Genomic DNA, 57,175 nt, shown 5'->3' with positions numbered 1-57,175 from the left:
AGGACGGCTGTGACACTCCAGCCCATCACCACGTCGACGTCGTACACCGCCGACCGGGCCTGGCTCGGCGCGCTGCACGGCACCGACTCCGTCGAGACCATCACGCTCGACATCTCGAAGCTGACCGCTGGCACGCACACTGCGGCGTCGGCCGACACCGCCCAGCCCTACAGCCGAGTCCTGTCCGGCGTACCCGTCGGCAAGATCACCGCGAGCGGTCTGTACGGCGCCTTCGACCCGGCGGCGACCGATGGCCGCCAGGCGCTCGCCGGGTTCGTGTTCGCCGAGGTGCTGTTCGCGCCGACCGCGACGAAGGCTCCCGCCGCGCTGCTGTGGCACGGCGTGGTCGTCGCCGCCAAGGTCCCCGGCGGCATCGACACCACCAAGGTCACCCCGTCGGTGACCGGCCCCCAGATCCGGTTCGTGTGAGAGGCGGCCGAAGATGACCATTCAGGACCTGATCAAGAACGTCGCCGCCCGCGACCTCACCACATTCGCCCGTGCCATCCCCTCGCAGAAGGACCACCTGCTCACCCGGGAAGGCGGGATCATCCCGACGCTGGAGCAGGACGAGGTGAAGTGGCGGGTCAAGGACAACGGCCGGTACGTCAACGTCGCCAAGTACCGCGCGTTCGACGCCAGCGTGCCGTTCGCGTCCCGCGAGGCGTGGCAGACCACGCGCGAGGGCATGCTGCCGCCGCTCGGACAGAAGCTGCTCGTCGGCGAGCAGGAGCAGATCCTGCTGGAGGCGTCCCGCGGCGCGGACGAGGACCGACTGATCGAGCTGCTGTACGACGACACCGAGCGGCATGTCGAGGCGATCCGCTCCCGCGTCGAACTGGCCTGGGGCGACGTGCTGGTAGACGGCAAGTTCTCGCTCAACGCGGAGAACGGCCTGACGATCGAGGTCGACTGGGGCGTGCCGGCGGGCAACCTGCCGACGGCGCCCAAGCTGTGGTCGGACCCCACCTCCGACCCGATCAAGGACGAGCTGGCGTGGATCCAGTACCTCGATGACCGGGGAGCCCCCTTCCCCGACATGGTGGTCACCAGCCGTAAGGCCTTCTCGTTCCTGGCCGCCAACAACAGCTACAGGGCGGCCTACTACGGCTCGGTGAACCCCTCGAACACCCCGACTGCCACGCTCACCCCGCAGCAGATCAACGTGGTCCGAGACAACTACGGCCTGCCGCCGATCACCTTCTACAAGGGGCAGGTGCGCGTCGATGGGGTGCAGACCAAGGTGCTCCCGGAGGACCGGTGGATCATGCTTCCCCCGGACCGGACGAAGTGGGGGCAGACGATCTTCGGGGTAACCGCAGAGGGCCTGGCTCTGTCGCGGGGCACGAATCCGGAGATCACCAAGGAGGACCGTCCGGGCATCATCATCACACGCGGTGCGCAGGATGACCCGGTTCAGATCTGGACCAAGGGCGCGGCGGTCGGGATGCCGGTGCTGCACACGCCGGACGCTCACATCGTGGCGAAGGTGATCTGATGGGACGCCGTCTGGCAACCGCCGTGCACGTCCAGCACCCGACCTCGCGTGAGTGGATCGTGCTGGAGCCCGGCGACGAGCCCGACGAGGAGCTGGCTGTCGAGATCACCAACCCGGACGCGTGGGAGGACGGCGAGCCGGAGTCCGACACCGAGGAGCCGGAGACGGAGGAGGCGACGCAGTTCGGCTTCACCGTGCCGCCCCAACCCGAGCCCGGCCCCGAGGCCGAACCCACGTCGCCGGCCCCGAGTCGGCGCAAGAAGACCACCGACGCCGCCGAGTAACCACACGAGAGGTCTCAGCCCGCCCATTCGGGAGGGGGCGGGCGACGACCATCCAGGAGCACTGATGGAACCCATCCTCCTCGCCTGGCTGCGGGCACAGCTCGGCACCGCCACCGAAGAACAAGACCTCGCTGCTCGTTACGCCCGCCTCGGCCGCGCCGGAGCAGTTGCCGCAGAAGTCCTTGCGGAACGCCGCGCCAAGCTCCTCGCCGAGCCACTGCGCATGACGGTCGACGGCGTGGTCACCATCGACCAGAGCAACAACCTCGCCGGACTGGAGCGCCAGATCGCGGGCCTCGCCGAACTCGTGGCCCCAGATGACCCGGCGGCGGGGGAGGCGAGCGTCGACCTGGTCACCGCGCCGCTCCTGCCGTCCCGGCGCACGAGGTAGAGCGGCAGTGCCGTACGAGTGGCCGCCACTGGTACCGGGAGACCCTGACGAGATCGCGCGCCGCGTTGCGGCCGTACTCGAGGAAGCCTGGCAGCGCCTGGCGAGCAAACAGCAGGAAGTGCTCGCCAGGTTCGCCGACAACCCACGTACGCCGTACACGCTCGCCACGCTGGAGGAGTTCAAGCAGGCCATCCGCGAATTCCGTCAGCGCGTGGACCAGGAGGCCCAGCAGTTCGTACAGCGGCAGCTCCCTCACCTGTACGAAGAGGGCGGAAGGACGGCCGCCGAAGCCCTGGGCGTGACCTTCACCTGGACCACGTTCCACCGTGACGCACTGCAATCGCTCGCAGCAGACTCCTACGCCGACTTTCTACGCCGTTCTGAGGAAGCCGAGCGCATGGCCAGCCAGTTCTACCGCGCCGCGCGGGAAGCTGCGCGCCGCGAAGTGCCGCTGTTGGCGGCAGGCAACATGACCGCGAAGCAGGCCGCGAAGAACCTCGCGGATCGGCTGGCCGCCAAGCACAAGCTGACGTACGTCATCTACCGCAACGGGGCGCGGGTTCCGGTGCGCGCGTGGGCCGAGGCCGCCACGCTCGCGAAGTCTGCCGTCGCCTACAACGCAGGCACTCTCAACCGAACCCGCCAAGCCGGAGTGACCACGGTCGAGGTCTTCGACGGAGCGGACTGCGGCTGGAGCACCCACCAAGACCCCGACAAGGCCAACCGCACCGTGCGTACCATCGACGACGCGGCAAACTGGCCGATCTCCCACCCACGTTGCCGGCGTGCCTTCGGGCCGCGCCCGGATCTCACAGGATCGACGAGCACGGCTTCCGGGGTCACGTGATCGTAACCGTTACGACTCGGCCCAGTAGTCGCTGAGCATCTCGCCGGGCCAGGCCGGCTCGTGGATCTCGCCCTGAGGCCCCATCTCCCGGAAGTAGGGCCCAAGGTCGTAGATGGGTGTCCCGTCGACCGCGTCCAAATCGGTGACATGGAGGTCCAGGCCATCGACCTTGAGTAGCCGGGGAAAGCTGGTGGCGAGTTGGTTGGGGCGTCGGTGGTTGCGATGCGCGAACGTGCCGGATGGCTCCCAGCGAGGGTTGTTACGGGGGCTGCGCGCGTGCAGAGCAACGTCACTCGGGGACGCCTGGCTGAAGTGCCAGGTGACCATCAGGTGGGAGAACTCCTCCAGTCCCTTTACGACTTCGAGTGGGAACTTCGGATCGAGGCGGATGATGCACTCGACGCCGCCCCAGTTGTCGTCCGCGACTTCCGTTCGGCCACCGACAACGGTGCCGATGGGCTCGATCTGTAGAGTCATGGTGCCCTCCTCATCCCTCTGCCGAACGTGATCAATCTACGGTGCGCAGGTAGGCGGCTGCCCTGGTTTCCAGTTCCGCAGCGGCTGGGATGCCGCGTCGTCGATACGGCGAGAGGAGGGAGCGCATCTCCACGACGCGCTGCCGAGCTCGACCGGAATAGATGCCTTCCTCCATAGCGTCGAGGGCCTTGGACCAGGTGGCACACGCCTCTTCCACATTGCCCGTAGCAATCTGCGTTGCCCCGAGGTATCCGAGGGTCACGGCGTGTGTCCTCTTGAATGCAGGTCCGCGAGTGCGGACGCTGCGGTCAAACTGGCTGATCGCCCCCTTGTGGTCCTTGAGATCGCGCAAGGTGCACGCCGTCTCATGGGCCAGTGACGCCTCGCCGAAGAAGAAGGTTCTGGCCGGCTCTTCGATGCCGTCATGGGCACCGCGGAGGTCGTCTTCGGCCTGAAGCAGCACCTTCGTCGCCTTCTTGTCCTGCCCAGTTGCAGCGAGACAACGGGAATGGACAACGCCGAGCAGTGCCCGTTCTCGTGGCGTCGCGGACTGATATCGCTGGCCGGCGACTGAGGCCGTCGAGAGTTCCAGGGCCTTGCCAAACAGGCCGAGGTCCAGGGCTTGATGCGCCATGGCACGGAGGATGTGGCCCGAGAGCGGAGCGTCGGCGGCTCGGGCAGCCAGCTTCAGTCCAAGAGCGAAATACGGCTCGGCGATGTCATGCTCGCCGTTGTCGAAGGCCATCCATCCGCTGAGGTAGGAGGCTTCTGCAGCGGCGGAGAACATCTCGCGGCGAACGTGGTCATCGGGGAACGTTCCCACGAGATACCGGGCGACATCCGAGCGCAGGTACTCGACGAGAGCGGTCCGGCCGTGTCCGCCGCCCCGGCGCTGGTCCATACGTGAGAAGGCCAACGTCATCTCGCGCACGTTCTCTACATCGCCTCGGCCGACGCGCTGGGAACCTTTCTGTTCCGAGTTCGCTGGCTCCCTCGCCATCTCCGTCCACCAGGCATCTGAGGGAACAACAAGGGCGGCGGCCGAGTACACGCCTCCGCGAAGCAGGCTCCGCCGGTCCGGATCCAAGTCAGTGCTCCCCAAGTCCGTCAGCGCGGTCAGCGGATCGACGCGCCAGTCCAGCGCCCCCTGCGCTGGCGAGTCAGGCGCTGTGAACCCGGCTTCGGCTGGAGTGATGACGCGCTTCAGGCGACGGGACAGTGCCTCGCACATGATTATGGGGGCCTGGCCAGATGGGGCGTGTCCGGCCACCCAGTGCTGGACGTGCTGCCGAGCGATGTGCGTGTAGTCGATCAGGTGGTTCTCGTGTGCGATTCGCACGAAGGCGTTCGCCGCCTGAGCCCGTGACCAGCTTGCATCCTTCAGTAACGCCTCGAACTTTTCGTTCCGCTCGCGCGCCATGATGCGGCCCCCGGCTGCTAATGATCTTGAGACAGGTTTGTCAACTGCGCTCGCCTCGCGTCGACATGAGGTGGCAACCCCAACCTATTGCGGGATCCCAGAAGACATCCACTGAACTGACCGAAAGCCGTTGCCGTGAGATCAGTAAACGATCTTGTGTCACGTTTGGCAGCGGCGCTCCCTCGCGCTGGTACCCGGGTCGAGCCTGGAGCGGTTTGCTGTTCGTAACCGCCACGCGACTCGTGAATGGGGCGCCGTTGTCCAGCCCTCTCGCGCCGGAGCCCCAGCCATGAAACAGGGAGTCCCCCGTGAACCCGTCCCCGCACTACCTCACACCCACCGCCGCGGTGACGGCCGCGTTCAGCACGAGACCCGCGCCGCCCACCCCTGTGCCCACACGGCGTCCCGACAACGTCAAGGAGGAGTCCGAGCCCAAGCTGTTACGGCTCCCCTTCAAGGTGCCTGACGAACCAGTGTTCGTGTGGGACGGCAGCGTTACTGCGACCGCCGCAGCCGGCAGGAACGCCCGTCTTCTCGTTCGGACTCGCCTTACGGTGGCCCGGTGGCCGGGTGATGTCGAGGACGCAGCCCGGATCGTGGAGAAGCTCGTGGACAACGCGGTCAAGCACACTCCTGTAGGCGAGACCGACAAGATCCCGGTGCATCTGTACGTCGACTCCGACAGCCAGCTGCTGGTCGAGGTCGATGACCCGATGCCAGAGTTCCCCGGCTTCGCCGCCGCGGTGGCCTGGCACCCGGCCAAGGAGAACGAGAAACCTCGCGGCCTGTGGCGGGCACGGGAGTGCGGGGCCGGACTTGCGTTTCGCCGTCGGCGGGACGCGAACGGCCTGGTGATGGGTAAGGCCGTTCAGGCTCTGCTGACCGGGGCGGTTCCGGAGGTCTCGGCATGACGACGACACAACTGCCCCGTCGTGATTCCAAGGTCGACCAGCGCCGCCCTGCCCCAGAGGTCCACTTCAACGAACCGATGTTGAGGGGCGTGCCCCGGGAGCCGGCTGAGGACATGGGCACTTTGGCCGACCGCATCCGGCGCCTGATGACCCTGTCGACCGGACAGCAGCTCACGCTTCCGCTGGGCGGACAGTACTTCGACATTGTCGTCACCGCGAGCGGTACCGCCGCATACGGGGTGGTGAGACTCATGGACGAGATCCAGCGGTCCCCGGGTGACGCCCCGGACGCCTGCGGCCCCGTCATCGAGGATCCCCAGCGTGGCTGGCTGATTTGGCTCGTTCCGCCTGGGACAAGTGACCGATGGGCGCCCCACCGCTTCGCGATGTGCCTCGGCAGGCCGCATCAGCTTGCGCTCCCTCCGCTGGACCGGACCGAGCCGCCTGGCCCGTACTGGCTGAGGCGTTGCCGCAGCGACCGCCTCGTGCCTTCCGGGCCGCTGCGGGATCACCTCAACCAGTTCCAGCCCGGCCCAGTGCCGCACGAAACGCTACTCAGCTCGGTACTGAGTGACATCTCGTGATCTCCGCGTATGGCGAGGCGCCCCGTCCTCTCCGCACGCGGCACTAGCTCCCTGCTGCCGGGGCTTCCATTTCCCCCGGTCTCGGCGGCAGGGCCTCGACCGTAAAGGACTCAGGGAGCGGGCGTCACGGCTCCACGACCCAGACCTCCCTGTCGATGAGGAACCCCATGTGCCAGCACCAACCACCATGTCCGCCAGCAGATGCTACGGATCGTGAAGCCGCTCGTGCCGCAGCTCACCAACCGGCACAGGGCTGGACCCTGCTCTGCAACGGTGTCCTCCTCTTCGAGGACACCGGAGAGCTGCTGCCGGACGGCCGGATCGTCGAGCCGCATCGTCCCCTCTCGAATGTGATGAGGGCTGCGGCATGACCACCCTTCCCATGCCCTGGTCTGCCGTCGTCCCGTACATCACCGCGCGGCGTGGCGAGGATCCCGACTCAGCCGCGATGCTCGGTCTTCGCCCTGGTGGGGGAGGACTCTGCTACCTGGACGAGGGCCCTAGAGATCGGGACGACCAAGGGGTCCTCTGGGCCCGGTGTTCCCAGAGTCGCGAAGACGGTTGGCCCGTCGGCCCTCCGCGATGGGGGGAGGTACACCCGTCTCGGCAGCGCGAGACGATGAGCGGGCTTCGGTGCCAGGTGTGCGTTGTCCAGCCGGCCAGCCGCACCGCCAGCGGTTACCTGTTCCTGGCACCGAGGCCGAGTGATTCGGTAGGGGCTGACTGGGCAGAGGGCTCCCGTACCTGGCAGCCACCTCTCTGCCTTGAATGCGCTGTGCTTGCGGTCAAGCAGTGCGGCTATCTGGCAAGAGCCGGAGCTGTGGCGCTTCGGGTGCGTGTGCCACGCCTGTACGGGGTGATCGGCACTCCTCTACACCACCGGCCCCGGCATGCGGCCCGTTCCCGTGAGGGTCAGCGACGAGGCCAGGGATAGGCCCTTGTCCTACAAGGAGCATCTGCTCAGGCCCTGGTTCCTGGCCTCTCAACTCGTACGCGAGCTGCGCGGTGTCACCGTCGTCGATCTCGAACAAGAGGTTGCGACAACCACCGAATAGACGGCCGCCCCGGTGGACCGGTTGCTTCGAGCCCGGTTCATCGAGGCGGCGCAAGAACTCCGATCCGAGGGCACGCGGCGGCCCCGCACTATCCACGCGCGGGGCATCGCCCCTTGGGCCGGTGGCCGGTAAACGCCTCTGTGGCGTAGCTGTCTTCATACGCTCATGCAGGTCTCCGGCAGCACAACCATCCCGTAAAACCGCTTCGAGCAAAGGGAGTTGTAATGAGCCCCCAGATCACGCACGCCACGCAGATGCAGCCGCAGGGCGCGGGTAGCACGGACGGCTTCGACCTGGACGTCACGCTCGTCGAGGTCTCCGACCCCGCCGGTCTGGTCAGCCTGACGGACGACGGCTGCGGCGAGACCTGCGGCGCGTGCACCACCAACGTGGCCTGACCATAGGGCACACGTCCACCCAGGCCGGTGCCTTTGCCCGTCGGGTGAAGGCACCGGCCGCCCTTGGACCACGGAGGTCGTGATGGCGTTGAACAGCGCGTTCCGAGTCGGGAAGACCGCTCTCTTTCGCGCGGTCGCGTGGCCGACGCTTCCGGTCGGACCGTGCCCCGACCTTGGCGACTCGTCGCCCAGCAGCGCGACTGCTCAGCTCGCCTGGTTGCGGGAGGTTTGGTCTAAGGAGGAGATTGTCGAGTCCCTGGAGCACGCTAGTCCTGCCCTCGCTTCTCAGGTACGGGCCTTGTGTTCATCCAGCACCCCGTCTCCGCGGGATGTGCGCCGAGCTGCTACTTCCGTGAACCGCTACCTGCTGCGTGCCGAACACCGGGCGACTCCTTACGGCCTCTTCGCCGGCGTGGCCGCAGCCGAGATCGGGCCGCGAGCGGGCGCAGCATGGGGTTCTGATCACGTGGTTGTGAGTCGGGCGAGCGCGGAGTGGCTGGCGGCTGTTGTCGAGCGGCTGGAGTCATGCCCTGAGCTGATGGATCGCCTTCTGGTGACCTGCAACAACACGGCCATGGAGCGCGGTGGTCGTCTCATCCTTCCGTACCAGTCCGACACGCGGCGGCGCGCTGTCGAGGCGTCCCTTGCCCTGACGGATCCGGTGCGGGCCGTTCTGGACGCCAGCCGACAGCCGGTGCGCGCCGGTGTCCTCGCCGACAAGCTCGCCGCAGACTTCCCGGCGGCCGGACCCGAGAAAGCACGTCGGCTCGTGCGGGACCTAGTCCGGCACCAGGCGCTGATCTCCTGCTTGCACGCACCGAGCACCGAAACCGACGCCTTGCACTACCTGCTAGTCCAGCTCGACTCCGTGGACGCCGACACCGTGCCCAGTGTCTCGGATCTGGTCAGCGCGCTGCGCGCTGTGCAGGCAGACCTTCACGGTTGCGGTGTGCGCAGCGGCCGGGCCCGTGCCACTTCGAGGATGAGGGCTCTGGTCCCGGGCCTGCAGCGCCACCCTCTGGCTCTCGACCTTCGCCTCGACGCGCGTATTGACCTGCCTGAGGAGGTTGCCCGCGAGATCCAGCGGGCGGCCAGCGTCCTGACCAGAGTCAGCGCCCTCCCGTACGGGACTGCCGCGTGGAAGGCGTACCAGCGTCGGTTCTACGAGCGGTACGGCATCGGCACGATGGTGCCGCTCCGCGAAGTCGTCGCCGACAGTGGCACCGGATTCCCCGATGGGTATCCGGGCGCGCCGGCCGACGATCGCAGACGCCGACTCTCCGAACGGGACGACACGTTGGTACGCCTGGCTCAGGCCGCCGTACTCGACGGGCACGACGAGGTGGTCCTAACTGATGACTTGATCGCGGCCATGGACATCGGGCCCGAGCGCCCGCGGGTGCCCCCGCACGTCGAGGTGGGCGTCCGGGTGCATTCCGCCAGCACGGGGGATCTTCAACGCGGGCGCTTCCGGCTAGAGGTCATGAGCGTGTCCCGTGGGGTCGGCGTCACCACGGGCAGGTTCCTCAGCGTGCTGGCTGCGGAGGACCGCGAGCGTCTGTTCGCCGAGCTGTCTGACCTGCCGACGGCAGACGCCGACACCATTCCCGCCCAGCTGTCCTTCCCGCCGCTGCTGTCTACCAGCGCCCATGTCACTCGAACCCCGCAGGTACTGCCCACCGTGATCGGTGTGCAGGAACATCGCGCGGCGAGCGGGGACGTGCTCACGCCCGACGACCTGGCCGTGGCCTGCGATGGCCGCCGCATGTACCTGGCCGCGCCCGAGCGTGGCCGCCGCGTAGAGGCCGTTGGCATGCACGCACTGAACCTCAGGGAGCACACCCCGCCGCTGGTGCGGTTCCTCACCGAACTGTCCCGGGCTCAGTGCGCGCAGGTCACCCTGTTCGACTGGGGTGCTGCGAACGCGATGCCGTTCCTACCCAGAGTGCGGTACGGGCGCACCGTGCTCGCCCCCGCGCGGTGGCGACTAGAAGCGGCCGAGCTGCCCGGACGCAACTCCCCCCACTACGACTGGGACGCGGCTCTCGATCAGTGGCGGAGCCGGAGGCGGACACCGCAGCGGGTCTACCTCGCCGAAGGGGACCGGCGCCTGCTCCTCGACCTCGACCAGGCAGGGCCTCGGACGCTGCTGCGCCAGCATCTGGCCCGCGTGCGCTCCGCCGTCCTCGTTGAAGCACCGGACCCTGCCGCCTACGGGTGGTGCGGCGGACGAGCACACGAGGTGATCGTGCCGCTCAAGGCGACGAGACCTCCAGGGTGGCCAGCCTTGCCGCCCCCTACGTCGGCCCGTACCTTCTCCCGAGCGCAGATCCAGACCCCCGGCGCCGCGTCCTTACTGCTGGCCACGCTCTATGGCGACCTGAGGCGCCAAGACGTACTACTCGGTCAGCACCTCCCGAGGCTGCTGGACCGGCTGGGCGGCCCACCGTGGTGGTTCATCCGCTTCCGGGATCCTGAACATCACCTACGAGTGCGCATCGCCCTGCCCGAACCCGCCGCCTTCGCTGAAACCGCCCAGGTAGTCAGTGCCTGGGCCGACGAACTACGCGCTGCCGGACTGCTGGCAGACCTGAGATTTCCCACCTCTTACCGCGAGATGGGGCGCTGGGGCTCCGGTGCGGCCTGGGACGCTGCCGAAGCAGTGTTCCGTGAGGACTCCCGCACCATCGTGAACCAGCTCGCCCTGCCCCAGCGTCCGCACCAACGGGCCCTGGTGGCCGCGCACACCATCGCCATCGCCACCACCTTCCTCGGCAGCCAAGAGGCCGCGATGGAATGGCTGATCGACCACATCCCGTCCGCAGCCCCCGCGCCGGTACCGCGCCCGGAGTTCACTGAGACCGTACGGCTGGCCGATCCGTCCGGCGGCTGGGCCGCGCTGCGCGGTGCCCCCGGCGGGTCGGCCATCGTGGATGCTTGGGCCGATCGGGACGCGGCGCTCGATACCTACCGACTCCACTTCCCCGGCCCGGACACCCAGGGCATCCAGGTGGACGACGTCTTGTCCTCGTTGCTGCACGTCCACTTCGTCCGGCACGTCGCGGTCGATTTTCCCGAGGAAGCCGTCTGCCTGTACCTCACGCGCGCCGTCGCCCTGGCCTGGATGTCCCGGAGGGCACAGTGACCAGCCATGCCGCGTTCCAGATGGCGGAAGAGATCGCGAACCTACTGGCTGACCCTGCCACCGCCCCGGTCGGCTCGGACACAACAACGACTCACCGGCAGCAACTTGCCTACGGGCCGACGGGGATCGCGCTGCTGCACATCGAGCGGGCCGCCCGCGGCCTCGGCCCGTGGCAGCATGCCCACGCCTGGGTGACTGCTGCTGCTCGGCAACCGTTGACCAGCGGGTCTGACAGCCACCCCTTCTACGGGGCTCCTGCCCTCGCGCACGCCGTGGCCTGTATGGCGGAGCACCATGACGGTCCGTACCAGCGCGCTCTGGACACCCTTGACGCGCAGCTCACTGCCGACGTCCACCGACGGGTCGACGCTGCGCATCGACGCATGGATGCGGGCATGCTGCCGAAGCTGTCGGAGTTCGATGCGATCCGTGGGCTCGCCGGCTACGGCGCCTACATCATCCGGCGCTACCCCGACAGCGACGCCGCGCATGCCGTCCTGGGGTACTGCGTGCGCCTGACCGAGCCCATCACCGACAGCGGAGACGTGTTGCCGGGATGGTGGGTGACGAGTGGACCTTCCGGAAGGCGAGACGAGCGGTTCCCCGGCGGCCATGCCAACACCGGACTCGCGCACGGCGTCGGAAGCGTACTCGCGCTCCTGGCCCTGGCAGTTCGTCGTGGCGCTCTGGTCGAAGGCCACCACGACGCTATGCGAAGCATCCTGTCCTGGCTGGACCGCTGGCAAGAGCGGACAGGGCGGGGCTCTGTGTGGCCGTACTGGGTCACCCGCGCTGAACTCCGAGAAGGGCGGCTCGCTCCGTCCGCGGCGCGGCGGCCGTCCTGGTGCTACGGCACGGCGGGCGTCTCGCGTGCTCAGCAACTCGCTGCCTTGGCCCTCGGCGACACCGCTCGGCAGATCGAGGCGGAGGAAGCGATGGTGTCCTCCCTCACCGACCCTGCTCAGCTGAAGACCACGACAGACAAGGGCCTGTGCCACGGCACTGCGGGACTCGCCCATATCGCCGCCCGCATGGCGGCAGACGCTCACCCCGCGACCGCCGTCCAACTCCGTGCCACGACCACGGCACTCCTGACCACCGTTTGCCCAGCAGGCATCGACCCGACGGATGCCGCAGTGGCAGAGGTTCAGGGAGATGCCGGTCCTGGGTTCCTCGACGGCGCCGCCGGCATGGCCCTGGCGATCCAAGCCCCGGCCACCGGTGTACCACCCCACTCCGCGTGGGACGCATGCCTGCTCATCGACTGACCGCTGCCGACCCAAGGACCCGCCATGTCTTCCGCCTGGCACCAGTACAACGTCACCTTCGCCGACCGCGAGACCGGCAAGCGTGTCATCAGCGAACGCCTCGGCCCCGCGCTGCTCGCCGCTGAGGATGCCGGACAGATCGACGGCTGGTGGTTCATGAACAAGCAGCCCTGGCCCCTGCGCTACCGTGCGGGCGAGCCGTCCCGTCAACTTGAGTGGCTCCTGTCCGACTTGGTGAGCGCCGGCACAGTGGTGTCCTGGGTGCCCGGGATCTACGAGCCCGAGACCACCGCCTTCGGCGGCGTAAGCGCCATGGATTTCGCTCACGACCTCTTCCAAGCGGACAGCCGTCATCTGCTCGCCTACCGGCCCGGACCGGGACGCCTCGGGCGGCGGGAGACGGCCGTCCTCCTGATAAGCGCCATGATGCGTGCCGCGGCGCTGGACTGGTTCGAGCAGGGTGACGTGTGGGCAAAGGTCGCGGAGCTCCGCCCGGCAGCGGCCCAGCCGCTCGCCCCGGAGAAGACCGCCGCCCTGGCGCCCGCCATGCGCAAGCTGATGACCGCGGACGCCCACAGCCTGTGCAGCCCTGGACGGCCGCTCGAAGGGCACGCGGACTGGGTCGCCGCCTTCGAACGAGCCGGTAGCGCACTACACGACCTCGCAAACAGCAACGGCCTCACCAGGGGTCTTCGGGCCGTCATCACCCATCACGTGATCTTCCACGCCAACCGTGCAGGGCTTCTCCGAGATGACCAGCACGCCATGTCCCACATCGCACGAGAGGTAGTAATGGGATCGAGTGACAACAACGCGTCGACCACGGACGCCAGGGTCTCCGCCGCTAGCGTCAGGGCGGTGAACACCGACACGCTCAGCACCGTCGAGCCCGAAGCCGCACGACTCCGCAACGCCCTGGTCGACAAGATCCGCGAGGCGGGCTACGCCCGAACACCCGCCGTCGAGACGGCGCTGCGCACCGTACCGCGCCACAAGTTCGTGCCCGACGCGGCGCTCGAAGACGCCTACGCGAACGCGCCCGTCAACATCAAATACGACACCGACGGCACGTCGATCTCCTGCGCCTCACAGCCCGGAATCGTGGCCCTCATGCTGGATCAACTGGAGGTCCAGCCCGGTGAACGCATCCTCGAACTCGGCGCCGGCACCGGGTACAACGCCGCCCTGCTCGCCTACCTGGTCGGTGAGAGCGGACACGTCACGACCATCGACGTCGACGACGATCTCGTGGAAGGTGCCCGGACCCACCTCGCTGCCGCCGGATTCACCAACGTGGAGTGCCTGACCCGGGACGGGGCTGTCGGCCACGCCTCGGGCGCCCCGTATGACCGGATCATCGCCACCGTCGGCGCGCATGGCGTCCCCCACGCCTGGATGCAGCAGCTCGCGCCCGGCGGACGGCTCTTGGTCCCTCAGCGTCTCAAGGGGAGCGTCTCTCGTTCCATCGCCTACGAGCAGAAGGACGGGCGATGGACGAGTGTCAGCAGCAAGATGAACACATTCATGCCGCTGCGACGGGGCATCGCTGATGACGACCGCCGCGTCATCTCGCTCAGCTCGGACGGCACCGTACGGCTCCAGGCGCCTGCCGGGCAGCCCATCGACGCCCAGGCCCTGGCCGGAGTCCTGGATCAGCCGCGCACTGAGGAATGGACCGGCATGATGGTCCGCGCCATGGAATCGCCCGAGTGGATGGAGCTGTTCGTCTCCTGCTCGCTGCCTTCCGGCCTGATCCGCATGCTCTTCCCGAAGGACGCCAAGGGCACCATCCTCACCGACGACCCCTACCCGTCGTCGACTGCGGCGATCGATAAGGGCGCCGTGACGTACCTCGCCCGACGTCTCTCGGACCAGAAGACCGCCGAGGGCGGCAAGCTGTGGGAGTTCGGCGTCATCGGCCATGGGCCCGGCAGTGATGAGCTGGCCGCACAGGTCGCGGACGCCATTCGCACCTGGGACCGCGAGTACCGCGGTCGCGAGCCCAAGTTCGAGATCCGGCCTCTCGACGCCCCGGCGGTCGAGCATGCCCCCGGGCTCTTCGCGATCGACACCCCGCTGAACCGCATCGTCATCGACTGGCGCTGACGCAGACCGAGGGTGAGGAAGGCGGTGCCTGTCCTGTAGCTGACGGGCACCGCCGGTCGCCCTCGCTCATCCCGATCACCGTTGCCTCAGGGGGAGGACACATGGACCCGCACGGCCCGATAGCCCGGCGATTCCCGCTCGTTGCCCGATTCCGGCCCGCCTGCCTGCCCCTGCCCGCCCGTGTGCGGTCGCTGGCTGAACTGGCCGACAGAGCGTCGAAACAGAGTGAGCCAGGACTGGCCTCCACCGTCTTCAACCAGGCCGCGCTCCTCGCCTCCGACCTTGAGCTGCCCGACATGGCCCGATCGATGTGCCATCGGCACGCGGACGCGTACCTCCGGGCCTGTCCGCTGCCAGCCATGAGCGCCATCCGTGGGCTGGAGCCCTTGGTTAACCTCGCCCGCCTGCAGATTCGCGCCGGCCAAACCGACGACGGACGCCAGCGGCTCCTGGGCCTGTACGAAGCTGTTGGTGCAGGCCGCGCCGCCGTGTTCGAAGGCATCACCGTTCCGGATGACCTCACCCGAACTTCCGAGGACCGACGGGAAGTGCACGCCTGGCTCTGGCGCGTGGTGCTCGCCGACGGCACGCGCACCCTCACGACCACGGGCCGCTGGCCGGAAGCCTTGGCCCATATCGAGCAGCATCGAGGCGTGGGCACACGGATGCTCGACGGACGGCAGGTCGCCATAGTGGCCGCCCTCACGGCAGGCGACACGGAACGCGCCGCAGAACTTCTCAACGGCACGACTGCTGGCGATCCGTGGGAGCAGGCCGTCAGCCACTGTCTGACGGTGCTATGTCGCCGCTACGCGAACCAGCCGTTCGACGACTGCTTGGCCGATCTCGTGAACGTTTTCCTCCGCCACGAAGGCAAGCCAGGCTTGACCGTATTTGACACCCGCCTCGGCCTCACCGTGCTGGACGCGGTTGAATTCGCCCAGCACCCTGGCGCTCGCCCAGTCGCAGAAGACCTGGTCCGGCGGGCGACGGAAGCGCAGAACGGCTATGCAGCTCGTGAACTCCTCGCGCACTACCTGTTCACCACGGTTGCGACAGGGCGCCAGATTCAGGATTGCACTGACTTGGTCCGATCTTGCGGCCTCGGAGGAAGGGTTCTCCCGGAGGCACTGCACCACACGATCTCAGCCGCGCTGGACTCCAGTGAAGTGGTGATCTCTCGTTCGCTGGGCGCCACGAAAACGGGCAGCGCCGCACAGTAAGAACGACTCGGAGAATCTGAACCGTCTGCGGGCGCGGCTACGCTCGAACGCATGAGCGTGCCTACTGAAGGGCTGACTCTGGGGGCCGTCAGCACGATCGTCGAGAAGAAGATTCTCACCAACAAGATCCGGATCTATCGGCCTGGCGAGCCGGTGTTCAACCCGGACACGGGCCAGTACGAACCCGGCCCGCCCGTCACCGTCTACGAAGGCCCGGGGGCGATCTTCCCCGCGAGCGGGCCATCCGTCGTGCTGCACCTCGCCGGACAGGCGTACGTAGACGACACCCCGTCCCGGTACCGTCTCCTGACTCCGCTGTCGGCGCCCGTGGCTTCCCGCGAGGACACCGTGACTGTCGTGGAGGCTGACGACGCATCGGCCGTCGGGCGAACGTGGCGGGTGATCGACATCGGTGAGACCTCCACCCTGAGCGTCGTTCGCACGACGTGGGTCGACCAGAACACCCAGAAGACGGGAACGGCGACGTGACCACTGCCATCGATCCGGAGGAAGTTCGCAAGTAACCGGTGACCACCACACTCCAGCCCAGGTGGGTGTAGGGGTCGATGGCGTCGGCCTCATAGGCGACGACGACGCCGGATCCGTCGGCCTCCTGGGCACGTGAGGTGAGGGCCGCGCCCTCGTGGGTGCGGATGACGATGTCGCCGTCGTTCAGGAGGTGGTTCACCGGGCGCACGGTCGGCAGCGCGTGCCGGGTGAAGACGATCCGGCCGAAGGAGACACTGCCCAGAAGCCGCAGCGCCTCATCGCGGTCCAGCTCGACGCTCTTGCGTGGCCCGGAGGGAGGTGTCCGGGTGGGGCCGATGGTCATGGTGGGCTTCCGTGGGGGCTCGTTGCTCACTGCCGTGTGTCTCTGCTCGACGTGCGGGATGTGAACGGGCGCCCGTCCGCGGCGGAACGCCAAGCGCACGCCGTGGACAGACGCGATCAGGTCATTGGAACCGGGCCGGGACTCCTCACACCAGGGCCGTTCGGCCCTGGTCCGCGTCCGGTCGGCCCTTCAGGCGGTCCGTCGTAGTCGGCCGGCGCCTTGAGTCCGCTGGTGACCAGCCGGTCCACGGCGACGGCGGTGTCGGAGGGCGCGCCGTGGCTGGTCGCCGCCTCGGTTCCGGCGTCGTGACGGGTCATGGGGTGGGCCTCCCTCTGTCGGAGCCGCCGGGCGTGGTCAGCGGTGGACGGGTGCGAGCGGCACCGCGCAGTTCGGTGCAGCTTCCCCTCGACCTTCGTGCGGTCCGCCCTTCGTCCCCAGGTGCCGACGGTCTCTGCCGGGGGCCTGACCGGCACGGCTCCAAGCGGGACGGGCGGCCGGCCGGTTGGCATCCCCGACCGGCCGCAGCCGAAGACCCTGACCGCGTCGGCCGCCGTCCGGGCCGCCGCGCCACGGAGGCGGAGTAGCCGGCCTGCGGGCCGCCTCCCGGCGGTCCAGCACCCTGGTCATCCGACTGCGCAGCGGGTCGGCCAGTTGGTGCGCCGTCGCCTTCCGTGCGTGCACGACCAGGCGGGCATCCCCCCCAGCGCTCCGCCCCGTGCCCAGGGCTGTCGGGTCCCCGCGGACGGGCCGGAAGTCCCCGGCCCCTCTTCCACCGGGCCGGTCTCGACTACGTCTCCTGCTCGCCGTTCCGCATCCCGGCCGCCCGTCTGGAGGCCGGACGCGCGGCTCTCGCCGGCACCGATACGAGCGACAGCAGGTGAAAGACGAGGCCAGGGCAGCCGCCGTGCACGGCGCCGGCCTTTGCCCATCCCTACGCGGCCCGCGCCGCGATCGCCCCGGAATCGGGCCGATGGGGCACATCCCGGGCCTCATCGGCCCTCATCACCCGTGGTGATCAGCACCTACGGTGAAAATGACAGCGCCCAAAGCGACCGGAGAAGACCAAGTGGAGATCATTGCGTACGGCGTCCTCACGGACGAGGAGCCGCTGCTGCGGGAAGCGTTCGACAAGGCGTTCTCGGGCCATCACGAGCTGCGCTGCCTCGGACTCTTCCTGGACCGGGACACCGCGCCGACCGCGCTCGGGCACGAAGTGGTGCTCAGCTGCGTCAACGACACCCTCGACGCCGACGTGCTGCGTGCGCTGGCCGAGGGCGGCACCCGGATGATCGCCCAGCGGTCCACCGGCTACAACAACATCGACCTCGGCGCCGCCAAGGAACTCGGTCTGTCGGTGGCCCGCGTCTCGTACTACTCGCCGTACTCGGTGGCCGAGTTCGCCTGGACCCTCGCGCTCGCGGTCAACCGCCGTATCGTCCGGGCCGCGCACCGCACCCGGGAGTTCGACTTCCGGCTCGACGGGCTGATGGGCAGGGACCTTCGTGGCCGGACGGCCGGGGTGGTGGGCACCGGAAAGATCGGGACCGCGTTCGCGCGGATCGCCGACGGCTTCGGGATGCGGCTGCTCGGCTGGGATGTAGCTGAGAGTGCCGACTGCCTCGCCCTCGGCATGGAGTACGTTCCGCGCGAGCGGCTGTTCGCCGAGGCGGACCTGGTCAGCCTGCATGTGCCGCTGCTGCCGGACACCCACCACCTGGTCGATGCCGGGGCGCTGGCGCTGATGAAGAACGACGCCATTCTGGTCAATTCCAGCCGCGGTGGCCTGGTGGACACCGACGCGCTGCTGGCGACGCTGCGCGCCGGGCGGCTGAGCGGCGTCGGGCTCGACGTGTACGAGGAGGAAGCCGGCGTGTTCTTCCTGGACAAGTCACTGGAGGTCATGACCGACGAACGCCTCGCGCGGCTGATGACCTTCAGCAACGTCCTGGTCACCTCCCACCAGGCGTACTTCACCAGGGACGCCGTAGGCCAGATCGCCCAGACCACGGTGACCAACATCGAGGACTACCTCGCGGGCCGCACCGGCGACAACACGCTGGTCAGGCCGCAGACGGCCTGAAGTGCGGCGCGTGCGGCGGCGCAGCCGCCGGTGGTCCGCCGCCTGGTACTCATAGCCGATGGGCGAGACAGCCGGCGCGGGAAGGAGAGCACCGATGGACACACGGCAGTCGGACGCGAAGACGGTGGCAGGCCTGGTCGCCGGGGCCGTGGCCGCTCCCTCCATGCACAACGCGCAGCCCTGGCGCTTCCGTTTCGTGGTGAGTGAGCGGGTCCTGCTGCTGTTCGCCGACCTCGAGCGCGCCGTGCCCCGCTTCGACGCCGGGAACCGGGCCCTGCACATCGGCTGCGGGGCGGCGCTGTTCAACCTGCGCGTCGCCGCCGCGCAGGCCGGTTTCGCCCCCGTGGTCGACCTGCTGCCGGACCCCGCCGAACCGCTGCGGCTCGCCGCTGTCCGGCTGGGCGAGGCAGGCGCCGCCGTGCCGGCCGAGGACGACCTGGCGCGCCTGCACCCCGCCATCTGCCGTCGGCACACCAGCCGGCATCCCTTCGAAGAGGAGGACATCCCGGAGGGCATCCAGAGGGCGCCGACCGCACCCGGGCCGACCACGCCCTGCGCGCCGACACCCGGCGCCTGGTCGAGCAACCGACCGGGGCGAGGGCGGAGTACTGGTACGAACAGGACGCGACCGAGGAACCCGGCTCCCGCACGGGCCTGATGAACCTCGGCGGCCCGGACCTCCCCGCCGACGTCTACCTGTGCGGCTCGCTTCCCTTCCTGCGCGCCGTCCGGACCCAGCTGCTCCAGGCCGGCATCCCCGCACGCAGCATCCGGTACGAGGTCTTCGGCCCCGACCTGTGGCTGGCACACGCCGAAGGCTGAGAAACCGCGCGGCAAGCGATCCGGAGCCCGAGCCGGGCCGGATGTCCGCGACTCGGCCCGCCGGGGGTGGCCCGAACGGCCCTGTCGGGTACCCGGCCCGTCGGTGGAAGGTGGGTCGTACCGGGCCCGGCACACACGACATCCCGAACGCTGCCCAGAAACGGAAAGGAACGCCGATGTCCGTCGACACCCAGCAGGGACCCGCCCCATTGGAGGAGGAAGAGCTGAGGTCGCTGGACGCCCACTGGCGCGCCGCGAACTACCTGTCGGTCGGTCAGATCTACCTCATGGCCAACCCCCTGCTGACCGAGCCGCTGCGCCCCGAGCACGTCAAGCCGCGCCTGCTGGGCCACTGGGGCACGTCACCCGGGCTGAACCTGGTGCACACCCACCTCAACCGCGTCATCAAGGCCCGCGGACTGGACGCCCTGTGCATCTGGGGCCCAGGCCACGGTGGCCCGGCCGTACTGGCGAACTCGTGGCTGGAGGGGTCGTACACCGAAACCTATCCGGACATCACCAGGGACGCGGCCGGCATGGCCCGGCTCTTCAAGCAGTTCTCCTTCCCAGGAGGAGTGCCCAGTCATGTGGCCCCCGAGACGCCGGGCTCGATCCACGAAGGGGGAGAACTCGGCTACTCCCTGTCTCACGCTTACGGCGCCGCCTTCGACAACCCGGGCCTGCTGGTCGCCTGTGTGATCGGCGACGGTGAGGCGGAGACCGGGCCGCTGGCCGCCTCCTGGCACTCGAACAAGTTCCTCGATCCGGTGCGCGACGGCGCCGTGCTGCCGATCCTGCACCTGAACGGCTACAAGATCGCCAATCCGACCGTGCTGTCCCGGGTCCCGGAGGCGGAACTCGACGACCTGCTGGCCGGCTACGGCCACGACCCGATCCACGTCACCGGCAACGACCCGGCCGCCGTCCATCGCGCGATGGCCGCGGCGATGGACACCGCCATCGACCGTATCGCCGCGTTCCAGCGCGCCGCCCGCGAGGACGGGGTCACCGAGCGGCCCCGCTGGCCGGTGATCGTGTTGCGCACACCCAAGGGCTGGACCGGCCCGGCCGAGGTCGACGGCCTGCCGGTCGAGGGCACCTGGCGCGCCCACCAGGTCCCGCTGGCCGCCGTACGCGACAACCCCGAGCATCTGCGCCGGCTGGAGCAGTGGATGCGTTCCTACCGGCCGGAAGAGCTGTTCGACGAGAACGGCGCCCCGCGCACGGACGTGCTGGCCTGCATCCCGGAAGGAGCCCGCCGGCTCGGTGCCACCCCGCACGCCAACGGTGGTCTCCTGGTGCGCGAGCTGCCCCTGCCCCCGCTGGAGAAGTACGCCGTCGCCGTCGACAAGCACGGCGCCACCCTGCACGAACCCACTCGCGTCCTCGGCGACATGCTCGAGGACGTCATGCGGGCCACGACCGATCGCAGGGACTTCCGGCTCGTCGGCCCCGACGAGACCGCGTCCAACCGGCTCCAGGCGGTCTACTCCGCGAGCGGAAAGGCATGGCAGGCCGCAACCCTCCCGGTCGACGAACACCTCGACCCGCACGGCCGCGTGATGGAGATCCTGTCCGAACACACCTGTCAGGGCTGGCTGGAGGGTTACCTCCTCACCGGACGGCACGGTCTGTTCTCCTGCTACGAGGCGTTCGTGCACATCGTCGACTCGATGGTCAACCAGCACATCAAGTGGCTGCGCACCACCCGCCGCCTGCCGTGGCGCGCCCCCATCGCCTCCCTCAACTACTTGCTCACCTCCCACGTGTGGCGGCAGGACCACAACGGCTTCTCCCACCAGGACCCCGGCTTCGTCGACCACATCCTCAACAAGAGCCCCGAGGCGGTGCGGGTCTACTTCCCTCCGGACGCCAACACCCTGCTCTCGGTGGCCGACCACGCCCTGCGCAGCCGCGACTACGTCAACGTCGTCGTCGCCGGCAAGCAGCCCTGCTTCGACTGGCTGTCGATGGAGGAGGCCAAGGTCCACTGCGCGCGTGGCGCCGGCATCTGGGAGTGGGCCGGTACCGAGGACGGCACGCGGGAGCCCGACGTGGTGCTGGCATGCGCCGGGGACGTCCCCACCCAGGAAGTGCTGGCTGCGGCCCAGTTGCTGCGCCGGCATCTGCCCGGGCTGGCGGTGCGGGTGGTCAACGTCGTCGACATCGCCCGGCTGCTGCCGAGCGAGGAACACCCGCACGGCATGAGCGACTTCGAGTACGACGGCCTGTTCACCGCCGACAAGCCGGTCCTCTTCGCCTACCACGGCTACCCGTGGCTGATCCACCGCCTCGCCTACCGCCGGACCGGTCACCGCAACCTGCACGTGCGCGGCTACAAGGAGATCGGCACCACGACCACCCCGTTCGACATGGTCGTCCGCAACGACCTCGACCGCTACCGCCTGGTCATGGACGTCATCGACCGCGTCCCCGGCCTCGCGGTCCGCGCGGCGGCCGTGCGCCAGCACATGGAAGACACCCGGCAGCGCCACCACCTGTGGATCCGTGAGCACGGCATGGACCTGCCCGAGGTCGCCGACTGGACGTGGGACGGCTGAGCGGCCACCTCCCGGCTCCCAAGCGCCCCAGCCGGCCCAGCAGGCCCGTCGGGGCGCTTCCTTTCTCTCCTGTGCAGAAGAAGCCGAGCTTCTTCGGCGAGTACGACACCAGGAGGTTCTTCGTCTCCTTGTGGTACACGACCTCCCTCGGTTCTGACCTGCGGCAACGGGTGGAGTCGCTTGTTGCGAGCCGAGTCCGGTCCGCACCTGGTCCGGCTCTTGGTGTGGTGCCGGCGGAGGAGCTTCCCGCGGTACTTCATGGCACAGGTCGTAAGGCCCAGCGGCGAGCAGTCAGTTGCCGTGAACGTTCAGCTCGTCAGGATGCCGTGCAGGAGCAGGTCGATGAGCGGCGCCGCGAGGTCGGGGACCGGCACCGTGGACACCGAGCTGAGCACCCATCTCCGCGATGGCGTGCGGCAGGCCATCGAGCGTCAGATCCAGGGCATGGAACTGCTGCGCCCCGAGGACATCGCCGACACCGTGTCCTACATCGTCACCCGGGACCGCCGGGTCGCCGTCGACGAGGTCCTCGTACGAGCCGGCGAGCAGACCTGGTAGCAGTCGACGGACGGCCTGCATGACCGCCGGCTCCTGCATTACCGCTTCACGGGCTCCCGGGCCGACGGTCGCCGACCCCGGGATCCGCTTACACCCGAGGATGCCCTGAGGAGCAAGAGGTCGGAAGCCTCCACCATCAGCTTCACGAGGTCGAATTCTGGTACCGACACACCACGTACGACCGTCACTTCATGGAACGCTCAGCAGTCCCCATAGGGCCATGCGCCTCGACACACGCTGGCGAGGCCTCGCGGTCGCCGCACGAAGCGTCATGTCAGAGGCCGTCCCCGTCCTTCGCGCAATGCTGCAAGCCGGGCCATTTGCTCACCCATGCCGCGTGCTCCGGCCAACGGCGTGTGGACGTGCGGCCAGACGGAGCGCACGAGGGTGATGTGTCGTGCACCGCCGAGGGCCACCACCGGGTCAAGGCCCACGATGTCACGCACGGTTGCCTGTTCCAGAAGGACCTGGCTCGTTACCGCGTCGGCTGCGCCATGCGGTGTGTCGTACGGCTCGATGACGTCGTCGAGGTCGAGGAGCCCGTGGCGTGCGGAGAGAATGAGCAGCAGGTCAGGTTGCAGTGCGTCGGCCGCCTTGCGGCATGCCCGGTGGTAGGAGCCTACGTACATGTCTGCGGAGCGCGCGGGCGAGCCCAGTTTGCGGCTGCCGCACGGGATGACGACGAGTCGTGGCTTGAAGTAGTCGAGATGGTCGTTTGTGGTCATGTCTGTTGTCCTGCCTGTGCGTGTGATGTGAGCACTACTGGTCATGTGCGCGCCCGGCGCGTTCTGGTGGAGATCCGCCTCCGAGCGGTCGAGTCGGGGGGGCGATGGCGGAGTGGAATTTCGAGAAGCACAAGGTCATGCCGGATGACGGGCCTGAGGCGTCCACGGGAGGGAGCAGGGGCGGCAGCCGATGGAAGCTCAGACCCGGCAATGCCGCCCTCGCGCGAACAGCTGGCGCACACTCGGCCGCTTCGAGCGGGGCCCACTATGTCCCCTGACACGCAGCGGCAGCACCATTCCGCCAGGCCCGCCGCGGCCGCAGACTCTCGCTTTCGCCGCCGGCGGCACGTCAGACCACGCGCTCCTTGGCGCTGGTCCTGACCGTCGGAGTCTCGGCCGGTGTCGGGTGGATTCCGGCGAAGCCGAGGAACGCACCGAAGGCCGTCAGGCCGGCGGCGATGGCGAAGCTGAAGGCGTAACCGTGCGCGGCGGCGGTCACCGGGTCGGTGCCCGCACGCTGTAGCACGGCGGCGTGGCCGGTGCCCAGTGAGACCAGGGCAGCCAGGCCGATGGCGCTGCCGATCTGCATGGACGCATTGTTCATGCTGGTGGCGATGCCCGCGTCCTCACCGGTGGCGCCGTCCACTCCGGCGACAGTGGATCCGACGAGGACGAGGCCGCCTCCCAGCGGCACGAGGATCAGTCCGGGCAGTACGTCGGCCGCATAGGTGCCGTGGCTGCTCAGCCCGGCAAGGAGGATGTAGCCGACGGTGGTGACCGCAAGCCCTCCCCCGTTCAGGGCCCGCAGACCGAACCGGGGAAGGAGGCGTGGTGCCATCACGGTGGCGCTGAAGAGAATGACCAACCCGAACGGTACAAAGGCGAATCCGGTCTTCAGCGGGGAAAAGTGCAGTATGCGCTGGACATACAGGCTCAGCGAGAAGAAGAGGGTGGCGAAGCCGACGTAGTAGCAGATGCGAACGACGTTGGCGATGCTCCGGTTACGTGAGCGCAGGAATGCGAGAGGCACCAGGGGCTGGGCCACGTGGGCCTCCACCAGCACGAAAACGATCAAGCAGAGCACACCGATCCCGACGCAGCCCAGGACAGGGAACGAGAACCATGCGTGGCCGTCCTTCTCCAGGAGACCGAACACGACCAGGAGCAGACCGATGGTGATCGTCACGGCGCCGAGGACGTCAGGTCGACCGCGCTTGGTGGCCCGGCTTTCGGAGACGAGCTTGAAGGTGGCGAAAAACGCCACCGCGGCGATGGGCAGATTGATGAAGAATATCCAGCGCCAGGAGGCGATGGTGGTCATGACGCCCGAGAGCACGACGCCCAGGGCCACACCGACTCCGGCCAGGCCGCTCCAGATGGCCATGGCCCGTGCCCTTTCCTGCCGCTGTGTGAACAGCAGCGTCACCAGGGACAGTGCCGCTGGGCTGACGAGTGCCGCACCGACGCCCTGTACGAAGCGGCTGGCGATCAGTACACCGGCTTGCTGGGCCGCTCCGGCGCTTGCCGACGACAGCGCGAAGATCGCCAAGCCGGTCAGGAAGAGGCGTCTGCGGCCGAGCAGATCGCCCAGGCGCCCGCCGAGCATCAGCAGCCCACCGTAGGTGACGGTGTAGCCGTTGACGACCCATGCCAGGCCAGTGGTCGTGAAGCCGAGATCGTGCTGGATGGGGGGCAGCGCCACATTGACCACGGTCACATCGAGGAGCAGCATCACCTGCACCAGGCAGATGACCCCGAGCGCGCGCCACCTGCGCGGATCCGGTTCGGGAGTAGGACTGATCGCAGTCATCACTGATCGCCTTCTGTTTGGTCGGGCCGCCGCCGTGCCCCCGGACGCCGTCTTAGGAGGCGAGGGCGCGAGCCGGCCCGGCCCACGGGATTTCCTTAGGTGTTCAACTCGCAGGCGCCGGGTGCGCGTGGCCGCGGATAAGGACACCGAAGGCGCACATTCGGTCTTCGCTGCAGGATCGGTACCGGAGCGAGCCTGAAACGCCTTCGGGTGCCGCCGCCTCGTGGGAACGGCGTCGGCACCTGCGGTGTCCCGGGAGGGACGGAGGGGTCAGCCCTGCGCCCTCATCCCTCGGCGGTACCCCGGGTGCGCCCGATAGGGGCTGACACTCCACTCGCCCAGCATCCAGAAGCGCCCCAGGGGTACAAAGCAGTAGGACCTTCCCGCCGGTCATCCGTTCGACAGGGGGGAACAGTCATGCCGGGCCCGGAGGCCAGCGGTCCTCTTGCAGGACCGCGGAAAACATAACGGGGGGGGCATCCGGCCGACCGGCACTTCACCGTCCTGCGCATCGCGGGCCAGGCGCATGTATGGGTGAGCGAATGCGTCATCACCTACGACGGTGCGCCTTCGTACTCGGTGAGCGTCATGGAATTCGCCGACCAGCAGGTCGTCCACGAGACGCAGTACTTCGCCGCTCCTCTCGGCACGCCCGCGTGGCGGGCCGCGCTCGCGGAGCCGATGCCGGGGCGAACCATTGAGGATGTCTGATCGGCCTCGTCCGGCACGGCCGACGTGCCGGATCTCGGCGATTGCCCATGCGCGCCGGACACCTCCAGGGGATCAGGCAGGTTTGCCGTCGCCTGCGGTGTGCGTGGTGCGGAAGCGTGCTCGGTAGGCCCCCGGCGTGATGCCCAGGTTGCGCGTGAAGGCGCGGCGCAGCGACTCCGGTGACCCGAAGCCGGTGCGCCGGGCCACCGTGGCCATGGGGTCGTCGCTGTCCTCCAGCATCGCCTGGGCGGCTTCCATGCGGACCTGCTCGACGTAGCGGGCCGGGGTCGTGGTCATCTCGTCGTGGAACAGGCGTGTCATGTGGCGGGTGCTCACACCCGCCCGGCGTGCCATGGCGGCAAGGGTGTGTGGGGCAGACGGGTCCTCGGCGACCGCGTCCAGGACCCGGCGCAGCATCTCCTGTCTCGCGCGCGGGGTGTGGGTGCGGACACTGAACTGGGACTGGCCGCCCGGCCGCTGCATGAACACGACCATGTCCTTGGCCACAGCGCGGGCGACATCGGCGCCGAGGTGCTCCTCGACCAGGGCGAGCGAGAGATCGATGCCCGAGGTGACGCCTGCGGAGGTCATGATGTGGCCGTCGCGTACGAACAGGGCGTCCGCTTCCACGATCACCTGTGGGTAGCGCAGGGCGAGCTGGTCGGCGAAGCGCCAGTGCGTGGTCGCCTTGCGTCCGTCGAGCAGTCCGGCCGCGGCGAGGAGGAAGGCTCCGGTGCAGATGGACGCGGTGCGGCAGCTGCCTGCGTCGAGCGCCCTTATGGCGTCCAGCAGGGCGTCGTCCTTGATGAGGGAGGGCCACTCAGGACCCCCGGGGATGACGACCACATCGCTGGCCGCCTGTACCTGCGCGGCAGCGAGGTCGACGCGCAGACCGGTGCCGGCTGCGGTGACCACGTCGGCGCCGTCAGGGGAGACCGTGTGTACGCGGTAGCGGCCGCCGAATTCGTTGGCTGTCGTGAACACCTCGATCGGGCCGGTGACGTCGAGCAGCCGTACGCCGGGGAAGACCAGCACGCTCACCAGGAGCGGCTTCCTGCCTGACGGCCTGTCCTTCATCGTGCGCCTCCCGGACGGACTGGGGCCCACATCGGAGGACACCATCATCCGCCCGGCGATGCTCTGCCGCGCCCTTGCCGATTGTCGTCCGCGTCCCTGCGGCATGCTGCTGCCTTCCGTGGTGTGGAACGAGGCATCGGGCTTCGGCGCCTCGCCCGTGTTCAGCGGGCGTTTGCCGTCTCGTCATGGCCACAGGTGTGGCCACATCACGCTCGGACAAGGACATCGGGGCATCCGGCAACGGGCCTACGCGGTGCTCGATGTCCTGGTGTGAGGGCGTCATGGCGCGTGCTGTCCTGTGGCGGGAGCCGCGCTTCGCCATAGCGTCGAGGGCGCCAACGGGCCGACGGTCTCGGCCGCGTCCCTGAGCTGCTGGGTGTGGCCCGGCCAGTCGGCCGGCCCGTCACCGTGCCTGGTCGTGGACGGTGACGAATCCGACACCCCAAGAGAAGGCACTCCGCGCCGTGACACCCCACCCCAGTACCAGCCGAGCGGTCCCGTCCCAGGTCGGCCCGGCCCCGAGAGCGTCCGCGGTCCGCTCGGCCCCGAGATCATCCGTGCATGTGCGTGACCAGCCGGACGAGGGGGACGGCAGGGAGCGGGGCCGGCTCGGTCCCGGCTGGTTCGCGGCCGTCATGGGCAGCGGGATCGTGTCTGTCGCTGCGGCCACGCTGCCGCGTGGATTCCCCGGGCTCGGCGAGGCCGCCACGGTGGTCTGGGCGGGGACCGCGCTGCTGCTGATCGTGCTCGCCGTCAGCTATACAGGGCAGCGGACGCTGCGGGTGCATGCCGGTGATCCGGTACTGGCCCAGTTCTTCGGGGCGCCGCCGATGGCTCTGCTCACCGTCGGGGCCGGGACGCTGCTGCTCGGCCGGCGGCTGATCGGGGAGCGTGCGGCGGTCGATGCGGACTGGGTGCTGTGGTCGGCCGGTACCGTGCTGGGTCTTGCCACCGCCTGCATGGTGCCGTATCTGATGGTCACCCGGCACCGTTTCACGCCGGACGCGGCGTTCGGCGGCTGGCTGCTACCGGTGGTGCCGCCGCTGGTCTCCGCCGCGACAGGCGCGCTGCTCATCCCGCGGGCGCCGGCCGGGCAGGTGCGGCTGGCCCTGCTGCTGGGCTGCTACTCGATGCTCGGGCTCGGGCTGGTCGCGGTTCTGCTGGTGCTGGCCATGGTCTACACCCGCCTGGTGCATCATGACGCGCCCGGCGGTGCGGTGGTGCCCACGATGTGGATCGGCGTGGGGGCGCTGGATCAGGCGGTGACGGCGCTGGGGACGCTGGCCACGGCGGCGCCGAGCGCGCTCCCCGCCCCGTACGCGCGCGGGAGTGGTGTCGTAGCGCTCCTGGGTGGGCTCGGGATCTGGGGGTTCGCCCTGCTGTGGCTGGTACTGGCCACGGCGCTGACCGTACGGGAAATCCGCAGAGGGCTGCCCTTCGCAGCCACCTGGTGGTCCTTCATCTTCCCCCTTGGTGCCTGCGTCACCGGCACCAGCGCGCTCGCCGCCCGTACCGGCTCGCACCTGTTCGTCTGGATCGCCGTCGTCCTGTACGCCCTGCTCGTCGCCGCCTGGGCGGTCGTCGCCTGGCACTCCCTGCGCCATGCTGTCCGGCAGCGTGAGCGCGCCCGCCGCTGACAGGGCCCGTGCAACGCTCCGCATAACACGGACGCGTCGCGCGAACCCGGCTGTCTGCCGACGGGCAGCCGGGTTCGCGCCGCATCGCAACACGTGCCTATGGCAGCGCCCCGGGTGCCGTCGAAGCCGTGCTCTCCGGGCGGGCCGTCCGCCCCGCACCGGCGGATCCGTGCGCGGTCGTGGGGCGGGCCCGGAGTCTGGCGGTCACCATGGCGGCGTACACGACAGCCCAGAACACCACGGCGATCCAGACCTCCCAGCGGCCCACGCTCGTCATCCACGAGGTTGCGGTCGCGCGTCCCAGCTCATGCGTGGTGACCGCATACATGCCGACCGGGAAGACGAGGTTCCACCAGCCGAGCTCGTAGCGCAGCGGGATACGGGGCAGCGCGTGCCGCCAAACGCCCAGAGCCACCAGGAGCGGAATCAGCCAGCTTGAGAACGCCCACAGGACAACGGACGTCCCGATGACGAGCGGGCGCGACAACATCGTGGTGCCTGGATGGAGTGCGATCAGCCGGACTCCGGCGAGCGCGGCGATCGCCGCCGCCCCCATGAAGATCCATACGGACGTCATGAGGCCTTCCGGCTGCACCGGCCGGGCCAGCAGCCGGGCCAGGACCAGCGCGGCGGTCAGCAGGTACTGCGTCAGGCCGACGGCCCAGCACACCACCGCCAGGACGGCCAGTGCGTGTCCCGGGGTCACCCGGGCCGGCGATGCCGCCGCGACCGCCACCGACTCCGATCCCACCGACCACAGGAACCAGGTGCCGGCGGCGCCCGCATGCCGCCCTTCCCGAGCACCGACGTACCGCACCCGGTTCCCGGCCGCCCGGACACCGCGCGGCCGTCTCCGCCGCGGTGGCCAATCCGGGCCGCCAGGTGCCGGGCGAGTCCGCCCACGGTCGGTGCGTACGAGCGTCCGTCGTTGACGACGATCACCACCGGCCGGTCCGGTGCCGCCGCGATGTTGTTGAGGGCCTCCCAGGCCAGCCCGCCGGTGAGTGCTCCGTCGCCGACGACGGCGACGATGTGCCGGTCCGACTCTCCTGCGAGCTGTGCGGCCTTGGCCATGCCGTCGGCGTACGACAGGGCCACCGATGCGTGGGAGTGCTCGATGTGGTCGTGCGCGGACTCCTCCCGGCTCGGGTATCCGGAAAGCCCGCCACGCTGTCGCAGGCCGGAGAAGTCACCGGCCCGCCCCGTCACGATCTTGTGGACGTACGCCCGGTGCCCGACGTCCCACAGCAGCCGGTCGCGCGGGGAGTCGAAGACCCGGTGCAGCGCCAGGGTCAGTTGCACGACACCGGGGTTGGGCCCCAGATGGCCTCCCGTGGCCGCGACGTGGCGGACCAGGAAGTCGCGGATCTCCCCGGCCAGCCGGACCAGCTCTGGATGGCTCAGCCCCCTCAAGTCCGCGGGCTGGTTGATGCGCGCCAGCAGGCTCATGCCGCTGCTCCTCCTCGATGCTGCCGTGGTGCCGACGGATACGCGCGGTGGGCAGCCGATGCGCACCGCGCGAGCCGCTGATCACTGGAAGGCCGATGTCACGAGAGCCTTCTGCTCGACGCCGTGCCGGCGGGCCGAGCCGACCGCGGGCGCGGGCGCCTCGGGCCGGCTCACGCACTCCACAGCGCGCCGGGTCAGCCGGTGCAGACGCGGCGCGAGGAACGACCACGCACCCTGGTTCTCCGGCTCCTCCTGCACCCACCGCACGTCCGCGGCCGCGGGGAAGCGGGCGAGTTCCGCCGCGAGTTCCTCGTGGGGGAACGGGTAGAGGCGCTCCACGCGGACGATCGCCGTGTCGGTCGTGCCCGCGGCGTGCCGGTGGGCGTCGAGGTCGTAGAAGACCTTGCCCGAGCACAGCAGGACGCGCGAGACACGGGCCGGGTCCGTCGTGTCGTCCGGCAGGACCGGGCGAAAGCCGCCCTGGGTGAACTCGGCCAGGGCGGAGACGGCCGCCTTCGACCGCAGCATCGACTTCGGGGTGAAGACCACCAGTGGCCTGCGGCCGTCCAGCGCCTGCTGCCTGAGCAGATGGAAGTAGTTGCCCGGCAGGGAGGGCATGGCCACGGTCATGTTGTCCTGCGCGCACAGTTGCAGGAAGCGTTCGATCCGGGCGGAGGAGTGGTCCGGACCCTGGCCCTCCAGGCCGTGGGGCAGCAGCATGGTCACTGCGGAGCGCTGGCCCCACTTCTGCTCGGACGAGGCGATGTACTCGTCGACGACCGTCTGCGCGCCGTTGGCGAAGTCACCGAACTGGGCCTCCCACAGCACCAGGGCTTCCGGACGGGCCTGCGCATAGCCGTACTCGAAGGCCAGCGCCGCCAGTTCGGACAGCATCGAGTCGTACGGTGCGAAGCTCGCGGCCTGCGGGCTGAGGGAGTTCAGCGGCGTGTGCTCCGCGCCGGTGCGCCGGTCGGTCAGTACGGCGTGGCGCTGGCCGAAGGTGCCGCGCCGGGAGTCCTGTCCGGCCAGCCGTACCGGGACGCCCTCCAGCAGCAGCGAACCGATCGCCAGTGTCTCCGCGGTGGCCCAGTCGACGGTGCCGGTGTCGAGCGTCGCCGTACGCCGGTGGAGCTGCGGCAGGACACGCGGGTGCACGGTGAAGCCCTGCGGCAGGTCGGTCTGCGATGCGATGACCTGACGGGCTGTCGCCTCGTCGATCGCGGTCGCCGTGCGCTGGGTGGCCGCCTGTCCGGCGTCGGCGCAAGGAAGGTCTTCGGCCGGTGCGGGAGCGGGCAGCGCCCGGGTCTCGGCGAAGGCCCGTTCGAGGTGATCCTGGTAGTTGCGGCGGGCACTGTCCACCTGCCGCTCGCCGATGTCCCCGCGGCGTATGAGGGCCGCGGCGTACAGCGTGCGCACCGAAGCCTTGGCGGCGATGCGTTCGTACATCATCGGCTGCGTGATGGACGGGTCGTCGACCTCGCTGTGCCCGTGGCGCCGGTAGCAGACCAGATCGACTACGACGTCCTTGTGGAACGTCTGGCGGTAGTCGAAGGCCATCCGTGCGACGCGGTCGACGGCTTCCGGGTCGTCGCCGTTGACGTGGAAGATCGGGGCCTCCACCATCCGTGCCACATGGGTGGCGTACGTGCTCGAACGGCCGTTGGCGGGCAGGGTGGTGAAGCCGACCTGGTTGTTGACGACCACGTGGACCGTCCCGCCCGTGCGGTAGCCCGGCAGCTGCGACATGTTCAGGGTCTCGGCGACCACGCCCTGGCCGGCGAAGGCCGCGTCGCCGTGGAGGACGACCGGCAGTACGGGGAAGGGCTCGCCCTGGTCCCCGGCCAGGTCCTGCTTGGCGCGCACCACGCCCTGGGCCACCGGCCCCACGATCTCCAGGTGCGAGGGGTTCGCCACGACCGAGACGGCGATGGTGCCGCCGTCCAGGGCACGGTAGGTGCCCCCCGCGCCGAGGTGGTACTTCACGTCTCCCGAGCCCTGGACCGACCGGATGTCCACCGCGTCCTCGAACTCGCCGAATATCTGGCCGTAGGACTTGCCGATGATGTTGGCCAGGACGTTGAGCCGACCGCGGTGCGCCATCCCGATGACGGCTTCTTGGACACCGTCTTCGATGGCGCGGAGCAACAGGGCGTCGAGCAACACGATGGCCGACTCGCCGCCTTCGAGCGAGTACCGCTTCTGGCCCACGTACTTGGTCTGCAGGAACGTCTCGAAGGCCTCCGCGGCCCCCAACCGGTAGAGGATCCGCAGCTGTCCGGCACGGTCCGGGCGGCGCTGCGGGCCCTCGACGCGCTGCTGGATCCAGCGGCGTTCCCGGGCGTCCTGGATGTGCATGTACTCGAACCCGGCGGTGCGGCAGTAGAACTCCCGCAACGCGCCGATCACTTCGTCGAGTGTCATCGTGGCGCGCCCGGCGAACCCGTCCACGGCGAAGTCCTCCGCCCGGTCCGCGTCGTCAAGTCCGAACGCGGCGATGTCGAGCTCCGGATGTGCTGCGGCGGGCCGCGCCATGAGCGGGTCCGTTCCGGCCATCAGATGCCCGCGCACGCGATACGCGTGGATGAGCGCCGCGACCCGTACCGCCCTGAGCGCCGCCTCGTCGGTGCCCTTGTGGTGTTGGGCTGAGGCGGTCAGGGCGGCCGGGGACACCAGAGCGGCGAAGAAGTTCCTCCACGTCTGGTCGACCGAGCCGGGGTCGTGGAGGTAACGCCGTCGCTGCTCGTCCACGACCCATTCGTTGAGCCCGAAGTCCAGCCCGTGAGACGCTGCTCGAGCGGTGTCTGATTGCGACGCCATGGCGCGAACGCCTTCTTTCCTCTGTGAAGCCTTGGGATGGCGGACGCGGCTACGGCGGTCGTCCGCCTGCGTGCCAGGTGCTCGAGGACTTCGCAACCGTTGCGGAGGCCGACCCGTTCGACCGCGTCGCACTGACGACGCTAGGACGCCGGGAGTGCGGAGACGGATGGCCGGGCGCGCCACGACGGCCTCACATCAGGACATCGGACGGGTGACGGCCTGCTGCCTGCCGTCGTCGCATATTCGGAGTGCGGGCGGGTGACGCCGTCCTGATCCGAGGGCTTCGTGTCCGTCCGGTCCGGGATCGACGTCGTAGGGAATCTGGTTGTGATGGTGCGGCCGCGGGCTTGCGGCCGGAGAACCGACCCCTGGGAAGGAACATGAGCGACTACGATTTGTCGGACACCACGCGGTGGCAGTTTCCAGGGGTCCTGCGGACCTTGGGTCTGGTGCACGCTGAGTTGCGGGTGCGGCACGGTCTGTCGCTCCATGACTACCTCATTCTCGGCGCGCTCGCCGAGGCCGCGAGCGGATCTGTGCACGTTGCCAAGCTGGCGGCGTTCCTCCAGGAATCCGGGGATCGGATGTCCTACCTCCTCAGGGGTCTGCAGGCGGCCGGACTGATTGATCGTCATCGTCGTGCCGGAGACCGCAGGACGGTCGAGGCCACCTTGACCGACGCAGGACGCTCCAGGTTCGCCGCCGCCGAGACGTCCGCGCAGGCGCTGATGCGCCAGTACCTCGGTCCGGGACTGGACACCCAGGAGTCGTCCGGCCGATCGTGTGACGTCACTTGATCTGCTCCTTTTCCACGCCAACGGCTGTGGCCGGCGGACGGCACCTGGGCGCGGCTTGTGCGGCGAATCCAGCCCGTGGCCTACAGCGGGCCGCCCGACCGCCGCATCCCTCACGGCCATGGGCATCCCCGCCGAGGCCAACGCCTACCTGTGCGGCCCACCCGCCTTCATGGACGACCTCGCCGGCTTCCTGCGTGATCTGGGTCTGCGCCCCCGGCAGATCCATACGGAACAGTTCACCGCTCTCCCCGCCATCAACCCAGGCGTGACCGCCACCGCCGTGATCCGGCCCCACCGGCCACCCGGTCCCACCGCAACCGGGCCCCTCATCACCCTCGCCCGTAGCGGCATCTCCACCCCATGGTCACCCGCTCACGCGACCCTCCTCGATCTTGCCGAAGCGTGCGACATCCCCACCCGCTGGTCCTGCCGCACTGGCGTGTGTCACACCTGCATTCACCTCGTCGCAGGCGACATCACCTACACCACCCCACCCCTCGAACTCCCCGAGCCCGGGACCGTCCTGGTCTGCTGCAGCAAGCCGACCACCGAGGTCGTCCTCGATCTGTGATCGGCCGACAAAGCGGGTGAGGAGCCGGCTGACCAGCCACGTGGCCGTGGTGGATCGGAGGCGGACGCATTCGGAGTTGTCGGTGCGGGACGCGGTCGGACCGTCATCCGACTACGAGTTGAGCGACCACATCCCTTGTGGAGCGACGCCTTCGACCACGTCGCACCGACAACGCCAAGGCGCCGGGAGAGCTCCGATGGATAGGATCACGTGCCATAACTGCCGATAGGCGCCGCCGACGTCGTTCCACAGGTCCTGATGCCTAGGCTGTGGTGGCCGCAGTGTGGTAGAACTCGGCCGCGGTGACGCAGGCGGGAACGCCGAGTTCGGCGGCGACCGCGGTGATCGCCTTGTCGCCGACAGCGAGGTCGGCCTGGCCGTCCGTGGTGAAGTACGGCGCGATGAACGTGTCGTAGTGGGCTCGGGCTTCTTCCGCGGTCTGTCCGCCGAGGAACGTCTGCATGTGGCGCACCGTGGTGTCGGGGTCGTCGTGGATCACCTGAAGGGCGCGCCGATGGGCTCGTACGACCGCCTGGACCGCGGGGTCGTCCGGTGAGATGAAGGTCGGGTCGACTGCCACGCCCACGGTGGGAATCTGGAAGTGGTCGCCGACCCAGGCCAGCACCTGCCAGCCGTGCTCGGCGGCCACCGCCTCCGGTGCCATGGTGCTGCCGACGTAGGCGGCGTCGATACTGCCGTCGTTGAGCCGGCGCAGGTCCATACCGTAGTCGCCGGGAGAGCGGACGATGGTCTTCACGTCGCGGTCCGGGTCGAGGCCGGCCTTTCGCAGCACGATCCGGGCGAATGCGCCGGGCGGGGTGTGCGGGGCGTGGACCGCCAGCCGTCGCCCGGCCAGGTCGGCCAGGGAGGTCAGGCCGGGGCGGGCGAGGAACCAGAACAGCGGGCGTTGGGTGTTGACACTGAGTGCGACCCACGGGGTGCCGTCGGTCAGTCGTGACAGCAGTGCTCGGCCGAGCCCGATGGTGGCGCAGCGGCGCAGCCGTTCCACGTCCCAGGTGCAGCCGTCGCGCAGCGCGACGTGGACACCCTCCTCGGCGTAGTAGTCCTGCTGGTCGGCGATGTAGGCGGCGAGTTCTTCGTGTAGGCCCCGTCCGACGTAGGCCAGGTCGATCGTGTGCATGAACGTCTTTCCTTGATTGTTTAAGGGTTCGGCCGCGTGTGCGGAGGCCAGCGGTATGTCAGTACATGGCCATGCCGCCGTTGACCGCGGCCGTGGTGCCGGTCATGAAGGAGTTGTCCTCGGCGGCGTAGAAGGCGACCGCTTGGGCGACGTCGGCCGGGTGGGCCAGGCGGCCCAAGGGGGTGGCGGCCACCTGCCGCTGCCTCGTTGCGTCGTCGAGCACGGCATCGGCGGTGCGGGACTCCACCGGGCCGGGCGAGACGACGTTGACCGTGATGCCCTGCGGGCCGAGTTCCTGGGCGAGATACCGGGCGAACTGCTCGAGTGCGGCCTTGGAAACGCCCAGCGCGATCATGCCCGCCCGAGGCAGGCGGCTGAGTCCGGTGCCGATGTAGATGAGGCGTCCCCACCCTCGTTCGGTCATCGTGGGCAGTACGGCTTTGGTGACCGCGAACGCCGCATGCATCTCGGCGTCGATCTTGCCGCCCAGTTCTTCCCACGTCATGTCCTGGAACGGCTTGACCGCATACGGGATGAGCGCGTTGTGCACGAGCACGTCGATGCCGCCCCAAGCCGCCTGGACCTGTCCGACCATGCTCTCGACGGCCGCCTCCTCGCGCACGTCGGCCTGCACGGCCATGGCCTGGCCGCCTGCGGCCTCGATGTCGGCCACGACCTCCTCGGCCGCCTTGGTGTTGCGGAGGTAGTTGACCACCACGCGCATTCCTCGCGCGGCCAGAAGTCGCGCCGTGGCCGCGCCGATTCCGCTGCTGGCCCCCGTCACCAATGCCACCCTGCCGGTTGTCCCGGTCATGGGCCCACCTCCTGCTCGTCGTCGAGGGCCGTCGGGACGACCGCCCGGGGTTGTTCGTCGTCGATGCCCTGGCCTGTCGGGCGGATCGCCCCGTACAGCACGGTGTCGACGGTCGCCCGCAGCAGATCGGCCGCGGTCCAGTCCAGATCGCGCGGCAACTCCGACATGAGCAGCCGCTCCAACGCGCCGCGGGTGATCTCACTCAGCAGCTCGGGCGGCGCCGGCAGCAAGCCCTGCTGGTGTCCCTCCCGGAACAGCTCGTCGAGCCGCTGGTAGACCACCGCGTCCACACGCTGCTCCACGTACTGGCGCAGCATCGCGTCGCCCCGCCCGGTCGCGAGCTGAGGCGCGCCGATCCGTCCGAGCTCACTGCCCGCCGCGATCAGGAACCGCTGCACCCGCACAGCGAACGGCTGCCCTGCTGCGTCCTCGGTCGCCGCCACCAGCGTGCGCTCCACCGTGGCGAACTGGCGGTCCAGCACCGCGGCCAGCAGGCTGCGCTTGTCCGGGAAATGACGGTAGATCGTCTTCTTGCTCATCCCGAGCTCACGAGCGAGATCGTCCATGCTCACCCGCGCGAAACCCGACCCGAAGAACAGCCGGCCGGCCGCCTCCACGATCACGTCCGCACGCCGCTCGTCGCTGGGGGAAACTGAAGAAACTGGATTAGTTTCCATGGTTCCCATCGTTGCCCTCGGTCCCTGCGCTGTCAAGGCATGCCGTGCGGCCGCAGTGCCTGCCGTGCAAGCCCGGCCGGGGGCGCGCGCTATCCGGTGGTGGCAAGCCCGATGAGCAGCAGGGCGATGTCGTCCGTCCGGGGCGCGGTCTGCCGTGCATGGTCGATCAGGGTCGTGGCGAGCCGGTCCATGGGCTGGGCCGAGGCCCGGGCGAGCTGGGTGGCGAGCCCTGACATGGCGTCGTCCATGTCGACCCCGGGAGTCTCGACGAGGCCGTCGGTGTACAGGGCGAGGACGGTGCCGGGGGTCAGCGGGATCTCGGTGGCGGGATAGTCCGCGTCGGGGTCGATGCCCAGCAGCACGCCGGGTGGGAGCCGAAGGATCTCGGCGTGGCCGTCCGGGCGACGCAGAACGGGCGGGGGATGGCCGGCGGTGGCGAGGACGGCTCGGCGGTGTGCAAGGTCGAGATGGGCGTAGAGGCAACTGACGAAGCGGCCCGGGTCCATGGCGACCAGCTGGCGGTTGGCCTGGGCGAGGGCCTGTGACGGCGTGGCCCCCGAGGCGGCGTGCGAGCGGATGGCGGGGCGCACCCGGCCCATGAGCGCGGCGGCGTTGACGTTGTGGCCCTGGACGTCTCCGATGACCGCGGCGGCGGTGCTGTCGTCGACCCGGACCAGGTCGTAGAAGTCGCCGCCGATGTCCACGCCGCGGACGCTGGGCAGATAGCGGGCCGCCACATCCAGTCCGGGAAGGTCGGGCAGCGAGTCGGGGAGCAGGGCTGCCTGCAGGGTCTTGGCGAGTTCGTTGCTGGTGTCGTACAGGCGGGCCCGTTCCAGCGCCTGCGCGATCAGTCCCGCGAGCGCGATGAAGACGACCCGCTGCTGGTCGGGAAAGGGGTGGGGCCGGTCGAAGGCGAACACGCACGAGCCCACCGGACGCCCGGAGGCGATCAGCGGCAGAAACGCCCAGGCATGCAGACCCTTCTGGTGCGGGGCGGGCGGGTAGGCCCGGGACAGCTCGTCGAAGGAGGCGTAGAAGCTGGGCACGCCGGTGGCGAGGACCTGGACCGCGGGTGCCGGGTGGGTCAGCGGCACGCCGTCGAAGTGTTCGAGCAGCGAGGGGTTGTAGCCGCTGCGGCCGATGACCCGCATTCTGCCGTCCTCGGCTGCGAGCAGGGCGACGGTCCGGGCTCCGAACGCCGGCAGCATCTCCTCGGTGACCAGATCGACCACGTCCGAGACGCCCACGGTTTCGGAGAGGGCGGCGGCCAGGTGCAGTACCCGGTAGACCTCGCCCAGGCGGATCGGCTCGCCCTGGAACGTTTCCGTCCTGGTGGGCGCCGGCTGCGAATCTCCGCCCGGACCGGTCGGCGATATGCGGACGCTCACCCCCGAGTCGTCGGGGTAGAGCTCGAACGCGAGCCACTGGTCCGGTGGGTGCATGGCGGTGAAGTAACCGGGCTTCCGGCTGACCACGGTGGCGCGGAAGTGGTCCTCGAAGGCCGGGTCGGTGTGCCCGGGCAAGGACTGCCAGGGACTCGTGCCGATCAGATCGTCGGGGCTGCTCGCGCCCAGCAGGGCGGCGGCGGTGGCGCTGACGTAGGTGAACCTGCCCTCGAGGTCGAGGGAGCAACTGCCCCAGGGCAGCCGCTCGACGAGGTCGGCCGCGGCGAGCGCCTGGGCCGGCCCCCGCTTGCGGGCGGGCGGCTGCACCAGGGTGCGGGGTGTGGGTCCCGGACCGACGGCATGGCCGGTGCCGGCGGCGTCGCGCAGGAACCGTCCCAGACGCCGACCGGCGGCACGGACCCGTTCAGGGCTCGGGCCGTCGGCACGGGTGGAGCCGGCGCCGGGCCAGAACAGCAGCAGTGCGCCCCAGACCGTGGCGCCGGTGAGGAGCGGTGCCGCGGCCACCGCATGGTGGTAGGGCAGGGCGATCGCCGTGCGCGGGTAGCGACGCGCGAGCTCCTCCGGGTCGCCGAGCCAGACGAGCCGCCGCTCGCGCACCGCATCGGTCACGGGAAAGCGGCTCGACAGCGGGACCCCGAACCAGGGCGCGAGATACTCGGCCGGCATCCCTGCGGTCACCTCCAGCCGCAGGGTCTGCCCGTCGGACGCCAGCAGGAAGACCGCTCCCGCGTGTACGCCCGTGTCGCGCACGGCGAGCTCCAGCAGCCGGTCCAGCTCGGCACGACGCAGCGACCCGGCGGTGGGCGAAGGGGGGCGGGGCCCATCGGGCTGCGCCGTGCCGCCTTCCCGCATGGCGCACATACCAGTACCGTACGTCCGCACCTGCCGACCCCGCGCGGAAGCCGCTGCCGATCCCGGTCACGGACGCTGTTCCCCACGACGGTCTGCTCGTCCCGTGCGTGTCAGCGTTCGAGGACGAGGGCGAGTCCCTGGCCCACGCCGATGCAGAGGGTGGCTACGCCGGTCCCGGTGCCGCGGCGGGCGAGCTGGTGGGCGACGGTGCCGGCGAGGCGGGCGCCGGAGGCGCCGAGGGGGTGGCCGAGCGCGATCGCGCCGCCCTGCGGGTTGAGGATCGCCGTGTCGAACTCGGGCCACTCGGCGAGGCAGCCGAGGACCTGGGCGGCGAAGGCCTCGTTCAGTTCCAGAACGTCGAGGTCGGCGAAGGCCCGGCCGGCTTTGGCCAGGGCCCGGTTGACGGCTTCGACGGGGGCGAGGCCGAAGTAGTCGGGGTCTATCGCGGAGACTCCGGTCGCACAGACGCGCGCCAGCGGCTCGCGGCCGATGGCCTTCACGCCCTCCTCGTCGGCCAGCAGCAGGGCGGCGGCTCCGTCGTTGAGCGGGGAGGCGTTACCAGCCGTCACTGTGCCGTCTTTGGTACGGAAGGCCGGCTTCAGCTTCGCCATCGCGGCGAGGGAGGCGTCGGGGCGTACGCACTCGTCGGCCGCGAACAGCTGAAGGTCGCCCTTGCGCTGCGGGACGGGGACGGGCGCCAACTCGGCTTCGAACAGGCCCTCTTCCTGGGCGGCGGCGGCCTTCTGGTGGCTGTGCAGGGCGAAACCGTCCTGCTGCTCACGGCTGATCCCGTGCTTTTCGGCGATCAGCTCAGCCGACTCCCCCAGAGGGATGGTCCATTGCGGGTTCATTGCCGGGTTCACCATCCGCCAGCCCAGCGTGGTGGAGTACAGCTCGGCATGGGCCGCCGGGAACGGCCTGTCGTTCTTGGGCAGCACGTAGGGGGCGCGGGTCATGGACTCGACGCCGCCGGCGATGGCGAAGGAGGCGTCGCCGACGGCGATGGCGCGGGCGGCCTGGATCACGGCTTCGAGTCCGGAGGCGCACAGCCGGTTGACCGTCGCCCCGGGCACGCTGGTGGGCAGGCCGGCGAGCAGCGCCGCCATGCGGGCGACGTTGCGGTTCTCCTCGCCGGCGCCGTTGGCGTTGCCGAAGTACACGTCCTCGATACGCTTGGGATCCAACTGGGGTATGCGGGCCAGAAGTCCGCGGACGACTTGGGCGGCCAGGTCGTCGGGGCGTACGGAGGCCAGGCCGCCGTTGTAGCGTCCGATCGGCGTGCGCACGGCGTCGACGATGTAGACGGGGTTCATAGCAGGCCCTCCGTGACGGTCAGCTTGGCGTCGGTCCTGGTGATGATCTCCTCGACGTCGACGGCCGGTGCGCACTCGACCAGCACAAGCCCCTCGTCGGTGACGTCGAGGACACCGAGGTCGGTGATGATCCGGTTCACGCAGCGCCTCCCGGTCAGCGGCAGCGCGCACTCGGTGAGGATCTTCGGCGAGCCGTCCTTGGCGGTGTGCGTCATGACGACGATGACCGAGCGGGCACCGTGGACCAGGTCCATGGCGCCGCCGATCCCCGTGATCATCTTTCCGGGGATCGCCCAGTTCGCCAGGTCTCCTTGCTCGGAGACCTGCATGGCACCCAGCACCGCGACGTCGATGTGGCCGCCGCGGATCATCGAGAATGACAGCGCCGAGTCGAAGAAGGAAGCACCTGGCAGGACCGTGACGGTCTCCTTCCCGGCGTTGATGAGATCCGGGTCGACCTCGTCCTCACCCGGGTAGGGGCCGGTGCCCAGGATGCCGTTCTCCGACTCCAGGATCACCTCCACCCCTGGCGGCAGGTAGTTGGGGATCAGCGTGGGCAGGCCGATGCCGAGATTGACGTACTGGCCGTCGCACAGCTCACGCGCGGCGCGGGCAGCCATCTCCTCACGAGTCCAGGCCATCAGCTGCTCACCGTCCGCCGCTCGATCTTCTTGTCCGCCGCCTGCTCCGGGGTAAGGACCAGCACCCGCTGGACGAAGATGCCGGGCAGATGCACCGCGTCCGGCTCGATCTCGCCGGGCTCGACCAGTTCCTCCACCTCCGCGATCGTGACCTTGCCGGCCATGGCCGCGAGGGGGTTGAAGTTGCGGGCGGACTTGCGGAACACCAGGTTCCCGTGCCGGTCGCCCTTCGCGGCCCGCACCAGTGCGAAATCGGTGCGGATGCCGTGCTCAAGCACGTACTCGGTGCCGTCGAAGTCCCGCACCTCCTTGGCCGGCGAGGCCAGCGCGACCCCGCCGGAGCCGTCGTAGCGCCAGGGCAGCCCGCCCTCGGCGACCTGCGTGCCCACGCCGGCCGGGGTGTAGAACGCGGGAATGCCGGCACCCCCGGCGCGCAGCCGTTCGGCGAGCGTGCCCTGCGGGATCAGCTCCACCTCCAGCTCCCCGGCCAGGTACTGTCGCGCGAATTCCTTGTTCGCCCCGACATACGATCCCGTCACCCGTCCGATCCGGCCCGCCGAGAGCAGTACAGCCAGACCCGAATCCATTGCCCCGCAGTTGTTCGAGACGACCGACAACCCGCCGACGCCCCGCTCGTACAGTGCCTGGATCAGCACGTTCGGCACGCCACTCAACCCGAACCCACCCACGGCCAACGACGCGTCATCCGGCACATCCGCCACGGCCTCCAGGGCCGTATTGACCAATTTGTCCATATGCTTCGGATCCTCACATGCTCGCGTGAATTCTGGAGACCTGATTCCACGGTCCGAGGCCACGGTGCACTTGGCCATCCCGCAGATCGGCGATATTGGCGGCGATCCCAGGATTGTGCTGCCGGCCTTTGTTGTACCGAACCGGTATTTCACGTCCTTGCGGGAATGAGATGCTGACGTGACAGGCGGGTCACCCCATACGCCACCAGCGCGAGCCCGAATACCTGCAGGGTCAGCCACCAGCCACCACGGAGCCTTTCCCCGTAGAGCGTGACACCGAGAGCCAGGCTCACCAGTGTGTCGCCGAGGGTCAGGGCCGGCTGGGAGGCGACCAGTGGTCCGGACTGCATGGCGTTCTCCAGCAGGAACAGGGCGCACACGCCGAGAGCGGCGAACGCATAGGTCTGCCATGCGGCGAAGAAGGCACTCATACCCTGGCGGCTGAGGACGACGGTCGAGGACTTCATGAGCGCGGCAGTGAGGGAGTAGGAGACGGCGGCGGCCGACCCCAGGCATGCGGCGCGGCCAGGGCCGTTGGGCAGCTTGACCGCGACGCTGCACAGCACCGCCACGGCGAGCAGGCAGCAGGTTCCCACCGCCGTCCACCGGGCCGCAGGGGCCCGGAGAGTGCCACCGGTCGGCGCTGCCGCGAACAGCGCCAGGCCAAGGCCGACGGCGATACTGCCTACGGGCAGCCAGCCGGCCCTGGGCAACGGGCGCCCGAAGACGACGCTCGCGAGCAGCAGCACGAACGGCAACTCCAGCATGAAGAGCGGCTGCACGATCGCCAGCGCACCGGTGGCCAGCGCGGCGCCCTGGAACATCGCCGAGAGGACGACCCCGCCTATGCCGAGCAGCCAGACCGGGGTGCGCAGCAGGTCCCACATGAGGCCGATGCGCAGAGCGTTGGACTGCGGGACGAGGGTGGCGGCCCGGCGCTGCATCACCGTTCCCAGAGCGTTGGTTGCAGCTGCGAGGAGAGCGAAGATCGGCGACAGCACGGTCAGCATCGTTGTCTCCTGTCGGCGAGTGCATTGATCGATGATCGATCGCTCTGGGTCGTTCAGGGCCCTGCGAGAAGATCTCGCGCCCTCCGGCCCGGGGCTGTCCCGGACGCCGGGTCGGAGGGCTGTCAATGGGTGTGCAATGCGCTCCTGGAACACCGATGGCCCCTGCGTGCATCCCGTCCGCCGCCGTCGTCCGGGGTGACCTCGATCACCAGCCGTGGTGAGGACTCGCGCAGTACTGTGCCGACGGCTGTCTGCGCGATGTCGGCGATCTCTCGAGTGGCGGCTTCCCGGGGTGGTGGCGACGGCCGGGCCTCAGCCGTGGATCAGGTGCGTGCCGGACTGCCGGCACCTGGCCTGGGAAACGCACGAAAAGCGCCCGGATTCCTGGGTTTGCACGCTCCCTTGCGTGAACCCTCGCCGCCCGTCAATGCGGACCCATCGGACGTCGTTCGGTGATTTCGACAGGCATATGCCGCCTGACAGACTTCCGGAACCACCATCCCAGTTCCTGGGCACCCCCGGCATCCCGCAGATGGGTGATATCCGTCGAGAGCCGGAGGCCCGCGCGCGGCGCCTGTCCCACGAACAAGGTATTTCACCGCCGGCGCTCGTTATCCCTCGCGGATTCCGTTGACCCCCGTCATTCAGGCATCGAGAGTCTTGTTTCCAAGCAGACGGCGGGACTGGGGAAATACTCATGAAGACATTCGTGCATCGGGGACAGATCACCAAGGTGGTCTTCGGCAGCGGTACGCGCAGCCGTATCCCTGAAGAGGCTGATGCCCTCGGATGCCGTCGGGTGCTCATCCTGTGCACACCCGGTCAAGCGGGCCAGGCAATGGAGGTACACGACCTACTGGGTACGGCGGCGGTGGGAACCTTCACGGAAGCTGCTCCGCACACCCCCGTCGAGGTCACGCAGAAGGCGGTCGCATATGCCAGGACCGTGAGAGCGGATTCGGTCCTCGCCATCGGTGGTGGCTCGACGATCGGCCTCGGCAAAGCGATCGCCCTGCGGACCGGGGTGCCACAGCTGGCGCTGCCCACCACGTACGCCGGCTCGGAGATGACGCCGATCCTCGGAGAGACCGAAGGGCGCCGGAAGACGACCCGCCGACTGCCGGAAGTGCTGCCGAAGACCGTGGTGTACGACGTCGACCTGACGTTCACGTTTCCCGCGGCGGCATCGGTGGTCAGCGGCATCAACGCGATGGCGCACGCCGTGGAGGCCCTCTACGCACAGGACCGGGACCCGCTCGCCTTCCTGATGGCCGGTGAAGCGCTCGAATCCCTCATCCGCTCCCTCCCGGTCGTCGCACAACGTCCGGACGACCGCGAGGCGCGGGCCGACGCCCTGCACGGGGCGTGGCTGGCCGGCACGTGCCTGGGCACGGTGGGCATGGCCCTGCATCACAAGGTGTGCCATGTGCTGGGCGGCACGTTCGGGCTTCCGCACGCCGAAACCCACGCTGTCGTCCTGCCGCACGTGGTCGCCTACAACGCACCGGCGGCGCCCGAGGCCATGGCACGCATCGCCGAGGCGCTGTCGGCGGTTGATGCCGCCAGCGGTCTCTTCGACTTCGCGGGAAGGCTCGGCGTCCCCCGGGCACTGCGGGACCTCGGCATGCCGGAATCGGGCATCGAGCAGGCGGCCGAACTCATCGTGCGGGACGGCTACTGGAACCCGCTACCGGTCCAACGGACGGCGGTACGCGCCCTCCTGGCCCGCGCCTGGGCAGGGCAGCAGCCGTGCACATCACCCGGCGACGGACATCCCCGGACCATGTCCGCGACCCACCAGCCAACCACCACGGGAGCGCGTCATGCGTGATCTGACCAGCGACACCATCACCGAGGCCGTGATCTCGACCATGCGGAACACCAAGGACTCCCGCGTCGCCGAGATCCTGGAATCACTGGTGCGGCACCTGCACGCCTTCGTCCGCGACGTCGAACTGACGCAGGACGAATGGGCCCGGGGAGTCGACTTCCTGACGCGCACCGGGCAGACGTGCACCCCGACGCGTCAGGAGTTCATCCTGCTGTCCGACGTGCTCGGCGTCACCATGCTGGTCGACGCCCTGACCAACCGACGCCCCAGCCAGGCCACGCAGAACAGCGTGCTGGGCCCGTACTTCAGAGAGGACCGGCCGCAGCAGGCCGACGCCGCCGACATCTCCGGAGGTCTGCCCGGTACCCCGCTGTTCTTCGAGGGACGGGTCGTGGACCACGAGGGAGCGCCGGTCGCAGACGCGGCGGTGGACGTCTGGCACAGCGACTCGGACGGCCACTACGACATGGAGGTACCCGGCCTGGACGAGCCGGCCATGCGCGCGCTGTTCCGTACCGACGGGACAGGGCACTTCGGTTTCCGTTCCATTCGCCCGTCCAGCTACCCGATCCCCGGTGACGGCCCGGTCGGCGAACTCATGAGCGCGACCAGCAGGTCGCTCATGCGTCCCGCCCATGTGCACCTGTTGATCGAGGCTTCGGGATTCCAGCGCGTGACCACCATGCTCTTCCCCTCGGACGACCCGTACCTGGACACCGATCCGGTGTTCGGCGTCAGGCAGTCGCTGATCGAGCGCTACGACACGTACGCGGCCGACGCCGGGCCCTACCGGGGAACGACCGAGGTGCCGTACACCCGGCTGCGCCACACCTTCGTCCTCGAACCCCTCGTCACGGACTGATCCCCACGGCGTCACCACGACGAGAGCCGGTCATCCATGAGGACGGCCGACGTCGAACACTCCATCACACCGCGGGGTTCGGCCCCGCATTCACGGAGGTCCTCAGATGAGTGAAACCCTCGACAAGGTCTTCGGCTTCCGCGCCACGATGAGCCGACTCGCCACCGGCGTCAGCGTGATCACCACACGCTCGGGCAGCACGGCCATCGGCATGACGGCGAGCGCCGTCTCCGCGCTGTCCCTCGAGCCGCTCCAACTGATCGTGTGTATCGGCAACCAGCTGTACACGCGAACCGCGATCGCGGAGCACGGTCGCTTCGCCGTCAACGTCCTCGGCGAGGACAGCGAGCACCTCGCGCGGAACTTCGCCGTTTCCAAGCCGGACAAGTTCGCGGGTGTGGAGATCATCGACGACCACGGCGTGCCGGTGCTGAAGGACGCCATCGCGGCTGTCGTGTGCGATGTCGCCGCGGCACTGCCCGGCGGCGATCACACCATCTTCGTGGGCGACGTCCGCCACTTCGAACACCGGGTGGAAGGCCGGCCGCTGCTCCACTTCGGCGGAGACTTCGGCACGCTCAGGCCCCCCTGCTAGCGCTGGTGACAGCGGCCCGACGGAGGCTGCCGTACCCCTGACCCGGACCACTACGGCCCCCGGCGTCCGCCTCCTGCAGGCGAGCCACGGACGCCGGGGGCTCAGCTCGTCCCGACGACTCCACCGAAGGTGCCATGACCAGCTCCGTGCCGACCTTCAAGCTGCGTCCTGCGGACCAGCCCCCGCACCTGCTGACCCGCCCCCGGCTGCTGCGCCGGCTGGACGCGTCGGCCGAGCCCGTGGTGGTGGTCTCCGCGCCCGCCGGTGCCGGAAAGACGGTGCTCCTGACCGAGTGGGCGCGAAGTCTCGCAACTCGTGGCGCGTGCGCCTGGCTCAGCCTGGACGCGTACGACAACGCCCCGGGCCGGCTCTGGGCCGGCATCCTGCGGGCATTGCAGCACGTACGACCGGAACTGCCCGACCACCCCCACAGCGGCGAGTGGACACTCGACGCGTGGCTCGAGGAGATCCTGCCGAGCCTCGTGACCGGACTGGACGGACAGGGACCGCTCGCGCTGATCCTCGACGGAGTGGAATCGATCACGGACGTCGACGCGGTCCGCAGCCTTTCGGACTTCCTGACAAGGCTTCCGCAGGGCTTTCGCGTCGTTCTGTCGACCCGTCACGTACCGGGCGGACCCGTACCGACCCTGCGCGTTCGGGGTGCGGTCGCGGAACTCGACCAGCACGACCTGGCCTTCACCCCCGAGGAGGCGCACGCCGTGCTCACCGATCTGCTCGGGTCCGCTCCGGCCCCGGACACGTCGAGCGCGCTGTACGAGGCCACCGAGGGGTGGGCGGCGGGAGTGTGCATCATGGGCCGTACCCTCGCCCGCTCGTCGGACGACGCCGATACGAAGGCCGGCCTGGCCCGTGGCAGGCGAGCGGTCACCGAGTACCTGGCCGCCGAAGTGCTCCACCGGCTCACCACCGAACAGCGCCGGTTCCTGCTCCGCACCAGTGTGCTCGACGAGCTGAGCGCCGGGCCGTGCCGGGCCCTCGCCGGGGACCGGGCGGGCGTACTGCTGCGTGAGCTCGCACGGACCGTCCAACTGCTCGTACCCGTCGCCGCAGATCCCTCGGCATACCGGCGTCATCGCGCACTGTCCGCGCTGCTCTGCGACCTCCTCGGATCCGAAGGGCCGGAGGCCGCCGTACCGTTGCACCGATCGGCGGCTCGGTGGTACTCACGGCATGGCGAGACGACCGCGGCCGTACGGCACTGGGTGCGGGGCGGTGACGAGGCCGCCGCCGTCGCGTCGATACTCCAGGACTGGGAACAGGCGATCTCGGCAGGCCGCAGCCGGGAGGTCGCGGGGTGGCTTGAGCTCTTGCCGCCCCGCACGGTCGCCGCCGACGCAAGACTGTGCGTGGTGGCGGCGATGGCGGCCCTCTCGAGGGGCGCTCCGGAAACGGCCCGGCGCTGGCTGGACGTGGTCCGGCTCAGGGAGCCGGGAGCGGAGACGGTCGGCGAGGGCAGCACGGTGTCCGATGCGGCAGCCGTCGCCCAGGCCGTGGCCTGCTGGCTCCAGGGGGAGATCCTGACCGGCGACCGCCTCGCCGAAACCGTCTTCGCCGGCACCGTCCCGTTGACTTCCTGGCGTGCCCTGGCCTGCACGGCCCGCGGTACCGCTCTGCTGTGGACCTCGCGGTACGAGGAGGCCGAGGCGCTGCTCGGCGAGGCGACCCGTGACGCGCATGCCGCCGGGCACGGCCTGACGCTCGTCCGCGCGCTGGGCCTGCGGGCGCTGTGCGCCCTGCTGGCCGGACGCCATGGGCCGGCGCGCATGCTGAGCGACGAAGCCCTGGACGCGGCCGGGGCGGCCGGCCTGCAGCGGCACTTCGTCGTGGCGCCCGCCTACATCGGCAGGGCCGGCCTGCTCCTCGATGAGGGACGGGCCGACGAGGCCGAACGGACCCTGGCCGACGCGGAAGCGGCGCTGGCGGACTCGTCCGGGACCGGCAGCGAACCCCAGATGCACGCCTGGTACCACGTCACACGGGCACGACTTGCCACTGCTCGGCACAACACGGCCGCCGCAGGGGAGGCCCGTGCGGCGGCCGAGCGGGCAGCGGCCCGGTGCGAGTCACCAGGAGCACTGACGAAACTGCTCGGGCGAGTCGGCGAGGACACCGTCGTGCCGCTGGTCGTGTCCGGCCCCCAGGAGCTGTCGCTCGGGGAGCGCCGGGTGCTCCGCGCCCTGTGCGGTCCGCTGACACTGCGTGAGATCGCCGCCGAGTTCTATGTGTCCCACAACACCGTCAAGACACAGGTACGGGCGATCTTCCGCAAACTCGGCGCACACGACCGGAGCGCAGCGGTCGCCAGGGCCCGGGAGTGCGGCATGCTCTGACCCGGGCCCCGGCATCCTGCTACGAGGCGTTCTGACGAGAGGCGTCTTGGCGTCGGGCGTAGTCCGCCTGGGCCAGGTACGCGGTCTCCTGCTCCCCGTCGCTGCTCACGCTCTCGATGCCGCAGACCTTGCGCGCGAGGTCCGCCATGCTGCCGGTGGGGGACATCTCGGCACGTTTCATCGTGAGGCTTCGAATGGCCAGCAGGGGCGTGCCGTTGAAGTTCTCGAAGGTGCTGATGCGGTCGCCCCAGTCGGACAGGAACATGTCGCGGATCACTCGGCTGATCTTCAGCCGGTCGTGCGGCCTGCCCACCGGTCCGGTCTGCAGCGCCGCCAGCCACGGCCGCAGTTCGGGCCGCTCCCACTGCCCCTCGGTGGGATAGATGAGCGCGGCACGACCGGACAGGTCGATGAGCTCGTGGGTCAGGTCGGTGATGTGCTCGATGTAGTACGCCCGCCCGAAGTCGAACATCAGGACGTTCGGCTTGTAGATGCCGCCGGGAGTGAAGAACCCTTCGTCCTCCGAGGCGATCACATGCGCCTTGAGCGTCTGGAGGAAGCCGGCGAACCGGGCGATCCGGGCCTGGACGGGGGGCAGTTGGTAGGTGCCGATGTGCTCGGTGATCAGCAGGGCCAGACCGAGCATCAGCTCGGCCTTCACCATGGCACGCACCAGCGAGTGGTAGTGCAGCCAGTCGAAGACGCGCTGCGGGTACAGCGAGGCGTGCTCGGGGTTGCCGATGTGGAAGACACGGTTCCAGGGGATGAGTACGTCCTCGAACACGATGATGCTGTCCAGCTCGTCACCCTGCGAGGCGAGCGGGTGCTCCACCTCCTCGCCGTCGCGGACGTTGCTCTCGCGGCAGATGATGGTGACCCCGGGGGTGTTGGGCTTCACCGCCCCGTAGATGATCTGCTCCGACACGATACCGGGGCGGTAGAAGACGCCGATGTGGATCCAGTCCCCGAAGGCCGCGCCGGTGCTGATCGCCTTCACACCCCGCACGGTGATGCCCTCGTCCGAGGTGGCGACCACCCGCAGCGCGGGGGACTGGGCCTGTGCGGAATCGCGCGAGCGGTCCGCCTGCGGGTCGACGAAGGCCGGCGTCGCGTTGAGGTCGCCGTCCCGCATCACGTTCCAGAAGTCGAGGATCCCCCCGGTGAGGTCCCGCCCGTCGGTCCCGACGGACTGACTGCTCCAGGGCTCGGGGTCGTCGACGTAGGTCAGCAGGACGTAGTTGTTGACGTCCGGTGTGCGCGGGATCGCACCGCCGCCCAGTTCCCGCTGCACCGTCTCCATGTAGCGCCGCTTGCGCAGCAGATCCTCCTTGGAGCGGTGCTGGAACCATGTCATGGACCGCCGGACACCGTCCTCGTCCACGAACGTCATGACGTCCTCAAGGTCCGGGCGGTGGTGCAGATCGTAGAAGTCGGCGATGCTCCGGGCGTACGCCCTCGTCCTGGGGTGCGTGGCCACGTTGTCGACGAGCTCGTCACCCACCCACACCGTGCGGCCGTCGTTCAGCGCCGCCAGGTATTCCTTGCCTGTACGCACGTCATGTTCCTCTCGGGGGCAACAGATCTGGACGCCCCGAACCATGCGTCGCGACGGGGTGAGCGGACGGCGCGGAACCGACAATCACCCGGGTGAAAGCGCCGGGCACACGGGAACCGGCGTTGAGGGGGATGTGGCCGTGCGGCATGCTGGGCCCCATGCGCAGCACAGACCCCGCGGGCGACCGGCCCGGTGGGCGTGGGAACCAGGCCATGAAGGGGCTGCGCCTCAGGGGACGGGGCCGCGAGATGGCCGCTGTCCGTGAGGCCCTGGACGCGGTGCGTGGCGGACGGGGCGCCTGCGTCGTCGTGGAAGGCGCACCCGGCGTCGGCAAGAGCCGGCTGCTCGCGGAGCTGGACGACCTGGCACGGCGGTCCGGGTTCGACGTGGTGTCCGTACGGGCCGACGAACTCGACCAGTACGCCGCCGGAGCCGCCCTGCAGTCCGCCCTGCAGTTCTCCGACGGTTCCGAACGAGCGGCCGCGGCCACCGACGACCAGCGGCTGTGGCTGCTGGACAGCATCACGGACGCTCTGGAGGACCGTGCCCAGCGCGCCCCGGTGGCCGTGCTGGTGGACGATGCGCAGTGGGCGGATCCGGCCACGCTCCTGGTACTGCGCACCCTGCCCCGGCGACTGGCGGCCTCGCGGATCCTGTGGGTCCTGGCGGTACGGTCGGAGACCGAGCGGCCGACCGTTGCCAGGGTGCGGGAGGACCTCGAACGCCTCGGGGCCCGGTGGCTGACCCTCGGCCCCCTGCCGCAGCAGGAGCTGCATCACATCGCGGCCGAGGTCCTCGGGGCCAAACCGTCGCCCGGGCTGGCCCGGCTTCTGGGGGGCGTCGCGGGCAATCCGTTCCTGGCGATCGAACTGGTGCGCGCCTTCGCCGACACGGACGCCGTCAAAGTGGAGGCGGGCGTGGCTAGCCTGCTGCACGACGGCATTCCCGTCGGCTTCCGGCGGAGCGTCGCCGCGCGTCTGGACCGGCTCCCGGAGGATGCCGTGCGCCTGCTCCAGATCGGGTCCGTCCTGGGCCGGGAGTTCGATCTCGGTACGGCCGCCCGCATGCTCGGCAGGCAGACGGGCAGCCTGCTGTCGGGCGTCGAGGCGGCGCTGAACGCCGGTCTGCTCTCGGGCGACGGGCCGCGACTGGCGTTCCGCCACGACCTCATGCGGCAGGCCGTCCACGAGAATCTGGCGCCGGCCGTACGGACCGCTCTGCACCGGGAGGCCGCCGACATTCTGCGTGGCATCGGGGCACGTTCGGCCGAGGTGGCCTGGCACGTCGTCCTGTCGGGCGGCCCGGTCGACGACGACGCCGTGACCACGTTGACCACCGCGGTACGGGAACTGTCCGCGTCGGCCCCTGACGCGGCCGCGGACCTGGCCCAGCAGATCGCCGGACTGCTGCCCCTGCACGACCGGCGGCGCATCGCCCTGCTGACCGACGCCGCCGAGTACCTCGGCCGGACCCGCCGGGTGCACCAGGCGCTCGAGCTGGTCGACGCCACCCTGTCGGACCGGCTGGAGCCGCTCCAGGAGGCGCGTCTGCGCCTGGTGGCCGCCGAGATCCACCAGGCCGCGGGGGACGACGCCGCCGCGATGACGCATCTCCAGCAGGCTCTGGCCCTTCCGGGGTTGCCGGCCGACCTGCGGGTCCGGCTGCTCAAGACCAAGGCGACGGGTCACGTGTACCTCGGGGACATCACCGCTGCCGAGCAGACCGACGTCGGACTGGTCGAGGCCTCCTACCGCAGCGAGGACCCGGCCGTCGTCGTCAGCGCCATGGTGTTCCAGTCGCAGACGTTCTTCTACCGTGGGCGTCTCGCCCGCGCCCTCGAGCTCGCCGAGGAGGCCACGGCACGCGCCGGCACGGAGTCCGGCGTACTCCACCTGCGGCCGCCGCGGATTCCCGCGCTGTGGCTGGCCACGGTGCTGTCCGCCACCGACCGGCTCGCGGACACCGAGCGGGTGCTGCGGGAGGGGCAGCGCGAAGCGGAGGCGCTGGGCCTGGGCTGGTCACTTCCCCACTGGCATGCGAGCCGTGCCTGCGCGCTGTACGAACAGGGGGCGCTGGACGACGCGGCGGTGGAGGCCGAGTCCAGTCTGATGGTGGCCGACGAACTCGAGATCACCCAGCTGAATCTTCAGGCCCTCTCTGTGCTGGTGTTGGTGGAGATCAGACGCGGTGACCTCGCGAAAGCCAGGGACCAGCTCCGTGCCGCCGAAGCCGGTTCCGGCACGAGTACGCAGAGGTTCGGCCTGTGGGTGTCGCTCGCGCGCGCCTGCCTGGCCGACTCGGAGGGCCGGGACGCCGCAGCGGCAGCGGCGCTGGGCGGCAGCTTCGCGGACGCCGAGCCGACACAGCTGCTTGCGGTGCCTCCGTCCCACTGGCCCGGGATCGCGCGCATGGCGCTCCGCGGCGAGGACCTGTCGCTCGCGCAGGCCGTCTCCGGCGCGTTGCGCACCCTCGCCGAACAGGACGGCAGCCAGCAGATCATCGGGACCGTCCGTGCCCATGTGGACGGCCTGCTCCACAACGACCGGGGTGCACTTGCGTCCGCCGTCACCGGTTACCGGAGCACCGGCAGGCGGCTGGCCCTGGCCGCGGTCTGCGAGGACCTCGGGGATCTCGTGGCCGCGTCGGGCGACACCACGTCGGCGATCCCGTACTTCGAAGAGGCGGGTGAGCTGGCGTCGGCTTCCGGAGCCCTGCGCGATCACGAACGGATCATGCGGCGTCTCAGACAGTTCGGCGTGCGCACAGCTGCCCCACGGCACCACACGACCGGCGCACCGGGATGGGAGAGCCTGACCGAGTCCGAGCGGAAGCTCGTCCCGCTCGTCGTGGAAGGCCTCACCAACCGGGCCATCGCCGACCGGCTCTACGTGTCCGTGCACACCGTCAACACCCATATGAAGCACATCTTCACCAAGCTCGGCATCAACACACGCGTCGAGCTGACCCGGCTGGCGATCGAACGGGGCGGCATCTCCGACGGGGCGCACTGAGCGACGCCTGCGGCGGCGGGGCGCGGCGGCGAGGATCCCGTGAATGGGCGATGGCGGCGCCTGACGTACCGGTGATGCTGGTCGCGACGGCGCCACAGGCACGGCGCCGTCAGCGATCCGATCACAAGCGGACGGCTAAGCCCGGAGAGCGACCGGGCCGCGTACCAGGCGCTCGAGAAGGAGTACCGGCGTGGCAGGACTTTCCCCCGTGCCGCGGACGGATGGTCAACCGCGGCCCGCGTCATTCGGCACCGGCACGTGGATATGGGCCGCCTTCCGCCCATGGCGGCTCTAGCTGCGCCGGCCAGCCTGTTGCTCGCGCGGTGCTGTTCCGGTCCCCTCCTGTGGGGCTCGTCGGGGCGACCACGACGGCTGTCTATCTGCTCGCTGCGAGTGCCCAGTTCCTCTGCTTCGCAGTTCGCCGAATCACCTAGATGCCAAAGCCGTACAACCGTAAGAGGTTCACCATGTCACTCGCACTCGACCCCGTAGCCCAGGACCTTCTGTTCCGGGAGGCTCGAACCGCCAACACCTTCACCGACGACCCGGTGACGGACGAGCAGACGAAGGCCATCTATGAACTGATCAAGTACGGCCCCACCAGCATGAACCAGCAGCCGCTGCGAATCCTGCTGGTTCGTTCCGCCGAGGCGCGTGAACGCTTGATCGGACACCTGTCCGAGGGGAACCGCAAGAAGACCGCGGCCGCCCCTCTCGTCGCCATCCTCGCCGCAGACAACGAGTTCCACGAGGAACTGCCCAGCCAGTTCCCCCACTTCCCGCAGGCAATGGATCTCTTCGCCGAGCGTGCGGTGCGTGAGCGTTCCGCAAGGCTCAATGCGCTCCTCCAGGTCGGCTACTTCATCATCGGCGTCCGCGCGGCCGGCCTGGCCGCGGGACCGATGACCGGCTTCGACGCCGAGGGCATCGACAAGGGGTTCTTCAGCGATGGCGAGCATTCTGTTCTCGCCGTCGTCAACATCGGCAGGCCGGGCGAGAATGCCTGGTTCCCGCGCTCCCCACGCCTGACATACGCCCAAGTGGTCACGACCGTCTGATCCACTGCCAGGCATCTGCGCTCCGGAACCCCTCCGGTCATCCACGCGTCCGCAGGCCCGGGGGGAGGGTCTCCCCCTCCGGGACCGGTTCCGTCGAGCTCCCGGCGGTGTCGCCGATGGCGGTGTGCGCGGGCGGCCATGGCAGCAGGGCGATCAGGGAGTGTGCCCGATGGATGAGGAAGGCGGCGAGCGGCAGTTCGGTGGCCAGGGCAAGGCCCCCCGCCATCCAGACCTCCTCAGTTCCGAGGTCGAGCGAGATGTCGAACCAGGTGTCGCAGATCAGCAGCACCGCTGTGGCGTGCGCGTACAGAATGACCGAACGGCTGCGGCGCCAGGCCAGGAACGCCGTGGACGCCAACGCCATGATGAGCAGCACGTCGAATCCGACCCAGGTCAGGCGCCACTCGTGCACGTGGTGGGACGGCGGCAGCGTCATACCCAGCATCACGGTCCACGGTATGAGACAGGCGGCACACGTGGCGAGCAGCTCAGCGGTGTGCCTCCTGCGGCGGTCCGGCGTGAGGCCGCGGCGGCCGGTGTGTTCCTTGGTCACTTGCGGTCCGTCCTCACGCACTTCCTCCTGCACCGGCCGGTTTCCCGGATTCCACATGGGCACAGCCGTATACGTCGTTCCGGGTATTCCCGCGGTGTGCCACCGAACCTCTCGGGCCGCGGGCGATGCCGGTGTCACCCAGTGGCTGCGGCGATCCGGGTGACCGCTTCGTCGAGAGTCAGGGCCTCGGGCCCGGTGATCTCCAGGGTCGCGCCGTCGTGCTCGGAGCGGGGACCGTCCTCGAGGGCGACGGCCGTGATCACGTCGGCGATGTCCTCGTGGGTGACGAAGGCGGCCGGGCCTGTCGTCGCAGGGCCGCTCACGACAAGTTTCTCGTTGACGAGGGCGGCAGGCGTCGCCGTGTAGAAGCCCGCCCGGAGCACTGTGTGGCGGATCCCGGTCCCTGCCAGGAACTGTTCGGTCAGCCACTGGTCGCGGGCGTTGAGGTAGGTGGCGGTGGGCGCCGCGCCGACGAGGGACACATACAGGACCCGGCCCACGCCGACCGCGATCGCGGCCTCGACCGCGGTGGCGTGTTCTTCCAGCCGGCGACCCGTACGGTGTCCGGAGACCAGGATGAGGTCGACGCGCCCTCGAGCGCCCTGCGCATGTCTGCGGCGTCGGCGTAGGCGGCCGGACCGTGTCGCTGGGCGCCTGGCAGTTCGGCCATGCGGTCGGGACTACGTCCGACGAGGAGTTGCGGGACGCCGTGGCCGGCGAGTCGGGCCGCGATCCGGGTGCCGAGCGCACCGGTCACCCCGGTGCCCGCCACCGTGGCGTGATTCTTGTCAGACATGTGTTTCCCTCCAGCCCGGGCCGCTGCCGATCCCGGCATTCTTGTTTTCCGCATACGTCCAGCAAAGAGAGCGATGGTTTCGGCCGCATCCTCCGGCCGTGCGATGGCGCCGGGGGCCACCGCCACGCGGGGGCGGCGGCTTCCCGGGAAACCAAGATCGTCGCGGTGTGCATCGAGCAGGGCGCGTCAACCGCGTCGGCCCCGGCTGGCGCCATCCGTGTGGTCTCAAGATCCGTGTCTCGCGTGTCCGAGGTCGAAGCGTTGAGTGCCCGCGCGGACTGATGTCCCGTTGCGCCGGTCATGCAGGGTGAAGTCGGCCCGGACGGCCACCCCGGACTGCAGCAGCTTCTGGTGGACGAGGGGGTCTCGGGCTGGGTGCGAGACGACGACGCTGATGTATCCCTCGGGCAGACCGGTCACGGCGTACTCGCCCCGTGCGTTCGTCGTGGTCCGCACCAACTGCCGGCCGCCGGTGTCCATGACGGTCACCGCGGCATGGCGGACGGGCTGCTGTTCGCCGTCGCGGACGGTGCCCTCCAGCATCGGCAACGGCTCGCCGAAGTGGTGCGGGTGGACCGGCAGCGGGGTCGGTGTGGGCGCCTCCAGGGACGGGTCCTCCACCGGCGGTTCGGGAATGTCCTCCGGCTCGTCCTCCGTTCCCCGTCGTACGGCCATGCGGTGGTGGTGCCAGGCGTCGAAGCCCAGCAGCGCGGAACCCGCGGTGATCCACCCGCACAGGACGAGGACCGGTTTCAGCACCCCGGCGCCGTCGAAGTACAGCACTCCTCGCAGGGCGTCGACCGCGTTGCCCAGCGGCATGACGGCGTGCAGGCCCTGGAAGAACCTCGGCAGCAGCTGGACGGGGACCAGGCCGCTGGAGGGAACGCTCAGCACGACGTACAGACCCAGACCCGCCAGCGGGAAGAAGTGCTTGACGAAGGGCGCCATGCCGAGGGAGAAGGTGGCCACCGCCGTGGTGAGCAGGAAGGCGATCGCCAGCGCCACGGGGTTGTTGGGGAAGAAGCCCAGGCCCACGCCGACGAAGAAGCCCACCACGCTGAAGAGGGCGGCCACGCCCGCGATCGACACCAGTTTGCGTCGCCGGTTGAAGGTCACCGCCCGCAGCAGGGTCGTCGCGAGTATGTAGCCGGGCACGTTCCAGGCGATCCCGAAGTACACCAGGGTCGTGCCGAGTTCGTCCTTGCTCACCGTGGGCGCCACGTCGGTGACCGTGAGCCTCTGGTGGTCGTGCGCCGCAAGCTGGGTGAACCCCTTGGTCAGCGCCTCCTCCAGAGATGCCCCGTCGGCCTTGGCCACGTACAGCACAGCGTGTCTGCCCTCGGCGGCGAAGCCTGCCACGGCGTTCCGGTCCCGCACCGCCCGGCGGGCGTCCCCGGCGTCTGCCACGGCGGTGACGTCGAACCCGCCGGGATGCTTTCGCTGCAGAGCGGTGTCGATCTTGCGTTCCACCGCTGGATCGGCGACCACGAGCTCGGCATGGTGGGGCTGCGGCTGGTGGAAGGCCATGGGGAAGCAGAAGAGCAGGCCGAGGAAGAGCAGCGCCGGGATCGTGAGGGTCTCGACGAGGACTCTGGCCACGGATATGCCCCGGGGCCGCTCGATCCGGTGTTTCACAGGACCACCCCTTGGCCGCCACGGCCGGCCGTGCTGCAGAGCCCGCGGGCCATACGGCCGACCGGATGCCCGGTAGGCCCGGGGCCGCCCCTCCGGTGCCGGTGGTCCTGCACTCTTCGCGGTCCAATCAGTTTCACGGCGCCCCTCTCGGCTGTGCCGCGCCCGGCCGTCGCCATGGCGCCACGCGATTAACGTACCGATCGGCACAGCTACGTCTGCTGGACCATACGCGTACCGGTCGGTACAGTCAAAGCGTGCCTCG

Annotated in this window: 49 protein-coding genes and 2 pseudogenes; 29 read left to right on the top strand and 22 right to left on the bottom strand. The window is 69.5% G+C overall.

Translation table 11 applies throughout. The annotated features are described in order from the left end of the window. The first annotated feature begins 9 nt into the window (after positions 1-9). From LZ604_RS27985 to LZ604_RS27965, 5 genes are all read left to right on the top strand, one after another. Positions 10-429, top strand: a complete 420-nt coding sequence (locus tag LZ604_RS27985) for a head decoration protein (RefSeq protein WP_234518410.1) — start codon at positions 10-12, stop codon at positions 427-429. Between the two features lie 13 nt (positions 430-442). Continuing rightward, the gene (locus LZ604_RS27980) at positions 443-1,498 is read left to right on the top strand and encodes a major capsid protein (protein ID WP_234518409.1); all 1,056 of its coding nucleotides are present in this window, start codon (positions 443-445) and stop codon (positions 1,496-1,498) included. Beyond that, positions 1,498-1,782 carry a hypothetical protein gene (locus LZ604_RS27975; RefSeq protein WP_234518407.1) on the top strand — a complete coding sequence of 95 codons (285 nt, stop codon included), beginning with the start codon at positions 1,498-1,500 and terminating at the stop codon, positions 1,780-1,782. Before LZ604_RS27980 ends, LZ604_RS27975 begins: the two co-directional genes overlap by 1 nt. Positions 1,783-1,846: 64 nt before the next feature. Continuing rightward, positions 1,847-2,173, top strand: coding sequence for a hypothetical protein (locus LZ604_RS27970; RefSeq protein WP_234518405.1), 327 nt, complete (start codon positions 1,847-1,849; stop codon positions 2,171-2,173). Positions 2,174-2,180: 7 nt separating this feature from the next. Continuing rightward, positions 2,181-3,020, top strand: coding sequence for a hypothetical protein (locus LZ604_RS27965; protein WP_234518403.1), 840 nt, complete (start codon positions 2,181-2,183; stop codon positions 3,018-3,020). A 9-nt stretch (positions 3,021-3,029) separates the two neighbouring features. On the opposite strand, the gene LZ604_RS27960 is transcribed toward LZ604_RS27965, so the two are convergent. Both LZ604_RS27960 and LZ604_RS27955 read right to left on the bottom strand, forming a co-directional pair. Beyond that, positions 3,030-3,497, bottom strand: a complete 468-nt coding sequence (locus LZ604_RS27960) for an SAM-dependent methyltransferase (RefSeq protein ID WP_234518401.1) — start codon at positions 3,495-3,497, stop codon at positions 3,030-3,032. 31 nt (positions 3,498-3,528) lie between these two features. Further along, on the bottom strand, positions 3,529-4,917 hold the full coding sequence (locus LZ604_RS27955; RefSeq protein ID WP_234518399.1) for an NsdA family TPR-like regulatory protein: 1,389 nt from the start codon (positions 4,915-4,917) through the stop codon (positions 3,529-3,531). Between the two features lie 308 nt (positions 4,918-5,225). Here LZ604_RS27955 and LZ604_RS27950 point away from each other — a divergent pair, with 308 nt between their 5' ends. The 9 genes from LZ604_RS27950 (at position 5,226) to LZ604_RS27910 (ending at position 16,096) form a co-directional block, all read left to right on the top strand. Beyond that, positions 5,226-5,828 carry an ATP-binding protein gene (locus LZ604_RS27950; RefSeq protein ID WP_234518398.1) on the top strand — a complete coding sequence of 201 codons (603 nt, stop codon included), beginning with the start codon at positions 5,226-5,228 and terminating at the stop codon, positions 5,826-5,828. Then, entirely contained in the window at positions 5,825-6,412 is a 588-nt protein-coding gene (locus LZ604_RS27945; RefSeq protein WP_234518397.1) for a hypothetical protein, read from the top strand. The genes LZ604_RS27950 and LZ604_RS27945 overlap by 4 nt, the downstream gene beginning before the upstream one ends. A gap of 167 nt (positions 6,413-6,579) precedes the next feature. Continuing rightward, positions 6,580-6,783, top strand: coding sequence for a DUF5999 family protein (locus LZ604_RS27940; RefSeq protein WP_234518396.1), 204 nt, complete (start codon positions 6,580-6,582; stop codon positions 6,781-6,783). 908 nt (positions 6,784-7,691) lie between these two features. Further along, positions 7,692-7,865 (top strand): FxLD family lanthipeptide, encoded by a 174-nt coding sequence (locus LZ604_RS27935; protein ID WP_234518395.1) that lies wholly within the window; start codon positions 7,692-7,694, stop codon positions 7,863-7,865. Between the two features lie 82 nt (positions 7,866-7,947). Next, positions 7,948-11,010 (top strand): lantibiotic dehydratase, encoded by a 3,063-nt coding sequence (locus LZ604_RS27930; RefSeq protein WP_234518394.1) that lies wholly within the window; start codon positions 7,948-7,950, stop codon positions 11,008-11,010. Further along, on the top strand, positions 11,007-12,278 hold the full coding sequence (locus LZ604_RS27925; protein ID WP_234518393.1) for a lanthionine synthetase C family protein: 1,272 nt from the start codon (positions 11,007-11,009) through the stop codon (positions 12,276-12,278). The genes LZ604_RS27930 and LZ604_RS27925 overlap by 4 nt, the downstream gene beginning before the upstream one ends. Before the next feature lie 24 nt (positions 12,279-12,302). Then, positions 12,303-14,384 (top strand): methyltransferase, FxLD system, encoded by a 2,082-nt coding sequence (gene fxlM / locus LZ604_RS27920; RefSeq protein WP_234518391.1) that lies wholly within the window; start codon positions 12,303-12,305, stop codon positions 14,382-14,384. Between the two features lie 101 nt (positions 14,385-14,485). Continuing rightward, positions 14,486-15,607: a hypothetical protein gene (locus tag LZ604_RS27915; RefSeq protein ID WP_234518390.1), complete on the top strand. Its 1,122-nt coding sequence runs from the start codon at positions 14,486-14,488 to the stop codon at positions 15,605-15,607. Between the two features lie 51 nt (positions 15,608-15,658). Next, a complete protein-coding gene (locus LZ604_RS27910) occupies positions 15,659-16,096 on the top strand; it encodes a DUF6093 family protein (RefSeq protein ID WP_234518388.1) in 438 nt (145 codons plus the stop codon). 31 nt (positions 16,097-16,127) lie between these two features. Here the strand turns inward: LZ604_RS27910 and LZ604_RS27905 are convergent. Both LZ604_RS27905 and LZ604_RS27900 read right to left on the bottom strand, forming a co-directional pair. Continuing rightward, positions 16,128-16,439: pseudogene (locus LZ604_RS27905) on the bottom strand (pyridoxamine 5'-phosphate oxidase family protein); the annotation flags it as partial. 116 nt (positions 16,440-16,555) lie between these two features. After that, entirely contained in the window at positions 16,556-16,756 is a 201-nt protein-coding gene (locus tag LZ604_RS27900; protein ID WP_234518386.1) for a hypothetical protein, read from the bottom strand. Positions 16,757-17,505: 749 nt separating this feature from the next. On the opposite strand from LZ604_RS27900, the gene LZ604_RS27895 reads away from it, so the two are divergent. From LZ604_RS27895 to LZ604_RS27875, 5 genes are all read left to right on the top strand, one after another. After that, on the top strand, positions 17,506-18,519 hold the full coding sequence (locus LZ604_RS27895) for a 2-hydroxyacid dehydrogenase (protein WP_234518384.1): 1,014 nt from the start codon (positions 17,506-17,508) through the stop codon (positions 18,517-18,519). Positions 18,520-18,613: 94 nt separating this feature from the next. Beyond that, positions 18,614-19,177: a hypothetical protein gene (locus tag LZ604_RS27890; protein WP_372482213.1), complete on the top strand. Its 564-nt coding sequence runs from the start codon at positions 18,614-18,616 to the stop codon at positions 19,175-19,177. After that, complete coding sequence (locus LZ604_RS36380) at positions 19,177-19,341, top strand: hypothetical protein (RefSeq protein ID WP_372482212.1); 165 nt, start codon at positions 19,177-19,179, stop codon at positions 19,339-19,341. The genes LZ604_RS27890 and LZ604_RS36380 overlap by 1 nt, the downstream gene beginning before the upstream one ends. 176 nt (positions 19,342-19,517) lie before the next feature. Next, entirely contained in the window at positions 19,518-21,902 is a 2,385-nt protein-coding gene (locus LZ604_RS27880; protein WP_234518383.1) for a phosphoketolase family protein, read from the top strand. Between the two features lie 342 nt (positions 21,903-22,244). Then, positions 22,245-22,460, top strand: a complete 216-nt coding sequence (locus tag LZ604_RS27875) for a Rossmann-fold NAD(P)-binding domain-containing protein (protein ID WP_234518382.1) — start codon at positions 22,245-22,247, stop codon at positions 22,458-22,460. 269 nt (positions 22,461-22,729) lie between these two features. Here LZ604_RS27875 and LZ604_RS27870 read toward each other — a convergent pair whose 3' ends face one another. Next, entirely contained in the window at positions 22,730-23,185 is a 456-nt protein-coding gene (locus LZ604_RS27870) for a DUF6884 domain-containing protein (RefSeq protein WP_234518381.1), read from the bottom strand. A gap of 349 nt (positions 23,186-23,534) precedes the next feature. After that, complete coding sequence (locus LZ604_RS27865) at positions 23,535-24,995, bottom strand: MFS transporter (protein ID WP_234518380.1); 1,461 nt, start codon at positions 24,993-24,995, stop codon at positions 23,535-23,537. Positions 24,996-25,529: 534 nt separating this feature from the next. Between LZ604_RS27865 and LZ604_RS27860 the strand changes: the two genes are divergently transcribed. Beyond that, positions 25,530-25,706 carry a hypothetical protein gene (locus tag LZ604_RS27860; protein WP_234518379.1) on the top strand — a complete coding sequence of 59 codons (177 nt, stop codon included), beginning with the start codon at positions 25,530-25,532 and terminating at the stop codon, positions 25,704-25,706. Positions 25,707-25,778: 72 nt separating this feature from the next. On the opposite strand, the gene LZ604_RS27855 is transcribed toward LZ604_RS27860, so the two are convergent. Then, a complete protein-coding gene (locus LZ604_RS27855) occupies positions 25,779-26,783 on the bottom strand; it encodes a GlxA family transcriptional regulator (RefSeq protein ID WP_234518378.1) in 1,005 nt (334 codons plus the stop codon). A gap of 563 nt (positions 26,784-27,346) precedes the next feature. Between LZ604_RS27855 and LZ604_RS27850 the strand changes: the two genes are divergently transcribed. After that, entirely contained in the window at positions 27,347-28,420 is a 1,074-nt protein-coding gene (locus LZ604_RS27850) for a TDT family transporter (RefSeq protein WP_234518377.1), read from the top strand. 97 nt (positions 28,421-28,517) lie between these two features. Here LZ604_RS27850 and LZ604_RS27845 read toward each other — a convergent pair whose 3' ends face one another. From LZ604_RS27845 to LZ604_RS27835, 3 genes and pseudogenes are all read right to left on the bottom strand, one after another. Next, entirely contained in the window at positions 28,518-29,156 is a 639-nt protein-coding gene (locus LZ604_RS27845) for an SLAC1 family transporter (protein ID WP_308283662.1), read from the bottom strand. Positions 29,157-29,296: 140 nt separating this feature from the next. Further along, positions 29,297-29,869, bottom strand: a pseudogene (locus tag LZ604_RS27840) (1-deoxy-D-xylulose-5-phosphate synthase N-terminal domain-containing protein); the annotation flags it as partial. Between the two features lie 81 nt (positions 29,870-29,950). After that, complete coding sequence (locus LZ604_RS27835) at positions 29,951-32,686, bottom strand: multifunctional oxoglutarate decarboxylase/oxoglutarate dehydrogenase thiamine pyrophosphate-binding subunit/dihydrolipoyllysine-residue succinyltransferase subunit (protein WP_234518376.1); 2,736 nt, start codon at positions 32,684-32,686, stop codon at positions 29,951-29,953. Between the two features lie 380 nt (positions 32,687-33,066). Between LZ604_RS27835 and LZ604_RS27830 the strand changes: the two genes are divergently transcribed. Beyond that, complete coding sequence (locus LZ604_RS27830) at positions 33,067-33,483, top strand: MarR family winged helix-turn-helix transcriptional regulator (RefSeq protein WP_234518374.1); 417 nt, start codon at positions 33,067-33,069, stop codon at positions 33,481-33,483. Between the two features lie 118 nt (positions 33,484-33,601). Then, complete coding sequence (locus LZ604_RS27825; protein WP_234518372.1) at positions 33,602-34,054, top strand: 2Fe-2S iron-sulfur cluster-binding protein; 453 nt, start codon at positions 33,602-33,604, stop codon at positions 34,052-34,054. Positions 34,055-34,316: 262 nt separating this feature from the next. Here LZ604_RS27825 and LZ604_RS27820 read toward each other — a convergent pair whose 3' ends face one another. From LZ604_RS27820 to LZ604_RS27785, 8 genes are all read right to left on the bottom strand, one after another. Next, the gene (locus tag LZ604_RS27820; RefSeq protein ID WP_234518371.1) at positions 34,317-35,195 is read right to left on the bottom strand and encodes an ABC transporter substrate-binding protein; all 879 of its coding nucleotides are present in this window, start codon (positions 35,193-35,195) and stop codon (positions 34,317-34,319) included. Positions 35,196-35,253: 58 nt separating this feature from the next. Then, positions 35,254-36,009, bottom strand: coding sequence for an SDR family NAD(P)-dependent oxidoreductase (locus tag LZ604_RS27815; RefSeq protein ID WP_234518370.1), 756 nt, complete (start codon positions 36,007-36,009; stop codon positions 35,254-35,256). Next, on the bottom strand, positions 36,006-36,686 hold the full coding sequence (locus tag LZ604_RS27810) for a TetR/AcrR family transcriptional regulator (protein ID WP_234518369.1): 681 nt from the start codon (positions 36,684-36,686) through the stop codon (positions 36,006-36,008). Before LZ604_RS27810 ends, LZ604_RS27815 begins: the two co-directional genes overlap by 4 nt. An 89-nt stretch (positions 36,687-36,775) precedes the next feature. Continuing rightward, the gene (locus tag LZ604_RS27805; RefSeq protein ID WP_234518368.1) at positions 36,776-38,953 is read right to left on the bottom strand and encodes a SpoIIE family protein phosphatase; all 2,178 of its coding nucleotides are present in this window, start codon (positions 38,951-38,953) and stop codon (positions 36,776-36,778) included. 101 nt (positions 38,954-39,054) lie between these two features. After that, positions 39,055-40,257 carry a thiolase family protein gene (locus LZ604_RS27800; protein WP_234518367.1) on the bottom strand — a complete coding sequence of 401 codons (1,203 nt, stop codon included), beginning with the start codon at positions 40,255-40,257 and terminating at the stop codon, positions 39,055-39,057. After that, the gene (locus LZ604_RS27795) at positions 40,254-40,898 is read right to left on the bottom strand and encodes a CoA transferase subunit B (RefSeq protein WP_234518366.1); all 645 of its coding nucleotides are present in this window, start codon (positions 40,896-40,898) and stop codon (positions 40,254-40,256) included. The genes LZ604_RS27800 and LZ604_RS27795 overlap by 4 nt, the downstream gene beginning before the upstream one ends. Further along, the gene (locus LZ604_RS27790; RefSeq protein ID WP_234518365.1) at positions 40,898-41,653 is read right to left on the bottom strand and encodes a CoA transferase subunit A; all 756 of its coding nucleotides are present in this window, start codon (positions 41,651-41,653) and stop codon (positions 40,898-40,900) included. The genes LZ604_RS27795 and LZ604_RS27790 overlap by 1 nt, the downstream gene beginning before the upstream one ends. A gap of 149 nt (positions 41,654-41,802) precedes the next feature. Further along, positions 41,803-42,663, bottom strand: coding sequence for a DMT family transporter (locus LZ604_RS27785; protein WP_234518364.1), 861 nt, complete (start codon positions 42,661-42,663; stop codon positions 41,803-41,805). A 697-nt stretch (positions 42,664-43,360) separates the two neighbouring features. Here LZ604_RS27785 and LZ604_RS27780 point away from each other — a divergent pair. The 4 genes from LZ604_RS27780 (at position 43,361) to LZ604_RS27765 (ending at position 48,305) form a co-directional block, all read left to right on the top strand. Beyond that, positions 43,361-44,494, top strand: coding sequence for a maleylacetate reductase (locus tag LZ604_RS27780; RefSeq protein WP_234518363.1), 1,134 nt, complete (start codon positions 43,361-43,363; stop codon positions 44,492-44,494). Next, the gene (locus LZ604_RS27775; protein ID WP_234518361.1) at positions 44,487-45,356 is read left to right on the top strand and encodes a dioxygenase family protein; all 870 of its coding nucleotides are present in this window, start codon (positions 44,487-44,489) and stop codon (positions 45,354-45,356) included. Before LZ604_RS27780 ends, LZ604_RS27775 begins: the two co-directional genes overlap by 8 nt. Before the next feature lie 106 nt (positions 45,357-45,462). After that, positions 45,463-45,951 carry a flavin reductase family protein gene (locus LZ604_RS27770; RefSeq protein ID WP_234518359.1) on the top strand — a complete coding sequence of 163 codons (489 nt, stop codon included), beginning with the start codon at positions 45,463-45,465 and terminating at the stop codon, positions 45,949-45,951. A gap of 134 nt (positions 45,952-46,085) precedes the next feature. After that, on the top strand, positions 46,086-48,305 hold the full coding sequence (locus LZ604_RS27765) for a helix-turn-helix transcriptional regulator (protein ID WP_234518357.1): 2,220 nt from the start codon (positions 46,086-46,088) through the stop codon (positions 48,303-48,305). A gap of 19 nt (positions 48,306-48,324) precedes the next feature. Here LZ604_RS27765 and LZ604_RS27760 read toward each other — a convergent pair whose 3' ends face one another. Further along, entirely contained in the window at positions 48,325-49,860 is a 1,536-nt protein-coding gene (locus LZ604_RS27760; protein ID WP_234518356.1) for a 4-hydroxyphenylacetate 3-hydroxylase family protein, read from the bottom strand. A 158-nt stretch (positions 49,861-50,018) separates the two neighbouring features. Between LZ604_RS27760 and LZ604_RS27755 the strand changes: the two genes are divergently transcribed. Together LZ604_RS27755 and LZ604_RS27750 are read left to right on the top strand one after the other, a co-directional pair. Further along, entirely contained in the window at positions 50,019-52,871 is a 2,853-nt protein-coding gene (locus LZ604_RS27755) for a helix-turn-helix transcriptional regulator (RefSeq protein WP_234518354.1), read from the top strand. A 467-nt stretch (positions 52,872-53,338) separates the two neighbouring features. Continuing rightward, complete coding sequence (locus LZ604_RS27750) at positions 53,339-53,929, top strand: malonic semialdehyde reductase (RefSeq protein WP_234518353.1); 591 nt, start codon at positions 53,339-53,341, stop codon at positions 53,927-53,929. 37 nt (positions 53,930-53,966) lie between these two features. On the opposite strand, the gene LZ604_RS27745 is transcribed toward LZ604_RS27750, so the two are convergent. From LZ604_RS27745 to LZ604_RS27735, 3 genes are all read right to left on the bottom strand, one after another. Then, positions 53,967-54,482 carry a hypothetical protein gene (locus tag LZ604_RS27745; protein ID WP_234518351.1) on the bottom strand — a complete coding sequence of 172 codons (516 nt, stop codon included), beginning with the start codon at positions 54,480-54,482 and terminating at the stop codon, positions 53,967-53,969. 134 nt (positions 54,483-54,616) lie between these two features. Beyond that, the gene (locus LZ604_RS27740) at positions 54,617-55,027 is read right to left on the bottom strand and encodes a Rossmann-fold NAD(P)-binding domain-containing protein (protein WP_234518452.1); all 411 of its coding nucleotides are present in this window, start codon (positions 55,025-55,027) and stop codon (positions 54,617-54,619) included. 476 nt (positions 55,028-55,503) lie between these two features. Further along, positions 55,504-56,913 carry a carboxypeptidase regulatory-like domain-containing protein gene (locus LZ604_RS27735; protein WP_234518350.1) on the bottom strand — a complete coding sequence of 470 codons (1,410 nt, stop codon included), beginning with the start codon at positions 56,911-56,913 and terminating at the stop codon, positions 55,504-55,506. Positions 56,914-57,175: the final 262 nt, after the last annotated feature.

This window comes from Streptomyces glomeratus (genome assembly GCF_021462825.1).
Lineage (GTDB): Bacteria > Actinomycetota > Actinomycetes > Streptomycetales > Streptomycetaceae > Streptomyces > Streptomyces glomeratus.
This window is presented reverse-complemented; position numbering and strand designations above follow the sequence as displayed.

Excerpts from the sequence above, each read along its gene's own strand:
- LZ604_RS36380 (WP_372482212.1), top strand. The coding sequence starts at position 19,177 with ATGAACCTCGGCGGCCCGGACCTCCCCGCCGACGTCTACCTGTGCGGC.
- LZ604_RS27785 (WP_234518364.1), bottom strand. The coding sequence starts at position 42,663 with ATGCTGACCGTGCTGTCGCCGATCTTCGCTCTCCTCGCAGCTGCAACC.
- LZ604_RS27835 (WP_234518376.1), bottom strand. The coding sequence starts at position 32,686 with ATGGCGTCGCAATCAGACACCGCTCGAGCAGCGTCTCACGGGCTGGAC.
- LZ604_RS27775 (WP_234518361.1), top strand. The coding sequence starts at position 44,487 with ATGCGTGATCTGACCAGCGACACCATCACCGAGGCCGTGATCTCGACC.
- LZ604_RS27790 (WP_234518365.1), bottom strand. The coding sequence starts at position 41,653 with ATGGACAAATTGGTCAATACGGCCCTGGAGGCCGTGGCGGATGTGCCG.
- LZ604_RS27855 (WP_234518378.1), bottom strand. The coding sequence starts at position 26,783 with ATGAAGGACAGGCCGTCAGGCAGGAAGCCGCTCCTGGTGAGCGTGCTG.
- LZ604_RS27890 (WP_372482213.1), top strand. The coding sequence starts at position 18,614 with ATGGACACACGGCAGTCGGACGCGAAGACGGTGGCAGGCCTGGTCGCC.
- LZ604_RS27805 (WP_234518368.1), bottom strand. The coding sequence starts at position 38,953 with ATGTGCGCCATGCGGGAAGGCGGCACGGCGCAGCCCGATGGGCCCCGC.
- LZ604_RS27810 (WP_234518369.1), bottom strand. The coding sequence starts at position 36,686 with ATGGAAACTAATCCAGTTTCTTCAGTTTCCCCCAGCGACGAGCGGCGT.
- LZ604_RS27870 (WP_234518381.1), bottom strand. The coding sequence starts at position 23,185 with ATGACCACAAACGACCATCTCGACTACTTCAAGCCACGACTCGTCGTC.
- LZ604_RS27820 (WP_234518371.1), bottom strand. The coding sequence starts at position 35,195 with ATGCACACGATCGACCTGGCCTACGTCGGACGGGGCCTACACGAAGAA.
- LZ604_RS27865 (WP_234518380.1), bottom strand. The coding sequence starts at position 24,995 with ATGACTGCGATCAGTCCTACTCCCGAACCGGATCCGCGCAGGTGGCGC.
- LZ604_RS27800 (WP_234518367.1), bottom strand. The coding sequence starts at position 40,257 with ATGAACCCCGTCTACATCGTCGACGCCGTGCGCACGCCGATCGGACGC.
- LZ604_RS27830 (WP_234518374.1), top strand. The coding sequence starts at position 33,067 with ATGAGCGACTACGATTTGTCGGACACCACGCGGTGGCAGTTTCCAGGG.
- fxlM (WP_234518391.1), top strand. The coding sequence starts at position 12,303 with ATGTCTTCCGCCTGGCACCAGTACAACGTCACCTTCGCCGACCGCGAG.
- LZ604_RS27910 (WP_234518388.1), top strand. The coding sequence starts at position 15,659 with ATGAGCGTGCCTACTGAAGGGCTGACTCTGGGGGCCGTCAGCACGATC.
- LZ604_RS27900 (WP_234518386.1), bottom strand. The coding sequence starts at position 16,756 with ATGACCCGTCACGACGCCGGAACCGAGGCGGCGACCAGCCACGGCGCG.
- LZ604_RS27875 (WP_234518382.1), top strand. The coding sequence starts at position 22,245 with ATGAGCGGCGCCGCGAGGTCGGGGACCGGCACCGTGGACACCGAGCTG.
- LZ604_RS27970 (WP_234518405.1), top strand. The coding sequence starts at position 1,847 with ATGGAACCCATCCTCCTCGCCTGGCTGCGGGCACAGCTCGGCACCGCC.
- LZ604_RS27770 (WP_234518359.1), top strand. The coding sequence starts at position 45,463 with ATGAGTGAAACCCTCGACAAGGTCTTCGGCTTCCGCGCCACGATGAGC.
- LZ604_RS27815 (WP_234518370.1), bottom strand. The coding sequence starts at position 36,009 with ATGACCGGGACAACCGGCAGGGTGGCATTGGTGACGGGGGCCAGCAGC.
- LZ604_RS27955 (WP_234518399.1), bottom strand. The coding sequence starts at position 4,917 with ATGGCGCGCGAGCGGAACGAAAAGTTCGAGGCGTTACTGAAGGATGCA.
- LZ604_RS27945 (WP_234518397.1), top strand. The coding sequence starts at position 5,825 with ATGACGACGACACAACTGCCCCGTCGTGATTCCAAGGTCGACCAGCGC.
- LZ604_RS27975 (WP_234518407.1), top strand. The coding sequence starts at position 1,498 with ATGGGACGCCGTCTGGCAACCGCCGTGCACGTCCAGCACCCGACCTCG.
- LZ604_RS27825 (WP_234518372.1), top strand. The coding sequence starts at position 33,602 with ATGGGCATCCCCGCCGAGGCCAACGCCTACCTGTGCGGCCCACCCGCC.
- LZ604_RS27765 (WP_234518357.1), top strand. The coding sequence starts at position 46,086 with ATGACCAGCTCCGTGCCGACCTTCAAGCTGCGTCCTGCGGACCAGCCC.
- LZ604_RS27880 (WP_234518383.1), top strand. The coding sequence starts at position 19,518 with ATGTCCGTCGACACCCAGCAGGGACCCGCCCCATTGGAGGAGGAAGAG.
- LZ604_RS27755 (WP_234518354.1), top strand. The coding sequence starts at position 50,019 with ATGCGCAGCACAGACCCCGCGGGCGACCGGCCCGGTGGGCGTGGGAAC.
- LZ604_RS27750 (WP_234518353.1), top strand. The coding sequence starts at position 53,339 with ATGTCACTCGCACTCGACCCCGTAGCCCAGGACCTTCTGTTCCGGGAG.
- LZ604_RS27980 (WP_234518409.1), top strand. The coding sequence starts at position 443 with ATGACCATTCAGGACCTGATCAAGAACGTCGCCGCCCGCGACCTCACC.
- LZ604_RS27935 (WP_234518395.1), top strand. The coding sequence starts at position 7,692 with ATGAGCCCCCAGATCACGCACGCCACGCAGATGCAGCCGCAGGGCGCG.
- LZ604_RS27915 (WP_234518390.1), top strand. The coding sequence starts at position 14,486 with ATGGACCCGCACGGCCCGATAGCCCGGCGATTCCCGCTCGTTGCCCGA.
- LZ604_RS27940 (WP_234518396.1), top strand. The coding sequence starts at position 6,580 with ATGTGCCAGCACCAACCACCATGTCCGCCAGCAGATGCTACGGATCGT.
- LZ604_RS27930 (WP_234518394.1), top strand. The coding sequence starts at position 7,948 with ATGGCGTTGAACAGCGCGTTCCGAGTCGGGAAGACCGCTCTCTTTCGC.
- LZ604_RS27795 (WP_234518366.1), bottom strand. The coding sequence starts at position 40,898 with ATGGCCTGGACTCGTGAGGAGATGGCTGCCCGCGCCGCGCGTGAGCTG.
- LZ604_RS27780 (WP_234518363.1), top strand. The coding sequence starts at position 43,361 with ATGAAGACATTCGTGCATCGGGGACAGATCACCAAGGTGGTCTTCGGC.
- LZ604_RS27960 (WP_234518401.1), bottom strand. The coding sequence starts at position 3,497 with ATGACTCTACAGATCGAGCCCATCGGCACCGTTGTCGGTGGCCGAACG.